The 55,081-nt window shown below is 64.8% G+C and carries 57 protein-coding genes and 1 tRNA gene (2 of these 58 running past the window's edge); 28 read left to right on the top strand and 30 right to left on the bottom strand.

The features are described 5' to 3' along the window. From ACT531_RS13070 to ACT531_RS13060, 3 genes are all read right to left on the bottom strand, one after another. A protein-coding gene (locus tag ACT531_RS13070; protein WP_476017694.1) for a DUF1800 domain-containing protein crosses the window boundary here: on the bottom strand, positions 1–557 show its start. Its footprint begins 1,048 nt before the window's first position; the window shows 557 of its 1,605 coding nt (coding positions 1–557); its start codon is at positions 555–557; its stop codon lies off the left edge, out of view. A 150-nt stretch (positions 558–707) separates the two neighbouring features. Further along, positions 708–2,018, bottom strand: a complete 1,311-nt coding sequence (locus ACT531_RS13065) for an MFS transporter (RefSeq protein WP_476017693.1) — start codon at positions 2,016–2,018, stop codon at positions 708–710. A gap of 147 nt (positions 2,019–2,165) precedes the next feature. Further along, positions 2,166–2,603, bottom strand: coding sequence for a thermonuclease family protein (locus ACT531_RS13060; protein ID WP_110961022.1), 438 nt, complete (start codon positions 2,601–2,603; stop codon positions 2,166–2,168). Between the two features lie 666 nt (positions 2,604–3,269). Between ACT531_RS13060 and ACT531_RS13055 the strand changes: the two genes are divergently transcribed. After that, entirely contained in the window at positions 3,270–3,764 is a 495-nt protein-coding gene (locus tag ACT531_RS13055; RefSeq protein WP_051022730.1) for a DUF2242 domain-containing protein, read from the top strand. Positions 3,765–3,800: 36 nt separating this feature from the next. On the opposite strand, the gene ACT531_RS13050 is transcribed toward ACT531_RS13055, so the two are convergent. Then, complete coding sequence (locus ACT531_RS13050; RefSeq protein WP_476017692.1) at positions 3,801–4,355, bottom strand: dihydrofolate reductase family protein; 555 nt, start codon at positions 4,353–4,355, stop codon at positions 3,801–3,803. 97 nt (positions 4,356–4,452) lie between these two features. Continuing rightward, the gene (locus ACT531_RS13045) at positions 4,453–5,343 is read right to left on the bottom strand and encodes a LysR family transcriptional regulator (protein ID WP_422847304.1); all 891 of its coding nucleotides are present in this window, start codon (positions 5,341–5,343) and stop codon (positions 4,453–4,455) included. Between the two features lie 132 nt (positions 5,344–5,475). On the opposite strand from ACT531_RS13045, the gene gstA reads away from it, so the two are divergent. Next, on the top strand, positions 5,476–6,084 hold the full coding sequence (gstA, locus tag ACT531_RS13040; protein ID WP_476017691.1) for a glutathione transferase GstA: 609 nt from the start codon (positions 5,476–5,478) through the stop codon (positions 6,082–6,084). Beyond that, a complete protein-coding gene (locus ACT531_RS13035; protein ID WP_476017690.1) occupies positions 6,081–6,815 on the top strand; it encodes a glutathione S-transferase family protein in 735 nt (244 codons plus the stop codon). Before gstA ends, ACT531_RS13035 begins: the two co-directional genes overlap by 4 nt. A 19-nt stretch (positions 6,816–6,834) precedes the next feature. Here ACT531_RS13035 and ACT531_RS13030 read toward each other — a convergent pair whose 3' ends face one another. Both ACT531_RS13030 and ACT531_RS13025 read right to left on the bottom strand, forming a co-directional pair. Next, a complete protein-coding gene (locus ACT531_RS13030) occupies positions 6,835–7,371 on the bottom strand; it encodes a pseudouridine synthase (protein WP_476017689.1) in 537 nt (178 codons plus the stop codon). Between the two features lie 88 nt (positions 7,372–7,459). Then, a complete protein-coding gene (locus ACT531_RS13025; RefSeq protein WP_476017688.1) occupies positions 7,460–8,386 on the bottom strand; it encodes a peptidoglycan DD-metalloendopeptidase family protein in 927 nt (308 codons plus the stop codon). A gap of 191 nt (positions 8,387–8,577) precedes the next feature. Between ACT531_RS13025 and ACT531_RS13020 the strand changes: the two genes are divergently transcribed. Next, on the top strand, positions 8,578–9,840 hold the full coding sequence (locus tag ACT531_RS13020; protein ID WP_476017749.1) for a phospholipase D-like domain-containing protein: 1,263 nt from the start codon (positions 8,578–8,580) through the stop codon (positions 9,838–9,840). Positions 9,841–9,869: 29 nt separating this feature from the next. Here the strand turns inward: ACT531_RS13020 and ACT531_RS13015 are convergent, their stop codons facing one another. Beyond that, entirely contained in the window at positions 9,870–10,118 is a 249-nt protein-coding gene (locus tag ACT531_RS13015) for a hypothetical protein (protein ID WP_015014994.1), read from the bottom strand. Positions 10,119–10,369: 251 nt separating this feature from the next. Between ACT531_RS13015 and ACT531_RS13010 the strand changes: the two genes are divergently transcribed. Continuing rightward, positions 10,370–11,155, top strand: a complete 786-nt coding sequence (locus tag ACT531_RS13010; RefSeq protein WP_476017687.1) for a transporter substrate-binding domain-containing protein — start codon at positions 10,370–10,372, stop codon at positions 11,153–11,155. A 42-nt stretch (positions 11,156–11,197) separates the two neighbouring features. On the opposite strand, the gene ACT531_RS13005 is transcribed toward ACT531_RS13010, so the two are convergent. From ACT531_RS13005 to ACT531_RS12985, 5 genes are all read right to left on the bottom strand, one after another. Next, a complete protein-coding gene (locus tag ACT531_RS13005; protein WP_476017686.1) occupies positions 11,198–11,653 on the bottom strand; it encodes an SRPBCC family protein in 456 nt (151 codons plus the stop codon). 144 nt (positions 11,654–11,797) lie between these two features. Then, positions 11,798–12,115 (bottom strand): DUF2322 family protein, encoded by a 318-nt coding sequence (locus tag ACT531_RS13000; RefSeq protein WP_476017685.1) that lies wholly within the window; start codon positions 12,113–12,115, stop codon positions 11,798–11,800. A 152-nt stretch (positions 12,116–12,267) separates the two neighbouring features. Next, positions 12,268–12,597: a hypothetical protein gene (locus tag ACT531_RS12995; RefSeq protein ID WP_291447092.1), complete on the bottom strand. Its 330-nt coding sequence runs from the start codon at positions 12,595–12,597 to the stop codon at positions 12,268–12,270. A 60-nt stretch (positions 12,598–12,657) separates the two neighbouring features. Next, a complete protein-coding gene (locus ACT531_RS12990; protein WP_476017684.1) occupies positions 12,658–13,659 on the bottom strand; it encodes an FHA domain-containing protein in 1,002 nt (333 codons plus the stop codon). Further along, the gene (locus tag ACT531_RS12985) at positions 13,656–15,014 is read right to left on the bottom strand and encodes a S1 family peptidase (RefSeq protein WP_476017683.1); all 1,359 of its coding nucleotides are present in this window, start codon (positions 15,012–15,014) and stop codon (positions 13,656–13,658) included. Before ACT531_RS12985 ends, ACT531_RS12990 begins: the two co-directional genes overlap by 4 nt. Positions 15,015–15,229: 215 nt before the next feature. Here ACT531_RS12985 and ACT531_RS12980 point away from each other — a divergent pair, with 215 nt between their 5' ends. Continuing rightward, positions 15,230–16,171, top strand: a complete 942-nt coding sequence (locus ACT531_RS12980) for a M14 family metallopeptidase (protein WP_476017682.1) — start codon at positions 15,230–15,232, stop codon at positions 16,169–16,171. 55 nt (positions 16,172–16,226) lie between these two features. Here the strand turns inward: ACT531_RS12980 and ACT531_RS12975 are convergent, their stop codons facing one another. The 7 genes from ACT531_RS12975 to ACT531_RS12945 all read right to left on the bottom strand — a co-directional run bounded on the left by ACT531_RS12975 (position 16,227) and on the right by ACT531_RS12945 (position 22,831). Further along, entirely contained in the window at positions 16,227–16,517 is a 291-nt protein-coding gene (locus ACT531_RS12975) for a hypothetical protein (RefSeq protein ID WP_476017681.1), read from the bottom strand. Next, complete coding sequence (locus ACT531_RS12970) at positions 16,514–16,858, bottom strand: HepT-like ribonuclease domain-containing protein (protein WP_476017680.1); 345 nt, start codon at positions 16,856–16,858, stop codon at positions 16,514–16,516. Before ACT531_RS12970 ends, ACT531_RS12975 begins: the two co-directional genes overlap by 4 nt. After that, positions 16,848–17,156 carry a nucleotidyltransferase family protein gene (locus ACT531_RS12965; RefSeq protein WP_110961036.1) on the bottom strand — a complete coding sequence of 103 codons (309 nt, stop codon included), beginning with the start codon at positions 17,154–17,156 and terminating at the stop codon, positions 16,848–16,850. The genes ACT531_RS12970 and ACT531_RS12965 overlap by 11 nt, the downstream gene beginning before the upstream one ends. A gap of 103 nt (positions 17,157–17,259) precedes the next feature. Next, on the bottom strand, positions 17,260–17,799 hold the full coding sequence (locus tag ACT531_RS12960; protein WP_476017679.1) for a DUF924 family protein: 540 nt from the start codon (positions 17,797–17,799) through the stop codon (positions 17,260–17,262). Between the two features lie 114 nt (positions 17,800–17,913). Next, positions 17,914–18,642, bottom strand: coding sequence for a phospholipase D family protein (locus tag ACT531_RS12955; protein WP_476017678.1), 729 nt, complete (start codon positions 18,640–18,642; stop codon positions 17,914–17,916). 211 nt (positions 18,643–18,853) lie between these two features. Beyond that, on the bottom strand, positions 18,854–20,929 hold the full coding sequence (locus tag ACT531_RS12950; RefSeq protein WP_476017677.1) for a P-loop ATPase, Sll1717 family: 2,076 nt from the start codon (positions 20,927–20,929) through the stop codon (positions 18,854–18,856). 66 nt (positions 20,930–20,995) lie between these two features. Next, entirely contained in the window at positions 20,996–22,831 is a 1,836-nt protein-coding gene (locus ACT531_RS12945; protein WP_476017676.1) for a glutamine--tRNA ligase/YqeY domain fusion protein, read from the bottom strand. A gap of 171 nt (positions 22,832–23,002) precedes the next feature. On the opposite strand from ACT531_RS12945, the gene ACT531_RS12940 reads away from it, so the two are divergent. The 6 genes from ACT531_RS12940 to ACT531_RS12915 all read left to right on the top strand — a co-directional run bounded on the left by ACT531_RS12940 (position 23,003) and on the right by ACT531_RS12915 (position 27,202). Next, complete coding sequence (locus ACT531_RS12940) at positions 23,003–23,338, top strand: hypothetical protein (protein ID WP_056640282.1); 336 nt, start codon at positions 23,003–23,005, stop codon at positions 23,336–23,338. A 173-nt stretch (positions 23,339–23,511) separates the two neighbouring features. After that, the gene (gene aroQ, locus ACT531_RS12935; protein WP_015014979.1) at positions 23,512–23,985 is read left to right on the top strand and encodes a type II 3-dehydroquinate dehydratase; all 474 of its coding nucleotides are present in this window, start codon (positions 23,512–23,514) and stop codon (positions 23,983–23,985) included. Positions 23,986–24,012: 27 nt separating this feature from the next. Beyond that, on the top strand, positions 24,013–24,426 hold the full coding sequence (gene arfB / locus ACT531_RS12930) for an alternative ribosome rescue aminoacyl-tRNA hydrolase ArfB (protein ID WP_015014978.1): 414 nt from the start codon (positions 24,013–24,015) through the stop codon (positions 24,424–24,426). Between the two features lie 159 nt (positions 24,427–24,585). Next, the gene (locus tag ACT531_RS12925; protein ID WP_476017675.1) at positions 24,586–25,416 is read left to right on the top strand and encodes a DODA-type extradiol aromatic ring-opening family dioxygenase; all 831 of its coding nucleotides are present in this window, start codon (positions 24,586–24,588) and stop codon (positions 25,414–25,416) included. Between the two features lie 58 nt (positions 25,417–25,474). Then, on the top strand, positions 25,475–26,146 hold the full coding sequence (locus tag ACT531_RS12920) for an alpha/beta hydrolase (RefSeq protein WP_476017674.1): 672 nt from the start codon (positions 25,475–25,477) through the stop codon (positions 26,144–26,146). A 165-nt stretch (positions 26,147–26,311) separates the two neighbouring features. Continuing rightward, positions 26,312–27,202 carry a DUF3014 domain-containing protein gene (locus ACT531_RS12915; RefSeq protein ID WP_476017673.1) on the top strand — a complete coding sequence of 297 codons (891 nt, stop codon included), beginning with the start codon at positions 26,312–26,314 and terminating at the stop codon, positions 27,200–27,202. Between the two features lie 14 nt (positions 27,203–27,216). Here ACT531_RS12915 and ACT531_RS12910 read toward each other — a convergent pair whose 3' ends face one another. After that, positions 27,217–27,684 (bottom strand): Lrp/AsnC family transcriptional regulator, encoded by a 468-nt coding sequence (locus tag ACT531_RS12910; protein ID WP_476017672.1) that lies wholly within the window; start codon positions 27,682–27,684, stop codon positions 27,217–27,219. 102 nt (positions 27,685–27,786) lie between these two features. Here ACT531_RS12910 and mdeB point away from each other — a divergent pair, with 102 nt between their 5' ends. Both mdeB and ACT531_RS12900 read left to right on the top strand, forming a co-directional pair. Continuing rightward, positions 27,787–30,453 carry an alpha-ketoglutarate dehydrogenase gene (mdeB, locus tag ACT531_RS12905; RefSeq protein ID WP_476017671.1) on the top strand — a complete coding sequence of 889 codons (2,667 nt, stop codon included), beginning with the start codon at positions 27,787–27,789 and terminating at the stop codon, positions 30,451–30,453. A 146-nt stretch (positions 30,454–30,599) separates the two neighbouring features. Continuing rightward, positions 30,600–30,833 carry a hypothetical protein gene (locus tag ACT531_RS12900; RefSeq protein WP_309825212.1) on the top strand — a complete coding sequence of 78 codons (234 nt, stop codon included), beginning with the start codon at positions 30,600–30,602 and terminating at the stop codon, positions 30,831–30,833. Between the two features lie 120 nt (positions 30,834–30,953). Here the strand turns inward: ACT531_RS12900 and ACT531_RS12895 are convergent, their stop codons facing one another. The 6 genes from ACT531_RS12895 to ACT531_RS12870 all read right to left on the bottom strand — a co-directional run bounded on the left by ACT531_RS12895 (position 30,954) and on the right by ACT531_RS12870 (position 36,244). Further along, positions 30,954–31,778 carry a M90 family metallopeptidase gene (locus ACT531_RS12895; protein ID WP_476017670.1) on the bottom strand — a complete coding sequence of 275 codons (825 nt, stop codon included), beginning with the start codon at positions 31,776–31,778 and terminating at the stop codon, positions 30,954–30,956. A 46-nt stretch (positions 31,779–31,824) separates the two neighbouring features. Further along, positions 31,825–32,601 (bottom strand): UDP-2,3-diacylglucosamine diphosphatase, encoded by a 777-nt coding sequence (locus ACT531_RS12890; protein ID WP_476017669.1) that lies wholly within the window; start codon positions 32,599–32,601, stop codon positions 31,825–31,827. Between the two features lie 36 nt (positions 32,602–32,637). Beyond that, a complete protein-coding gene (locus ACT531_RS12885) occupies positions 32,638–33,165 on the bottom strand; it encodes a peptidylprolyl isomerase (protein ID WP_015014968.1) in 528 nt (175 codons plus the stop codon). A gap of 22 nt (positions 33,166–33,187) precedes the next feature. Beyond that, positions 33,188–33,769: a peptidylprolyl isomerase gene (locus ACT531_RS12880; RefSeq protein WP_476017668.1), complete on the bottom strand. Its 582-nt coding sequence runs from the start codon at positions 33,767–33,769 to the stop codon at positions 33,188–33,190. Beyond that, positions 33,766–35,064 (bottom strand): L,D-transpeptidase family protein, encoded by a 1,299-nt coding sequence (locus tag ACT531_RS12875; protein WP_060987114.1) that lies wholly within the window; start codon positions 35,062–35,064, stop codon positions 33,766–33,768. Before ACT531_RS12875 ends, ACT531_RS12880 begins: the two co-directional genes overlap by 4 nt. 79 nt (positions 35,065–35,143) lie before the next feature. Beyond that, on the bottom strand, positions 35,144–36,244 hold the full coding sequence (locus ACT531_RS12870; protein ID WP_476017667.1) for a L,D-transpeptidase Cds6 family protein: 1,101 nt from the start codon (positions 36,242–36,244) through the stop codon (positions 35,144–35,146). 219 nt (positions 36,245–36,463) lie between these two features. On the opposite strand from ACT531_RS12870, the gene cysS reads away from it, so the two are divergent. From cysS to ACT531_RS12840, 6 genes are all read left to right on the top strand, one after another. Then, positions 36,464–37,846 carry a cysteine--tRNA ligase gene (gene cysS / locus ACT531_RS12865; RefSeq protein ID WP_476017666.1) on the top strand — a complete coding sequence of 461 codons (1,383 nt, stop codon included), beginning with the start codon at positions 36,464–36,466 and terminating at the stop codon, positions 37,844–37,846. Positions 37,847–37,893: 47 nt separating this feature from the next. Then, complete coding sequence (locus ACT531_RS12860; RefSeq protein WP_476017665.1) at positions 37,894–38,568, top strand: DNA-3-methyladenine glycosylase family protein; 675 nt, start codon at positions 37,894–37,896, stop codon at positions 38,566–38,568. A gap of 78 nt (positions 38,569–38,646) precedes the next feature. Then, entirely contained in the window at positions 38,647–39,624 is a 978-nt protein-coding gene (locus tag ACT531_RS12855; RefSeq protein ID WP_015014962.1) for an acetyl-CoA carboxylase carboxyltransferase subunit alpha, read from the top strand. Between the two features lie 189 nt (positions 39,625–39,813). After that, entirely contained in the window at positions 39,814–41,664 is a 1,851-nt protein-coding gene (locus ACT531_RS12850) for a methyl-accepting chemotaxis protein (protein ID WP_209819945.1), read from the top strand. Between the two features lie 176 nt (positions 41,665–41,840). After that, a complete protein-coding gene (gene tilS, locus ACT531_RS12845) occupies positions 41,841–42,791 on the top strand; it encodes a tRNA lysidine(34) synthetase TilS (RefSeq protein ID WP_476017664.1) in 951 nt (316 codons plus the stop codon). A gap of 207 nt (positions 42,792–42,998) precedes the next feature. Then, positions 42,999–43,091: transfer RNA gene (locus ACT531_RS12840), tRNA-Ser, on the top strand. Positions 43,092–43,195: 104 nt separating this feature from the next. On the opposite strand, the gene ACT531_RS12835 is transcribed toward ACT531_RS12840, so the two are convergent. From ACT531_RS12835 to ACT531_RS12825, 3 genes are read right to left on the bottom strand one after another with little or no spacing between them, the layout of a single operon-like run. After that, the gene (locus ACT531_RS12835; protein WP_296336367.1) at positions 43,196–43,624 is read right to left on the bottom strand and encodes an RNA-binding S4 domain-containing protein; all 429 of its coding nucleotides are present in this window, start codon (positions 43,622–43,624) and stop codon (positions 43,196–43,198) included. Continuing rightward, positions 43,621–45,081, bottom strand: a complete 1,461-nt coding sequence (locus tag ACT531_RS12830; RefSeq protein ID WP_476017663.1) for a sensor histidine kinase — start codon at positions 45,079–45,081, stop codon at positions 43,621–43,623. The genes ACT531_RS12835 and ACT531_RS12830 overlap by 4 nt, the downstream gene beginning before the upstream one ends. Continuing rightward, positions 45,078–45,761, bottom strand: a complete 684-nt coding sequence (locus tag ACT531_RS12825) for a response regulator (RefSeq protein WP_476017662.1) — start codon at positions 45,759–45,761, stop codon at positions 45,078–45,080. The genes ACT531_RS12830 and ACT531_RS12825 overlap by 4 nt, the downstream gene beginning before the upstream one ends. A gap of 129 nt (positions 45,762–45,890) precedes the next feature. On the opposite strand from ACT531_RS12825, the gene ACT531_RS12820 reads away from it, so the two are divergent. From ACT531_RS12820 to ACT531_RS12785, 8 genes are all read left to right on the top strand, one after another. After that, entirely contained in the window at positions 45,891–46,850 is a 960-nt protein-coding gene (locus ACT531_RS12820; RefSeq protein ID WP_015014956.1) for a Bug family tripartite tricarboxylate transporter substrate binding protein, read from the top strand. Continuing rightward, positions 46,850–47,371, top strand: a complete 522-nt coding sequence (locus ACT531_RS12815; RefSeq protein ID WP_110961057.1) for a tripartite tricarboxylate transporter TctB family protein — start codon at positions 46,850–46,852, stop codon at positions 47,369–47,371. Before ACT531_RS12820 ends, ACT531_RS12815 begins: the two co-directional genes overlap by 1 nt. A 65-nt stretch (positions 47,372–47,436) precedes the next feature. Next, positions 47,437–48,942, top strand: a complete 1,506-nt coding sequence (locus ACT531_RS12810) for a tripartite tricarboxylate transporter permease (protein WP_060987086.1) — start codon at positions 47,437–47,439, stop codon at positions 48,940–48,942. A gap of 203 nt (positions 48,943–49,145) precedes the next feature. After that, on the top strand, positions 49,146–49,784 hold the full coding sequence (locus ACT531_RS12805) for a DUF2325 domain-containing protein (protein WP_476017661.1): 639 nt from the start codon (positions 49,146–49,148) through the stop codon (positions 49,782–49,784). A 135-nt stretch (positions 49,785–49,919) separates the two neighbouring features. After that, positions 49,920–51,431 (top strand): sigma-54 interaction domain-containing protein, encoded by a 1,512-nt coding sequence (locus tag ACT531_RS12800; RefSeq protein ID WP_291447584.1) that lies wholly within the window; start codon positions 49,920–49,922, stop codon positions 51,429–51,431. A 151-nt stretch (positions 51,432–51,582) separates the two neighbouring features. After that, positions 51,583–52,776 (top strand): substrate-binding domain-containing protein, encoded by a 1,194-nt coding sequence (locus ACT531_RS12795; protein WP_116747498.1) that lies wholly within the window; start codon positions 51,583–51,585, stop codon positions 52,774–52,776. A 163-nt stretch (positions 52,777–52,939) separates the two neighbouring features. After that, on the top strand, positions 52,940–54,421 hold the full coding sequence (locus ACT531_RS12790; protein WP_476017660.1) for an extracellular catalytic domain type 2 short-chain-length polyhydroxyalkanoate depolymerase: 1,482 nt from the start codon (positions 52,940–52,942) through the stop codon (positions 54,419–54,421). A 248-nt stretch (positions 54,422–54,669) separates the two neighbouring features. Then, a protein-coding gene (locus ACT531_RS12785) for an ABC transporter ATP-binding protein (RefSeq protein WP_476017659.1) crosses the window boundary here: on the top strand, positions 54,670–55,081 show its 5' portion. 371 nt of this gene lie beyond the right edge of the window; only the first 412 of its 783 coding nucleotides appear in the window; its start codon is at positions 54,670–54,672; the stop codon falls past the right edge of the window.

The following is a 55,081-nucleotide window of genomic DNA, read 5'->3' as shown; positions in this document are numbered from 1 at the left end:
TTGCCGGCAAACACGTTGAAGTGGTTCATCCAGAACCAAGTCATCTTCTCGCGCAGCTGGGTGGGCGAATACAGCGCGCGCAGCACAAACCGGGCGGCGGCCTCATGTTGCAGGGCGCGCATGTCCTGCTGCCAGGTTTTGAGCGCAGCCTTGCGCTCGTCTTCGGTAGGCAGGGCTTTGGCGGCGCGGTGGCGGGATTCCATGTCGGCCGCCAGCGCCTCGATGGGGGTGCGCGATATGGCCATGGCGTCGATCTGCGCTTGGGCCTCGCGCGGCAACGGTGCGTTGCCACCGGGGCGCAGCTGACTTGCCAGGTAGGCGCTGATGCCCAAGCCACCCAGCGCTTGCGCGCCCTGGCCGGTGCAGCCCCAGGTCACGCGGTCGAGCAGGTGGACCTGCGTGGGTTCGTCGGCGGACGCCCCGCCGCCAGTGCTGACGGCGTTGGGCGATGCAGGGGGCGCAGCCTGGGCCAAGGGCGCGGCGCCAAAGGCTGCAAAAGCCGCCATGCCCAGCAGCAGCGTGCGGCGGTGGAGGGGCGGAGGGGAGTGGGGGGTCATGGTGCCTCGCTGGCTGCCAACCAATGGGGACCCCCATGGTGCCGCTGCGATCCACCGGGTGCAAGGCGGCGCAGCGGGTTTTACCTGCGCGATACAAACGCCAGCGAGGATGTATCGAGGGGTTTCGTGAATCGCCCCGCAGGAGGCGCGTTACGGCGAAGGTGCAGCGCCCGTGGCCTGCGCGGCCTCTTCAAAACGGTCCACCTGGCGCAGGGTCTGGAACGCCAGCATCCAGCCACCCACCACCCCCAGGGTGCACAGTCCGCCCACGATGGCGGCAGGCACCACGCCCAGCCATGCGGCGCTCGTGCCTGCGCGGAATTCGCCCAGTTCGTTGGACGAGCCGATGAACAGCATGTTCACCGCGTTCACCCGGCCACGCATGGAGTCGGGCGTGGAGAACTGCACCAGCGCGCCGCGGATGTACACGCTGACCATGTCGGCGGCGCCAGCCACCAGCAGCGCCGCAAACGACAGCCAGAACAGCGTGGACAGCGCAAACACCAGGTTGGCCACGCCAAATACCGCCACGGCGATGAACATGGTGCGGCCCACATGGCGGTTGAAGGGCCGCATGCTCAGGTACAGCCCGGCGCTGACCTCGCCGACCGCCATGGCACTGCGCAGCGCGCCCAGGCCTGCCGGGCCCACATGCAGCACCTCTTGTGCGTAGATGGGCAGCAGCGCCACCACGCCGCCCAGCAGCACGGCAAACAGGTCCAGCGAGATGGTGCCCAGAATGATGGGCCGTGTGCGGATGAAGGTGATGCCCGCGCCAAAGCGCTCCAGCATCGTGCCCTGTGCAGGGCCGGGCGCCGTGGCATGGGCCACCACCACGCGCAGCAGCAGCGCCACGCCCAGCACAAAGCAGGCGCAGCAGATGGCATAGGTCAGCTCGCCGCCGCCCAGCGCGTACAGCAGCCCGCCCAGCAGCGGCCCGCCAATGCTGGCCACGCGCATCAGCATGCTGTTGGCAGCAATGGCCTGGGCCAGTTGCGCGCGCGGCACGATCTGTGGCAACAGGCTCTGCATGGCCGGGCCCGAGAACGCGCGGGCGCAGCCATACAGCACCAGCACGGCATAAATACCCGCCACGCCGCTGCTGCCATGGCCCGACAGCCACCACAACAAGGCGCTGCACACGCCGCCCACCGACCAGGCCAGCGCCAGGATGCGCTTGCGGTCAAAGCGGTCGATCAGGTCGCCCGCTGGCAGCAGCAGGGCCAGCATGGGCAGAAACTGCGCCAGGCCCACATAGGCCAGCGCCAGCGGCTGCCGGGTCAGGTCGTACACCTGCCAGGCCACCACGACAGCCTGCACCTGGGTGGCGACCACGGCTACCACGCGGGCGATCAGGAAGGAAACAAAACCGGCATGGCGGTAGACGTTGGCAGGTTCGGCGGGCGCGGCAACAGCGGCGCTCGGGGTGATGGGCTCGGGCGTGGGCATGGGGGGGGGCATGGGGGGGGCAGCGGGGGGGCATTCGCCCAGTGCGGCGATGCGCCCAAACGACGGGAGGCCAGATGCTAGCGGTTGTCGCGTCGGGCTGCAGTCAAGCGCTGGTAAAGCCTCGCAGCGGGTGCGCCGATGGTGGGGTATGCGATGGCGTCAACGACGATGCCGGTGCCGGTAGTCCCACGGCGCCAACGGGCGCTTTTGGGACCACAGGCCCGCGTGCTGCGCCTGCGCAGAACGCTGCAGGGGCGCCAGGTGGGGATAGCCGCTGGCGTACGGCGTGTAGACCCAGGCCATGCCCGCGCGCACCTGGGCCGTTGCTACGTCCGTCCCGCCGCAGCGCACCTGCGCCACCATGCGGCCATAGCTGTCTTCGTCCACCGGTTGCAGCGTGGCCCGTTGCCGAAAGCACAGTTGTGCCAGGTGCTGTCGCGACTTCTGCCCAAACGCCTGACGGGATTCGGGCGCGTCGATGGCGGCGATGCGCACCTTGACCTGCTGGTAGGCACCGGGGGCGCCGCAGCGGGCGGTGAGGGTGTCGCCGTCGCTGATGGCGACGACCAGGCAAAGCAGGGAGGCGGCGAGGGGCACTGGGGGCTTGAATGTGGGTGGGTGGGCGCCGGCGGCGGTGTGGGGGCTGCAGCGGGCTGATTGTGGCCGGATGCGCTACGGCAGCGTGCCTTGATAGCTATGAATAGTATAGCGTTTACGGTCGGCCGGAATGTGGTTGCAGGCAGACAGCGGGCGCTGGCGCGACGCGCCTATTCGATGCTCCGAAGTCCTTCCTGGCACTTCGCGCAGCACCGGTTTTTTTTGCTTCAAGGTGTTACCACACCGATGTGTACACAGCACGAAGAATATGGGGAACCGGGAGCAGTTACTGCCGTCAGACACCCCAGGCGCTGTGACAATGGGGTGCATTGCCCAGCGCGTTCGTTTCGCGTTTGGTTTGAGCTTGTTATCGTCGGCACTAGTGTGCTGTCCCGCAAATAGCTGCACGAAATGAAATCGATGGCATCGCGCCCAGGGCGAGGCGCAAACCGCAGTGATAGCCGTAGCTATCGCGAGGATTTGCAACGCAGCCCTGGGGGTGAGGACGCGATTTCATGTGCAGTTATTTGCGGGACAGCACACTAGCCACCCACCACCCAAGGAGTCCCGGTTTTGCGTTTCCCCTGGTCCACAGAATTCCATGCCTCCCCACCCGCGCTTGTGCGCGCCGCCGCCGTGACCCTGGCCTGTGGCGCGACCTTGGTCATGGCAGGCTGCACCAGCACGGGTGTCAAGACGTTTGGCGTGCAGGAGAACTTTGGCTCGGTTGCCACCTATTCGCGCCTGTTTGATGCCACCCCGGCCCAGACCTGCGAGGCCTCGCGCCGCGCGCTGCTCAGCCAGGGCTACGTCATCTCGTCCAGTTCGGCCGATCTGGTCGAGGGCAAGAAGAGCTTCCAGCCCGAGCCCGAGTCGCACCTGCAGATGGTGGTGCGCGTGGTGTGTGTGCCCGAGGCCAACGACGGTAAGGTCAGCCTGGGCTTTGTCACCGCCACGCAGGACACCTACGCATTGCGCAAGACCAACAACTCGGCCAGCGTGGGCGTGGGCGCCATCGGGTCGGTGTCGCTGCCGTTTTCGTCCAGCAGCGAATCGCTGGTCAAGGTGGGCAGCGAGACCATTGCCAAAGACACCTTCTACGACAGCTTTTTTGACCTGGTCAAACGCTACCTGGTCATCGACCAGGCGTTGGCGGACTGAGCAGCCCTGGCGGGACAGTCGCCCGCCTTCAGGCACTCAGCGGTCGGAGCGTGGCGGCACCCGGTAGCGCAGCTCGGCAAACACGCCGCCCAGCGTGGTTACGGATTGCAGCTGCAGCGGCGGCTGCACCACACGGCGCGGAAACAACGGGGTGCCCGCGCCCAGCGTGACCGGCGCCACCTGCACGATCAGCTCGTCCAGCAGGCCTACATCGTGAAACTGCCCCACCAGGTCGCCCCCGCCCACCACCCACACATTGCGGCCTGCTGCGGCCTGCACCATGGCCTGGTGCACGGGGCGCACATCGCCACGCACAAAGCGGACATCGGCACCCGCAATGCTGCAGAGTGTGCGCGTGCTGAACACCCAGGTGGGCTGTGTGTACGGCCAGGGCTGCCCCGCATCGATGGCATGTTTCAGCATCCATTCGTAGGTGTGTGATCCCATGGCCAGCGCGCCCACGCTGCGGATGAAGTCGGGGTAGCTGGAGCCTTCGATCTCGCCAAATTGCAGCAGCCAGCCCAGGTCATGGTCGGGCGTGGCGATGAAGCCGTCGAGGCTGGACGCGCCGTAGAACTGTGTAGTGGTCATGCCCGCGCACTGTAGGGACCGGCTGCTGACAACGTGCTGGCAGCAGGCGCGGGTGGGGTCTGCGCGGTGCATTCATCGGCCAGAGGCCCGAGGTGACTCAAGGCAGCTGCACCGTCTCCGCCAGGTGCCCGTACACCGTTGCAATGCGCCGCAGGTGGCGCGACTCCGGGTGGGTCAGCAGCCACAGCTCGGTTTCGCCATCGGCCAGCGCGCCCGTGAGCGGGCGCAGGTCGCTGCGGCTCTGGGCCAGAAAGAGGGGCAACACCCCCACGCCCATGCCCAGGGCCACCAGTTCCATCACCGTGAGCAGGCTGTTGACGCGGTAGGTGGGCTGCGCCCGGGGGTATTGCTTCTTGCGCCAGCGCACTGAAGGGTGGTCGGGCAGCGCGTCGTCGGGCGCAATCCAGGCGGCGCGGCCGGCCTCCACGTCCGACAGGGCCAGCGGGCTGGCAGCGCCTGCATACAGGGCCGAGCGGATCATGCCCAGCTGGCGCCCCACCAGGTGCTGCGGCGGGCGCTTGGTGGCGCGCACGGCGATGTCGGTGTCACGCCGCGTCAGGCTCACCAGCTCGTTGCCGGCATGCAGCTCGTACACCAAGGCCGGATGCCGGGGCTGCAGCAGCTGCAGGGCGGGGGCGATGAGGCCATGCAGGATGGTGTCGGTGGTGGAGATGCGCACCGTGCCCGACACCTGTTCGGGCTGTGCCTGCGCGGCAGAGCGGGCGGCCTCCAGGGCGGCTTCCACACGCTCGGCCTGCTCGGCCAGGGCCTGGGCCAGTTCCGACGGGCGGTAGCCAGCGCGTGACCGGTCGAACAGCGACTGGCCCAGCCCGCGTTCAATGCGCTGGATGGCGCGGAACACCGTGGACGCGTCCACACCCAGCCGCTCCCCGGCGGCGGCCAGGGTGCCGGTGCGCACCATGGCCAACAGCACTTCCAGCTCGGCGGCGCCCAGCTGGTATTGCACTGATGCAACGGTTGATTTCATGGTCGCTTATTTTGTTTGCGTTGTTGCAAGCGTAGATTCTGCCTGTCGCTGGCCGTTGCTGTGTACCGATGGGTATCCGTGGGTGCCGAGGAGCGACATATTCCAACCCTTTTTACAGAAAGCCCCGTTCCCATGAAGCTCTACTACGCCCCCGGTGCCTGCTCGCTCGCCGTGCACATTGCCCTGCGCGAGGTCGGCGTTCCGTTCGATCTGGTCAAGGTGGATCTGGTGCACCACACCACACAGACCGGTGCCAGCTACCTCGACATTTCCCCGCGCGGCTATGTGCCCCTGCTGGAGCTGGCCGACCAGTCGCGCCACACCGAAGCGGCGGCGCTGCTGCAGTACGTGGCCGACCTGGACCCGTCGCGCGCATTCATCGGACAGCCCGGCTCCAGCGAGCGCCTGGCCGTGCTGGAGTGGCTTACCTTCGTCAGCACCGAGCTGCACAAGGGCTTCAGCCCCTGGCTGTGGCACAAGGAGACGGCCGACTCCACGCGCCAGGCCGTCAAGGCCAAGCTGGCTGTGCGTTTTGCCGAGATGGACGCCGTGCTGTCGCGCAGCGACTTTCTGGCGGGCCGCTACAGCGTGGCCGATGCCTATGGCTTCACCATCGTCAACTGGTCGAACCTGCTGGGCATCCCGCTCACTGCCTACCCGCACCTGCAGGCCTGGATGGCACGCGTGGCGGCCCGCCCGCAGGTGCAGGCTGCGCTGCGGGCTGAGGGGTTGCTGGCATGACTGCCCCGCACACTGGGCATGCAGCGCCCGCAGCGGCACCCGCTGCGCTCACCCTGGTCTCGCACGCGCTGTGCCCCTACGTGCAGCGCGTGGCCATCGTGCTGCACGAAAAGGGCCTGGCGTTTGAGCGCCGCACCATCGACCTGGCCCGCAAGCCCGACTGGTTTCTGGCGATCTCGCCGCTGGGCAAGACTCCGGTCTTGCAGGTGCGCGGCCAGAGCCTGTTCGAATCGGCCGTGATCTGCGAATACCTGGACGAGGTGGCCATGCCCGTGCTGCACCCGCAAGACCCGCTGCAGCGCGCCCGCCACCGGGCGTGGATGGAGTTTGGCTCCGCGGTGCTGAACACGATCGGCGCCTTCTACGCCGCGCAGGACGAGGCCACGCTGCAGGCCCGCGCGCAAGACCTGCGCAGCCGCTTTGTGCAGATCGAAGAGGCGCTGGGCCAGCGCAGCGCACCGGGGCCGTACTTTGCGGGGCCGCACTTTGGCATGGTGGATGTGGTGTTTGGCCCGGTGTTCCGCTACTTCGATGTCATCGACACCTTGCCAGGCATGGATGACTTGGCGCTCTGGCACGGCTTGCCGCTGGTGCAACAGTGGCGCGCAGCGCTGGCGGCGCGCCCTTCGGTGCAGCAGGCCGTGGGTGCGGACTATGCCGAGGGCTTGCGCGCATTTTTACGCGCCCGTGGCTCTGCCCTTTCGCGGCGCATGCAGGCAGTGGCCGCCTAAGCCCTGCACGCCTCACAGCTCAATCCGCCCAGGTGCCCGGTGCCAGCCCGTCCAGCGTATACGGTCCGATGGCAGCGCGGATCAGCCGCAGCGTGGGGTGGCCCACGGCGGCCGTCATGCGGCGCACCTGGCGGTTGCGGCCTTCGCGGATGATGAGTTCAATCCAGGTGGTGGGGATGTGTTTGCGCTCGCGGATGGGTGGGGTGCGGTCCCACACTTGGGGTGCGGTCTCCAGCCGCCGTGCGCGGGCGGGCAGGGTGGGGCCGTCGTTCAGCACCACGCCGCTGCGCAGCGCGGCCAGCGCAGCCTCATCGGGGATGCCCTCCACCTGCACCCAGTAGGTCTTCTCCATCTTGAAGCGCGGGTCGGCAATGCGGGCCTGTTGCTTGCCGTCGTTGGTCAGCAGCAGCAGCCCTTCGCTGTCGGCGTCCAGCCGCCCGGCCACGTACACGCCGGGCAGGTCGATGTAGTCCTTCAGACCCTGCCACTTGCCCTCGGGCGTGAACTGGCTCAGCACGCCGTAGGGTTTGTTGAAACGGATCAGGCGCGAGGTCATGGGGCTGGTTTCAAGCAAAAAGGGCCGGATGCGCTAGTGCAATATGCACTGGATGCTATCAATTGCATAGTAATGAAGCCCTGCACCATCAGGCCGGCACGAACAGCGCTGGGTCCACCATGGTGCGGTTCAGCATCACGCCCCAGTGCAGGTGCGGGCCGGTCACGCGGCCGGTGGCGCCCACTTTGCAGAACGCGTCTCCTGCCTGCAGCACATCACCCACACGCACCTCCATGCTGCTCAGGTGGCAGTACATGGTGAGTAGGCCCTGGCCGTGGTCCAGCCACACCGTGCCACCGTTGAAGAAGTAGTCGCCCACGTCAATCACCCGGCCCGGCAGCGGCGCCACGATGGGCGTGCCGGTGGCAGCGGCAATGTCCATGCCGCTGTGCGGATTGCGCGGCTGGCCGTTGAACACGCGGCGCAGCCCGAACGAGCTGGACCGCCGCCCCGGCACGGGCACACGCATGCGCAGCGATGCCAGCGCCACGCCGGCGGGCTGCTCGGTGAAGGTGGCCATCACCTGGGCCTGGTGGTCGCGCTCGCGCTCGTAGCGGGCCTGGTCCTCGGGCGAGAGGTCCACCGTGCGCGGTGACACCTTCAGGTGCTGCTCCTTGTACTGCTTGGGGGCCACGCTGTAGTGCACCAGGCGCGGGCTGCCGCCGCCCTCGGGCAGCACGCTGATGAAGGCATCGCCCGGCGCTGCCGCCAGCGGGATGCCCACGATGGCCGTCCACTCGATGGCATCGCCCACCACGCGCAGCGGCACATCCACCTCGCCCTGGCGCACCTGCGCCACCGGCCGCGTGGCCGCTGGGCCCAGCGACAGCCGTGCCACGCCCCCGGGCACCTGCAGCGCCTGGGGCCACACCGTGGGTGCGGGGGGCAGAGGCTTGGCGTGCAGGGGCGCCACCAGGGCAGGCTGCGCCAGCAGGCCCGCCGTGCCGATCAAGGCGCTGCGGCGGGTGACGGAGAGGGTGGGGCGGAGGGGAGCAGGGCGGGCAGATTCAGACACGGCAGAGAAGGGCGAGAGCAAAAGACAAAGAGGCAGCACGAGGGGGGGCGATGGACGGAGCGCACCGCTGTCGCGGCCGACAAGGGCCATTGTGCCCCCGGTGTTGGCGGCGTCCGCCTACATCGCGCGTGCATGGTGCCACCTACCATCGCGCCATGCCACCCGCCGCCCCTCGCCGCCGCCGCTCCACCATGCTCACTGTCTTGCTCACGGCCCTGGCCACGGGGGCCCTTGTCCTGTTGGCACTCAACTTCACGGCGGGCGAGAAAAAGGTGCAGCAGCAGCTGCCGCGCCTGTACAGCACCGCCCACCCGCAGTTCGAGCGCGCCCTGGGCAGCCTGCTGGGCCCGGGCATTGTGGGCGGCAATGCGGTGACGGAGCTGATCAACGGCGACCAGATCTTTCCGCCCATGCTGGCCGCGATCAAATCCGCTCAGAAAAGCGTCACCTTCGAAACCTACATCTACTGGTCGGGCGACATCGGCAAGCAGTTTGCCGACGCCCTGAGCGAGCGTGCCCGCGCCGGTGTACCCGTGCATGTGCTGCTGGACTGGGTGGGCAGCGCCAAGATGGAAGAGAGCTACCTGGCCGAGATGAAGGAGGCCGGGGTGCAGATTGAAAAGTTCCACAAACCCCACTGGTACAACCTTGCCCGCCTGAACAACCGCACCCACCGCAAGCTGCTGGTGGTGGACGGGCAGGTGGGCTTTACCGGCGGCGTGGGCATTGCGCCCGCGTGGACGGGCAACGCGCAAGACCCCGAGCATTGGCGCGACTCGCACTACCTGGTGCGCGGCCCCGCCGTGGCGCAGATGCAGGCCACGTTTCTGGACAACTGGCTCAAGGTCACCGGCAAGGTGCTGCATGGCGAGGCGTACTTCCCAGCCATTGCTCCGGCGGGTGGGCAGAAGGCGCAGATGTTCTCCAGCTCGCCATCGAGCGGCAGCGAGAGCATGCAGCTCATGTACCACCTGGCCATCACGGCAGCCGAGCGCAGCATCGACCTGTCGGTGGCCTACTTTGTGCCCGACGACCTGACCCGCAAACTGCTGATGGACGCCCTGGCGCGTGGCGTGCGCGTGCGCCTGGTCACCCCCGGTGAGCACACCGATACCGAAACGGTGAAGGCCGCATCCCGCGCCACCTGGGGCGAGCTGCTGCAGGCCGGGGCCGAGATTTACGAATACGGGCCCACCATGTACCACTGCAAGGTCATGATCGTGGACCAGCTGCTGGTGTCGGTGGGCTCCACCAATTTTGACAACCGCTCGTTCCGCCTGAACGACGAGGCCAACCTGAACGTGTACGACGCCGCGTTTGCGCAGCGCCAGACGCAGGTGTTTGAAGACGACATAAAGCGGTCACGCCGCGTGACCTACGAGGCCTGGCTGGAGCGGCCGTGGAGCGAAAAGCTGCACGAAAAGATGACCGGGCTGCTGCGCTCGCAGTTGTGAGGTGACTGCAGCGCCCGGTGTTTCACGGGTCAGTGCGTCACAAACTCGTACGCCACTTCTTCGCTCTCCACCATCTCCAGCACCTCGTTGAGCTCGTCCTCGTTCTCGCTGCTGCTCCACATGTCTTCGGGGTCGTTGGCAAACAGGGGCTCGATGGCCAGGTCCAGAAACTTGTTGTCGGCCATCTGGATGACGGGCGTGCCTTCTGAGGTTTCGACCAGTTGCCAGTCGTCGGGCACGGTCATTTCGAGCTGGATGGTGACGTTGAGTTTTTTCATGGGGTTCCTTGTTGGGTAAGGGGGGGGCGCCAGCCGTTGGCAGCGCCTTCAGGGCATGCAGGGTAACCCAGCAGGGTGGCAGTGCCTGCGCGGTGCCATCATGGGGCACGCACAGTGACACGCACATGGCACGTTGAATGCTTGGTGCTGGCGTATTCTTTGGTGGTCCCGCCTGGGCTGGTGCGTGCAGCATTGGCCGGGCGGGCCGATTCATCCCTTCTGCACCCCTTTGTCTTCTGGAGCCCTTTCCCATGATCCCCAAGAAAACACTCGCCGTGGCTGCGGCCGCCCTGTTTGCCTCCGTGTCCCTCGTCTCCCAGGCCGCGCATGCCGGCCCCCGGCTGGACAAGATCATGGAGACTAAGGTCATCCGCGTAGGCACGCCTGGCGACTACCGCCCCTTTGCCATCAAGACCGACGCGGGCTACAGCGGCCACGACATCGACGTGATCGAGACCATGGCCAAAGAGCTGGGGGTGAAGATCGAGTACGTGCAGACCTCGTGGCCCAACCTGATGAAGGACCTGCAGGGCGACAAGTTCGACGTGGCCGTGGGCGGCATCACCCGCAACGTCAACCGCATGCGCATTTTTGACATGCTGCCCGGCTACGCACCCTTTGGCAAAGTCGCCCTGGTGCGCGCGGCCGACAAGGCCAAGTACACCAGCGTGGACGCGATGAACCAGCCCACCGTGCGCGTCATCAAGAACCCCGGCGGCACCAACGAGACCTATGTGCTCGCCAACCTCAAGGCCGCCCAGGTCAGCACACACGACAAGAACGCCGAGATCCCCGCACTCATCGCCGAGGGCAAGGGCGACGTGATGATCACCGAGACGTACGAAGCCCTGCACTACGCCAAGGCCGACCCGCGCCTGGCCGCCGCGTTTGTGGACGCACCGCTCACGCCCAAGAACTACCTGGGCTTCATGCTGCCCACCGACGACGCCGACTATGTGCGCGTGATGGGCTTTGTGTGGGGCCTGGTGGACAGCCGGGGCACCATCAAACAAGCGGCAGACAAGTGGCTGAAGTAATTCAGCTGCAGTGACCTGAGCCGGGAGTTCTGCGCGTGTGTGTCACTCGCCCGGAATCTCCGGCTCCACCAGCAGCGCCAGCAGCTGCAGCGACTCCTGCCAGCCCAAGTAGCACATCTCGGTCGGGATCACCGCCGGGATGCCCGCCTGCACGATGGACACCTCGGTGCCCGTCATCACCTTTTTGAGCTGGATGGTGGTGCGCATCTCGCCCGGCAGGTTGGGGTCGTCAAACCGGTCGGTGTGCACGATGCGCTCGCCCGGCACCAGCTCCACATATTCGCCGCCAAACGCGTGCGTGCCGCCACTGCTCAGGTTGGTGAACTGCATGCGGTAGCTGCCGCCCACGCGCGCATCCAGGCTCAGCACCCGGCCCGTGAAGCCATGGGGTGGCAGCCATTTGCACATGGCGTCGGCATCCAGAAACGCGCGGTAGATGCGCTCTGCCGGTGCGCGCAGCACGCGGTGCAGGGTGACGGTGCCGGTAGTGGTGGTCATGCGGGGTCTCCTTGAAGGTGGACATCAGGGTGGATGAAAGCGTGAACCGCCGAACGATATCGCTCATTCAACGTGTTCATACCCCTACGACGAACGGGCCTGCGCGTTTTCGACAACCTGCCGCTGCCATGGCAACTTTTTGTCTCAGGCTGCGACGGTGCGCACTGCAAAGCTCTCGCTGCCCTGCGCCCAGGCCAGCAGCCGATCGATGTTGGGGTGCTTGCCCGGAAAGGCGCGCGCATCTGCCACATGCTCGGCATACCACTCCAGCCCCAGGCTGGCAGCGGCAGGCGAGATCTGCCCGCCATACAGCGCCGCCAGCGCGGCATACACCACCAGCGACCCGGTCTGGCCGGGCTTGTTCTCGATGGTGGCCAGTGTTTGGCCGTCCGCGCCCAGCAGTTGCAGGGCGGCGAGGTGGCTGGCGGAGGGGAGTTGCTTCAGGCGGTCTGCGAAGTTCATGGCAGTCAAATTCAAGTGAAATGGGCCGCAAGCGCTAGAAGATCATGCGCGAGCAGCTATAAAAAAGTGAGTGGCTGATAAAGCGGGGCGGAATCTTAAAGGATGCGGGCCGGGGCCCAGACTTTGAACAGGCGCTACCGTTGACCAGGCGCTCACGCCTGCCACACCCCAAACCCCGCCGAGCGCAGGTCGATGCCGATCTCGATCTCCCTGTCCACCGCCTCCTCGTAGGTCATGGGGTTGAAGCCCTCGTACAAGTCCGGCAGCAGCCGCAGGCCGTACTGCGTCACAAACCGGTTGGCCTGGATGCCCGCCTTGTGTTTGTCAAACCGCACATCCGGGTCCAGCCCCGTCATGCCCACGTACACGCAGGGCTTGCCGTCGATGTAGCCGGGGTTGCACTTGCGAAAGCGCGGCTCCAGCAGCACGTCTTTGGAGAGTTCGACCACATAGACGTTGTGGTGGGGCTTGCGGCGGCGCATGGGAGTTGGCGGGGTGGGGCGGTGTGGGTTTGGGCAGCTTTACGCAGTCCGTCTGGCGGGCTACTCGTCGTCCTCGTCCGCCAGCCCGTCGTCCCGCAGGCGCCGGTCCAGCTTGCCGCGCAGCGCGTCTGCGTCCTGCAGGAACTGGTCCACCGGCACTGCAGGGGCCACGCGCAGGGCGGGCGGGAACAGGCTGCTCATGTAAAGCTCGCTGCCCAGCCGCATGCGGTTGAGCCACTGCGCACCCAGCCACGAGGGCACGCCCAGCAGCACCACGGCCGCCATGGCCCAGGCCAGGCCCACGCGGCGGCGGGGCAACACGGTAGCCAGGTGCGCGTACAGCGCGCCGGCCAGCACCAGCACCATCAGCACCGGGGCAAACCGCGACAGCGACTCTAGCGAGAACGCGAAGGCCGTCAGGTAGCTCAGCAGTTGCACCGCGTCGGCCACCAGCACGGCGGCGCACGCGATGCGCACGTGGCGCCAGAACCGCAGCTGGCTGCCAAACAGCTTGTTGGCCACAGCCCATGCGCCCGACCACAAGGTCACTACTGCCAGCGTGGTCAGCAGCAACAGGGGCAGCGCCTTCAGGTATTGCGCGGCGTCGCGGGCCTCTAGCCACGACTCTCCCAGCCCGGCCAGCAGCACCAGCACCGCCAGCACTGCAGTGGTGCCCACAGTGCGCCACGGAAACTGCGGCAGCGCCTGCTCCTCGGCAATGGGCGCATCGGCCAGGCGCAGGTTGATGTGGGTGTGGCCCAGGTCGATGGGCGTGCCATCGGGCCAGTCAAAGCGCTCGCCTTGGGCATGCTGCTTGCGCTGCAGGCGTGCGCCGTTGCGGGTCTCCAGCACCTCGACCTGCACGGTGCGGGGCTCGTCCACCGCGCGGTCAATGCGGAGGTGCCGGGGCGCCACAAAGGGGTCGTCCAGCACCAGGTCGCAGTCCAGCGCGCGGCCCACGGTCACGGGCCAGCGGGTGATGGGCGCGCGCGCCAGCAGCGCTCCGTGGCGGTCAAAGGCCTCGATCAGCCCCAGGGTGGTGGTGGTCGGCATCGCGCTCATGGTGCGGCCTCCCAGCGAAAGGCCTTGAGGTAGTGACTGGCCAGCTTCATGCCGTTGTCAAACGCAATGCCCTGCACATCCAGGCGGCCCAGCACGCCCTGCGTGGGCTGGTTGACCGAGATGGCCAGCACCGTCATGTTGTACAGGCCGGTCAGCTTGCGGTAGGCCGACAGGCACACCACCGCGCGCAGCGGCACGCTGCCGGGGTCCACAAACCGCTCGGTGCATTCGGCCGCCGTCTGGTGGCGGTTGCCGCGTGTGGGCAAGCGCTCGTTGGCAAAACTTTGCGAGTACATGCGGGCAAACCGGGCGGCGCCCAGCGTGGGCGCGTTGTAGGCCTCGTAAGACAGGCGCACCGCGCCGGTGCTGAAGTCGCCCGCCACCACGTCGCTGTCGGCCTGGCATTGCGTGCGCTCCAGGTTGAGGCCCGGAAAGGCCGGGTCGCGCCCCGATCCCCAGCACCGCGCCAGCGCATCGTCGGGCACGGGCAGGCGGTAGTTGCCGTGGCGCTGCTCGCGAAACGGCGCTTTCAAAAAGCGGTCTGTCAGCAGTTGCTGGTGCTCCATCAGCTGCCGCGTCATCTCGGCATGTGCGGCCTGCGTGATGGGCTGGGCATTGGCTGCGCGCTGCACCAGCGCCTGCGCAAACTCGGCCGGTATCAAGAAGCTCACCTGCTCGCCGTCGAGCCGCTTGGCTACGTTGACGCCCAACACCCGGCCTGCGTCGTCCACGGCGGGGCCGCCGCTCATGCCGGGGTTGAGCGCGCCGCCAAAAAAGATGCGCGGATAAAAGCTGCGCTTGACCAGCCCGTTGTAGGTGCCCTCGGTCACGGCAAAGCCGATGTCCAGCGGGTTGCCCAGCGAGTAAATGCGTTCGCCCTGCGCCAGCGCGTCGGTGGTGGGCCGAAAGCCCAGCACCGGCGCCGCTGCCGTGCGCCCCTTGGCGCGCAGCACGGCCAGGTCGCGCTGCACGTCAAACGCCAGCAGCTCCACCTCGCCTTCCTGCCCCTCCATCGTCACGTACACGCCCCGGTAGCGCTCGGGCTCCAGCGCCAGCTGGCTGGCCACATGGAAGTTGGTCACGATCAGCCCATCGGCCGACACAAAAAAGCCCGAGCCAATCGACGCCTGCGTGTTGGCGTTGCGCAGCAACGTGCGGATCTGCACCAGCTTGTCGCGCGACAGCTCGTAAATGCGCCGCGCATCACGCGACAGCAGGGCCGCATCGGCGGCTGTGGGTGCGGCAGCCGATGCGCCGCTCGGTGTGGGGGCGGGCTGCGTATGCGCCAGCGCACACAGCAGCAAAAGCAGCGACGAGGTCGCCAGCCGCAAGGGCCGAATCGAAGGGAAGGGCATCGCGGTATTCTATGAACGCCCTGCGACAAGCCTTAGAGCGGCTAACAAAACTCTTCTGGCGTCGTTGCTGTGTCTTGTCGTACTGCCTGCGACACAGCGTCTAGCCAGAACCGCTTCGCTGAGCTTTGTTAGCCGCTCTTATTGGCGTTGTCCTTTCCGTCGGCTCCGTTTGCCGCCGGGCCTGCCATTCACCTGCCACTCCATCCCACGCACCCATGCAACCCACCCCCACCTATCCCATCGGCACGCCCGGCCAAGCCTGGGGCGCGGCAGAACGCGAGCAGTGGCGCGCACGCCAGATGCGCCAGCGCAGCTATGCCGACGACGTGCTCACGGCCATCGAGGCACTGCGGGGCCGGTTTGACGTGGAGATGTATGGCGACGTGATTTATGCCGACGCACAGCACCCGGCAGAGCGCTTTCCCTTGCGGGCCCTGCGCAGCCGCGATTGGCAGCCCGGCCTGCCCACCGTGCTGGTGACCGGGGGAGTGCACGGCTACGAGACCAGCGGTGTGCACGGCGCTCTGCGGTTTGTGGACACGCAGGCCGAGCGCTTTGCAGGCCGCGCTAACCTGCTGGTGGTGCCGTGTGTGAGCCCCTGGGCGTACGAGCGGTTTCAGCGCTGGAACTTTGACGCTATCGACCCCAACCGGTCGTTCCGCGAGGGCTCGCCCGCGCAGGAGTCCGCCGCCCTCATGCGTCTGGTGGCGCCGCTGCACGGCCAATTCGCCGCCCACATCGACCTGCACGAAACCACCGACACCGACGAATCCGAATACCGCCCCGCCGTGGCCGCACGCGACGGCAAGGTGTTCGAGCCCGGCAGCATCCCCGACGGCTTTTACCTGGTTGACGACACCGACAACCCGCAGCCCGCCTTCCAGCAAGCCATCATCGAAGCCGTCAGCCGCGTCACGCACATTGCGCCAGCGGACGAGAAGAACGAAATCATCGGCACGCCCGTGGTGGCGCCGGGTGTCATCCACTACCCGATGAAGCAGTGGGGCCTGTGCGCGGGCATCAGCGGCGCGCGCTACACCACCACAACGGAGGTCTACCCCGACAGCCCCCGCGCCACGCCCGAGCAGTGCATTGAGGCGCAGGTGGCGGCGGCCTGTGCGGCGGTGGAGTTTGTGCTGGCCGACGCCCAACACTGAGGGTTATGGCCCCCAGCGGCACGGCTTCGAATTTTTGGTGCTTTCTTAGCGCTCGTTACCCAGCGCTTCCCAACTCGCCTAGCAGCCGGGCACTCACCTCGGCCGCATCGAGCGCCGCGAACGCCATGTTGTGCTGCTCCGTCAGCGGCCCATGGCCCGGCTCCATGCGGCCTGCGGCGTCGTAGCCCATGGCCTTGAACTTCCACACCCCGCCGACCAGCTTGAGCGAGCCCACATGCGCGCCATCGGCCGTGTGGACTGACACCACGCCAGCGTTGACGGGCACCAGCTGCAACGGGCCAGCCACCTGGCCAGGCGGCACATGGGCGAAGGTGGCGTGTTTCAATTCTGCTCATCCAGCAGAGTCTGTACCGCGCGTAGCAAGGCGGGCAGGGCCGTTTGGGTGATGTTCCACACGGTACCCACGTTCACCGTGGCGTAGCCGTGGATGAGCTGGTTGCGAAACGCCACGATCTGCGCCATGTCAGGTATGCGGGCGGCCATGGCCGTATCCAGCTTGGACAGTTGGTTGAGTGCTTCGCCAATGATTTCAAATTTGCGCTCTACCGCCGCCTGGGCCATGGCGTTGGCGCCATAGGCTGCTGCATCCATGCCCTGGGTAAAAGACTCAATGGCGGCAGCCGCCTCGCGCACATCCCACAAAAAGGCGCGCGGGTCACGCTGCATACACAGCCTCGCGGTGGCGGTTGATGTTGGCTAGCACGTACGGGTTGCGCACAGCGCCGGGTTCCACCAGGTCCACGCCCCGGCCCAGCAGGGCTTCCAGATCGGCCTTGGCGCCAAAAATGGAGTGGAGCCCGGGCTCAACGCCTGGAGCAAACTCCACCAGAAAGTCGGCGTCGCTGTGGGCGGGGTCAAAGTCACTGGCCCGTGCCGCCGAGCCAAACACCTCCAGCCGCCGAATGCCGTAGCGCTGGCAGATAGCGGCAATGCCGGTGCGGTATTGGGCGATGGCGGGATGCATGGGCGCAGTTTAATCGAGCGCCTCATTGACCGCCATATTGGCCTGTAGCGCTTGTTCGATAAGCGGGAATTGCTATGAAGAATATAGCGAATTAGTGCGATGCCTAAAACGATGACCCCGGTTCGCTCAAAAACGCCAGCTCTTCGGCCGTGGAGGTACGGCCCAGCACCGCGTTGCGATGCGGGTAGCGCCCAAAGCGGTCGATGATGGCCTTGTGCCGTCGCTCAAAGTCCAGGTTGTTTTCCATGCCCGGCTGCGCAAACAGCGTGAGGGATTGTTCATGAATCACGGCAGATTCGCTGTGCATATACGGCATGTAGGCAAACACGCGCTGCGCCGTGGGCAGGCTGCGGTCTTGCCCGCTGGCCACCAGCTCTTGCGCCAGGGCCAGGGCCAGCGCGTCTTGCGCAAAGGCGCGGGCGGTGTCGCGGTACACATTGCGCGAGAACTGGTCCAGCACCAGGATTTCTGCCAGCCGGCCCTCGGGCGTTGCGCGCCAGCGAAACAGTTCGCAGCGGGCTGCGGCCTCCAGCGAGGGGCCGAAGCGGGTGCGGATGGATTCGTCGAGGGCAGCGTCTTTGACGAAGTGCTGCTGGGGAGTGAGTTCAGTGAACCAGAAGTGGAGGACGTTTTCAGGCTGCATCGCACAAGGATATCCGCCGCCTAATGCTGAGGTTTGCCGGTGGGCTCCAAACGAGCTGCCCGTGTTCGCCGCCTGACGCGTTTGTCCCAAGATGTGACCCCGTGTCGCCGCGGGTCAGTTCAAGGCCAAATCCTGCGGCCACAGAAAGTAAGGGCCAAAGCGGGACTTAGCGACAAACTCCACACCAGCCTGCTCACCCTTGGCAGTGAGCGCGTGTTTGTCCCCTTGCTGCGAGAGATAGCCCAGGTCGGTGGCCCGGTCCAGCAGTTGTGCCGTTTTAAGTCCGAACTTCTGAGCCAACTTGGACGATGGCAGCTTGTCGCCACTGGATGTTTCGCTGTCGGTGCCAGAGGCTTCCGAAGCGGGCGTTGCCGCAGGTTCTGGATCGCTGCTGGCGACGCGCTCCAGAGAAATGCGCACCTCGTCGCTGATACGAATGATGCGCTGCGCCTCTTCATAAGCGTCTTTATAGAGCTGCCCGTCGTCGCTGCGATGAATCAAGATGCCCATCTCGTTGTTGTTCACCTGGCTGAATTCGTACAGATTCAGGCTGGTGATGATGCACATCTCCTCATTCATGTAGCACTTGGCATGCAAGTTCTTGCAGAAGCTGGTGCGAATGTAGGTCAGACCGCGCAGCCATTCGATCTCTTGTGGCTGCAACTCACTTTTCCCGTAGACGATGCGTACATCGATTTTCAGACGGTTTTTATCGGCCAGCAGTTCCTTCATCCGATCGTTCAGCTTGAGGAAGGGGCTGATCAGAATCAGGCGATCTGACGCACTCTTGATGAGTTCCTCAAGGTGGTAGTTGGTGCCGGTTGTCGAAAGAAACTTTGCCATTGATGTTTATCTCCTTTGAAAAAGAGCGCTCATGGTTTGTTGATTGTGGCTAAACCAATAATCAACGAAGGCAAAAGGCAAGACCTGACCCTGCTGTCCTCATGAATGAGCTAGTCAAAAGGCAAGACCTGACCCATCTCGTGTACGGACGGAAGCTGATATTTAGGCTAGACCCCAATGTATTGGACGCCAATAAGCAACAGCTAGCTACTTATCTCTTTCTACTGTTCTTTCGAACTAGCTGTTCATTGGCATATACCCTAATGTATTCATCCAGTAGTTTTGATAGTTGCATGTCGGCAAAATCGTGTTTCTGAGGGCTTCTTAGTTTGCTCAGTGCTGCATTTAACCAATTAGCAGTCAATTTAACGATCATGTGGCCTGATTCGCTTCTATAGAATTCCCTGAATGCCGAACTTTCAGTGTGATCTAGCTCAATATTTTTCGAGCGACATATGATGAATGCAAGTTTTCCGTACTCCCTGCCCAGGTAGCCGTGAACTTGCCGAAATTCATTTATTGACAAAGATTCGTAATTTTTGACTTCGAATATAATTTGCCGAGATTTATAGTCTTCAACAATTCGGCGCCATACTGAACTAGTTCCCAAATTTGTGCCGACGACGTCGCGTCTCTGCGAAGCGTTGCGATTGGGATGTAATTCCACGTTGCTGATTTGCGTGGAGAAGCAGAAATTTATTGCATCTCTACACCATTCTTCAAAACGAGTTGCTCCATCAGTGCCGAGTGGAATTGTGTTCAACGCGGAAATTGTTCGGCCGAGTATTTGTGAGCGCTGATCTGCATCGGCTGAATATATGGTTACTTCATACTCATCGAATATTTCTTCTGCGAAATTTTCGTCATCGCCAATATCATTTTTTCCAAGTGCAGACCAATAGCATGGATGTATGATTAGCTCTGAATCTTGGGTTATTGTTTTTGATGGTTGTCTGCCATCGTGGCAAAAAACAAATGTTCTGCTCAGGTCGTTTCTAACGCCCAAAAAACCGATGCTGTAAAGTGCAAAAACTCCACCAAGATCTTGCGATAGTATTGTGAGGTGCTGTCGCTCTTCATTGCTCAAATCATCGGTTTTTAATGCCGCGTGGAAGTAATTTTGGACCTCTTTTCCTGTAATTCTTAGATTTGATGAATCAAAGCGGCTAATAATTTTTTGAAGTCCTGGGAATACTGAGTTGTATTCCTTTTCAAGATCGTCAAGGCGCGATTTGGAAATGGATTTTGCTGCAATGTCTATGTCTGCTTCGATCAGCGTAGAGCGTTTTTGCCTTTGGGCCTGATAGAAGGCGGAGTTGAGTAGTGCAATAACATCTCTTGGGCGATAAAGGGTGTGCCGAAGGCAGCGCCTAAATCCGCTGATTCCATGTAGTTCATTAGCAGTGCAGCTATTCCATGTTTTTACTTCGCTTTCTTTGTCGACGCTTAACGCAACCCGCAATCGCGCAGTCGCCATGTACATTAATTCCTGTGGATCCCAATGGAGTCTAAGTACTTTGGGTTCGATGTTTCTGGAGAAATCGTTGTCATATGTCTGGATGGATCGAAAAATATTATCCCGTAAAAATACTAGAGAAGTAATATTTTCTGAGAGAGCCTCCCGGAATTCTCCAGTGCCGTACACAAGTCCGTCCACCACGCCGATGCCGACCGTGTCTGGGTGCCATCCTTCATCGAGGCGATCTACCAAAATCACTCCGGATTTGGCATTCTGTCGAAGAATATGTATTAGCTCCTTGAGAATTGAAGATAGCTCAAGTCGGTCTGCAATCTCACCAATACGCGTCTCTGGGGAATCTAGGGACTTGAGCCAATCATAATGCGCTCTCCGTAGCTTTGAGAATGGACCGCCTGGATGGCTTTGCCATTTTTTTAAATGATCGCGCAATAATGCAGATTGTTTTATGCTTTCGGATGTTTTGTAATATCGCGAGAGAGAATCCACGAATTGAAGTGCGAGAGCGTATTTCCAAAGATTCTTGACGCCTGCGCGAATCATTGCAACCGTCTGCCCAAATAATGCGGCTATAGATCGAAATCCGATTAGCTCTTCTTCGTTAGGTGCAATTTCGATGCAGAATTTTCTCTCGTTGCGCCAATGCTGGCCCAAACGATAGACGAGTGCGCTTTTTCCGGTGCCGCGGCGCCCTACAACAACGTATCGGGTCGAATCAGAAAGTAGGGCTTTGTAGTCGCTCCACTCGTAAAATGCATGATCAAGCATGTGCTGATCGTGTTCAGCACGTCCGTCACCGATTGGGTCCACCGCGAACTCTCTCAAAATAGATCTCCCTCTAGTTATTCGTCTTCCCCTGCTGCTCGCACTTTTTTGCTATTTACCCCAACTATCCTTCAACCCCACCGCCAAGTTAAACACCGGCTTCTCCGCTTTGTGATCAATCCGGTCCGCCACAAAATACCCGTGCCGCTCAAACTGAAACTTGTCGTCCGGCTTGGCATTGGCCAATGACGGCTCCACGATGGCCGTCACCACCTTCAGGCTGTTCGGGTTCAGGCTTTCAATGAAGTCCTTGCCGCCCGCGTCGGGCTGCGCGTCCAGGAACAGGCGGTCGTACATGCGCACTTCGGCGTTCACGCCGTCGGCCACACCCACCCAGGTGATGGCGGCTTTGACCTTCACGCTGTCGGCGCCGGGGGTGCCGCTTTTGGTGTCGGGCACCACGGTGGCCAGCACTTCGGTGATGACTCCGTTAGCGTCCTTGGTGCAGCCGGTGCATTCGATGACGTAGCCGCCCTTCAGGCGCACCTTGTTGCCGGGGAAGAGGCGCTTGTAGCCCTTGGGGGGCACTTCTTCAAAGTCTTCGCGTTCGATCCAGACTTCTTTGCCGATGGTGAAGTGGCGCACGGGGCTTTCCACGCCTTCGGGTGGGTGGGGCAGGGCCGGCAGGCTGCAGGGCTCCAAGTGGCCTGCGCCCATCACGTCGTCCCAGTTGGTGAGCACCAGCTTGACGGGGTTGAGCACGGCCATGCCACGGTGGGCCTTCAGCTCCAGGTCTTCGCGCAGGCAGCCTTCCAGGGTGCTGTAGTCGATCCAGCTGTCGGATTTGGTCACGCCAATGCGCTCGGCAAAAGTCTGGATGGCGGCGGGTGTGTAGCCACGGCGGCGCAGGCCTACGATGGTGGGCATGCGGGGGTCGTCCCAGCCGCTGACCTTGTGGTCGTACACCAGCTGGGCGAGCTTGCGTTTGCTGGTGATGACGTAGGTGAGGTTCAGGCGTGCAAATTCGTACTGGCGGGGGGGCGGGCTGGCCAGCAGGCCGCCTTCGGTCAAGCGCTCCAGCAGCCAGTCGTAGAAGGGGCGCTGGTCTTCAAACTCCAGCGTGCACAGGCTGTGGGTGATTTGTTCCAGCGCGTCCTCAATGGGGTGCGCGTAGGTGTACATGGGGTAGATGCACCAGGTGTCGCCCGTGTTGTGGTGCGTGGCGCGGCGGATGCGGTAGATGGCCGGGTCGCGCATGTTGATGTTGGGGCTGGCCATGTCGATCTTGGCGCGCAGCACCATGGAGCCGTCTTCGTGCTGGCCGTCCTTCATCTCGCGGAAGATGCGTAGGTTCTCTGCCGGGGTGCGGCTGCGGAAGGGGCTGTCCACGCCGGGCTTGCTGAAGTCGCCCCGGTTCACGCGCATTTGTTCGGCGGTTTGCTCGTCTACATAGGCGTGGCCGGCTTCGATCAGGTATTCGGCCGCGCGGTACATGAAGTCGAAGTAGTCGCTGGCTTGGTAGGGGGCGGCGCTGCCGGGGGCCTGGCCGATCTGTGTCCAGTCAAAACCGAGCCATTTCACGGCGTCGATGATGCTGTTGACGTATTCGGTGTCTTCTTTTTCGGGGTTGGTGTCGTCAAAGCGCAGGTGGCACACGCCGCCGTAGTCGCGCGCCAGGCCAAAGTTGATGCAGATGCTCTTGGCGTGGCCCACGTGCAGGTAGCCGTTGGGTTCGGGCGGGAAGCGCGTGCGGATCTTGGCGGGATCGGGCTCGCCCTGGGCGTGGTGGGCGGCGTCGCCGGGGGTGCCGGCCCAGCGGCGGGTGGCGTAGGTGCCTTTGTCCAGGTCGTGTTCGATGATCTGGCGCAAAAAGTTGCTGGGCTTGACGGTTTCAGCGGCCGCAGAAGTGGCAGTGGCGGCGGTATTGGCGGGGGAGGGGGTGCTCATCCAGCCATTTTAGGCGGCGGTTTCGTGACGGTTTACGCATTAAAACAAGCGCGTGTACGTTCAGACACAACGTAAAGACGGTTTTGTGCCATCCTTTTAGGCACTTGGTGCGTTGTGTACCGGTGAGGTGTGTCCTTTTGGTGGGCCGCCCTCATTCACTAGGAGATTTCCATGACGAAAACCCGTTCTGTTTCTACTGCGGCCGCTGTGGCGGGTGTGGCACTGGCCCTGTTGGCTGGTGCTGGCTCCGCCCAGGCCCGCGATGTCAATTGGTCCGTGGGCATTGGCGTGCCCGGCGTGGTGGTGGGGGCCAGCAATGGCTACTACGCCCCCGCCCCGGTTTACGTGGCACCGCCCCCACCGGTGTACTACGCACCCCCTCCACGCCCCGTGTACTACAGCGCTCCCCCGGTGTACTACACGCCACCCCCAGCGGTGGTTTACGGCGGTTACGGCTACGGCCATCGCCACCACGGGCACGGCCACGGTCGCCACTGGGACCGTTGACCAGCCCCCAGCGGCTGGTCTGTCACCAACCTCTTGGGCGCGAGTCGCTCACAGGCAGCGTTGCACAGGCTGCCTTTTACAGCGGTCCTTCGGGGCCGCTTTTTTCTTGGCGCTTCATAATCCCGCACTCTGGCCTGCCAGCGTGGCAGGCGCATTGCCCCGGAGACTTGTCTGTGACCGCCAATAAAACCGTTTTTGTCCTCAACGGCCCCAATCTGAACCTGCTGGGCACGCGCGAGCCCGCCGTGTACGGCGCCGCCACCCTGGCTGATGTGGAAAAGCTCTGCACTGATGCCTGCAATCGCCACGGATTTGCGCTGCGTTTTCACCAAAGCAACCACGAAGGCGCCTTGGTGGACTGGATTCATGAGGCGGGTCGCCTGCACGCAGCGGGCGAGCTGGCGGGCGTGGTCATCAACGCCGGGGCCTACACCCACACCAGCATTGCCCTGCACGACGCCATCAAGGGCACAGGCATCACCCTGATCGAGCTGCACATCAGCAATGTGCATGCGCGCGAGGCCTACCGCCACCATTCGTACATGGCGGCCGCCGCCAAGGCGGTGATGTGTGGATTTGGCGTGCTGGGCTATGGCCTGGCGATTGACGGGCTGGCGCAGTTGCTGGCCCAGCAGCCAGCGGCCTGATGGCTGGGCGCGGGGGATTTCACGGCCATGGCCCCGCTGCCCCTGCAGGTCTCTGAGGACGAGGTCGAAATCACCGCCATGCGCGCGCAGGGCGCGGGCGGGCAAAACGTCAACAAGGTGTCCAGTGCCGTCCACCTGCGGTTTGACGTGGCGGCATCGTCGCTGCCCGAGGGCGTGAAGGAGCGCCTGCTGGCACTGCGTGACACCCGCATCACCCAAGATGGTGTGGTGGTCATCAAGGCCCAGCAGTACCGCAGCCAGGAGTTGAACCGCGCCGACGCCCTGGAGCGCCTGAACGCGCTGGTCAACAGCGTGGCCGTGCCGCCCCGCGTGCGCAGGGCCACCAAACCCACCTATGGCTCGCAACAGCGGCGCCTGCAAAGCAAGACGCAGCGGGGCGAGACCAAGGCGCTGCGCGGCCGGGTGCGCGACGGGTCCTGAGGCTTGCGCGTCAGGAGAAGCGTCAGCTGTTGCCCACCGTGCGCCATCAGCCTGTCAATGTTTGATTGGCATCATCTGTAGAACAATCTGTCTGCCCTGCAGGGCTTGGTATCGCAGGCTATCAGTCCTACATTCATGGCATCCCTTGTTGGAGTTGTCATGTCTGCCTCTGTCCAAGCCCCCGTTCCAGTTTCTGCTGCAATTCCCGCCCTGTTTGTGTCGCACGGCGCGCCCTTGTTTGCGCTGGATGCGGGCACCACCGGCCCGGCGCTGACGCAATGGGGCCAGAGCCTGAAGTCGCAGTACCCCGGCCTGCGGGGGGTGGTGGTCATGTCGCCGCACTGGATGGCACGGTCTGCGCAGGTGATGACCGGGCCGCAGCCCGCCACCTGGCACGACTTTGGCGGGTTTCCCCCTGCGCTGTACCAACTGCAATACCCGGCCCCCGGCTCACCCGCGCTGGCGCAGGAGGTGCTGGGCCTGCTGCAAGCCGCTGGCGTTGCGGCCCAGGGCGATGCCGCGCGCCCCTTTGACCATGGCGCCTGGGTGCCGCTGATGCATTTGTTCCCTCAAGCCGACGTACCCGTGGTGCAGGTGGCCCTGCCCGTGGGCGCTGGCCCGGCCGAGGTGTATGCGCTGGGCGCCGCCTTGCGCAGCCTTCGCAGCCAGGGCGTGCTGGTGGTGGGGTCGGGCAGCATGACGCACAACCTGGCCGAGTTTTTTGGCGGTGAACGCGAACCTGCGCCCTATGTGCTGGAGTTCAGCCGCTGGATCGAGGACGCTCTGGCCCGTGGGGATATGGCCGCGCTGCTCAACTACCGCAGCCAGGCCCCCCATGCCCACCGCGCGCACCCCACCGAAGACCACTTCCTGCCCATCTTCTTTGCCCTGGGGGCGGCGGGCGACGACCTGCACGCAAACTACTTGAGCCGCGAGGTGATGTACAGCATGCTGTCGATGGACGCGTTTGCGCTGGAGCCGGTGCATTGACACGGAGCCCTTCGCACTCCACCCGTTTTTGGTCCTAAACCGTTCGAGGCGCACATCTATGCTTACCTTGCCGCTCTCCTTTTTGCAGCGCCCCGCTGCCACCACCACGCCACGGCCCTGGCTGCTGGTGCTGATGCATGGCGTGGGCAGCAATGAGCAGGACCTGTTTAGCCTGGCCCCGCAGATCCCGGACCGGTTCCATGTGCTGAGTCTGCGGGCGCCGTTTCGCATGGGGCCGGGTTCGCATGCGTGGTTTGATTTCTCCATCGAGCCGAGCGGCGAGCGCTCCATCAACGAAGAGCAGGAGGCGCAAAGTCGCGCGCTGATAGCCCAGGCGGTCGAGTCCGCCGCCGAGCAGCTGGGCATTCCGCCCGAGCGGGTGGTGGTGGGCGGCTTCAGCCAGGGCGGCATCATGGCGTTGTCTCTATTGCTGACCCGGCCTGCCCTGATGCAGGCGGGCCTGGTGTGGCACAGCCGCCTGCTGCCCCAGGTGGTGCCGCTCACCGCGCCCGCCGATGCGCTGCGCGGCAAGCAGCTGTGGCTGAGCCACGGCACCCACGACAACGTGATCCCGCTGGCCAACGCCCAGGCCATTGCCCACCACATGGCGCCGCTGCCGGTGACGGTGACGTACCGCGAGTTCCCCAGTGCGCACGAAATTCGCCCGTCCGAGCTGGCAGCCACGGTGGCCTGGCTGGAGTCGCTGTCCACCACACCGACGGCGTTTTAAGCAGGGCATATTCGCGGGCCGGCCCGGGCCGGGCCGGGCTACAACGCGTTACTGGGGCCTGGGTGTGCGGTTGTCCAATCGTGTGCGCCCCACGTGGGATTGAGAGGGAACGCCTGACGCCACGGAGGCTCGGACAAGGGTTGTTCCTGTGTTGAAGGAGAGCCCATGCCCGATCAAGACACCGCAGAATTCCGCCCCGCGCCAGAGCGCACTTCCTCCACCCTCTGGGTCGTGCTAGCCACGCTGGTGTGCGCCGTGGCGGCTGGTGCTGCCTGGTGGTTCTGGCTGCGGCCGGTAGAGCCAGCGGCAGCTCCACCCCCTGTGGTCGCCGCTCCAGCCGCACCGGCGGCGCCCCCGCCCGCCCCCGAGGCGTCGGGGCCGCAGAACCCGGTGGATTCGCTGGCACCGCCCGACGCAGCCTTGCCTGCGCTGGCTGAGTCCGACGCCCGGGTGACAGAGCTGTTGGCCGAGCTGCTGGGCCGCGACAAGCTGCCGACGTTTCTGCAGACCGATGGGTTTGTTCGCCGCGTGGTTGCCACGGTGGACAACCTGGGCCGTGCCCACGCGCCATCGCGCATGTGGCCGGTGCAGCCCACGGCGCAGCGGTTTGTGGTGGATGGCACTGGCGACGCGCCCACCACCATCGCGGCGGCCAATGCCGCACGCTACAGCGCCTTCTTGGCGTTTGCCGAAGCGGTACCGATGGAGCCCGCCGTGGCGCTGTACGCGCGGCTGTACCCGCTGTTTCAGCAAGCGTATGAAGAGCTGGGCTACCCCCGGCGCTACTTCAACGACCGCCTGGTGGCGGTGCTAGACCAACTGCTGCAGGCGCCCGAGCCCGCGGGCCCGCTACAGGTCAAGCTCACGCCCGTGAATACCGACGTGCCCAACCTCCGCCCCTGGGTGCGCTATGAGTTTGTGGACCCCGCGCTGGAGGCGCTGCCCAGCGGCCAGAAGATCCTGCTGCGCATGGGTCCTGCCAACGAGGCACGTGCCAAGGCGCTGATCCGCGAGCTGCGCAAGCGCGTGGCGACGAGCGACGTCGCGCGCAAGTAACGCCCTCTAGCCTTTCATGGGGTGGGAAGTGGCAGGGCGGTCTTATAGCGCACCTGCTTGAGTGCAAAGCTGGACCGGATCTTCTCCACGCCCGGAATGGGCGACAGCTGCTCCAGAATGAACCGCTCCAGCGCCCCGATGTCGGCCAGCGCTACGCGAATCAGGTAGTCGCTGTCGCCGCTCATCAGGTAGCACTCCATCACCTCGTCGTGCTCGGCAATGCGGCGTTCAAAGTCGGCCAGGGCTTCCTTGCTTTGCGTCTTGAGGCTGATGCTGATGAACACATTCAGGCCCAGCCCCAGCGCCGCCGCGTTGGCCAGCGCCACATAGCGGCTGATGACGCCTGCCGCCTCCAGCGCCTTTACCCGCGCCAGGCAGGGCGAGGGCGACAGGTGCACGCGCCGCGCCAGCTCCACGTTGGACAGAGAGCCGTCGGACTGCAGCTCGGCCAGGATGCGCAAATCGAGGGTGTCCAGTTTCATGTGCTGCAGTTTATGGCTTTGGCGGCATAAAGTGCTATGACAGCATGGTGCAAAAGGCAAAACGGCAACTCATTTGGAGCCAGCCTCGCTACAGTGGCTGCCATGAACGCCCTCACACCCCACGCCCTGCTGCAACAAGCCCCCGGCGCCCCGCTGGACGCCGACCCCGAAGAAACCGCCGAGTGGCGCGATGCCTTCCTGGCGCTGGTCGCCACCGAAGGCCCCGAGCGGGCGCGGCACATGCTGCAGGAGCTGGTGCGGGTGGCGCGCGCGCAGCGCATTGGCTGGCAACCCGACCTGAACACGCCCTATGTGAACACCGTGGCGGTGCAGGACCAGCCCGTGTTCCCCGGCGACCTGGCCATAGAGGAGCGCGTGGCCTCCATCGTGCGCTGGAACGCGCTGGCCATGGTGGTGCGGGCCAACCAGGCGTATGGCGAGCTGGGCGGTCACATCGCGAGCTACGCCAGTGCGGCGGATCTTTTCGAAAGCGGGTTCAATCACTTCTTCCGCGCCCGCGAGGGGCTGGGCGATGGACAGCACCGTGGGGACCTGGTGTTCTTCCAGCCACACAGCGCGCCGGGTGTGTATGCGCGGGCTTTTCTGGAAGGGCGCCTGTCCGAACTAGACCTGCAGCACTACCGCCAGGAGCTGACGGCGCCGGGCGCAGGCGCGCAGGGCCTGTCGAGCTACCCACATCCATGGCTCATGCCGGACTTCTGGCAGTTCCCCACCGGCTCCATGGGCATCGGCCCCATCAGCAGCATCTACCACGCGCGCTTCATGCGCTACCTCACGCACCGCAACCTGCTCAACTGCGAGGGCCGCAAGGTGTGGGGCGTGTTTGGTGACGGCGAAATGGACGAGCCCGAGTCGATGAGTGCGCTTACGCTCGCTGCGCGCGAGGGCCTCGATAACCTCGTCTGGGTGGTCAACTGCAACCTGCAGCGCCTGGACGGCCCGGTGCGCGGCAACGGCCGCATCATCGACGAGCTGGAGCGCCTGTTTGCAGGCGCAGGCTGGAACGTGGTCAAGCTGGTCTGGGGCAGCGACTGGGACGGCCTGTTTGCCCGCGACCTGACCGGTGCGCTGGTGCGCACGCTGGAAGGCACGGTCGATGGGCAAATGCAGACCTTTGCCGCCAAGGACGGCCGCTTCAACCGCGACAACTTCTTCGGCCAGAACCCAGAACTCGCGGCGCTGGCCCAGGGTATGACGGACGAACAGATCGACCGCCTGAAGCGCGGCGGGCACGACCTCGTCAAGATCCACGCCGCCTATGCTGCAGCTAGCGCCCACAAGGGCCAGCCCACCGTGATCCTGGCCCACACCAAGAAGGGCTATGGCATGGGCACAGCAGGGCAAGGCAAGATGACCACGCACAGCCAGAAGAAGCTGGACGAGACCGACCTCATCGAATTCCGCAACCGCTTCAACTTGCCTTTGAGTGACGAGCAGGCGACGAGCCTCGCTTTCTACAAGCCCGCCGAAGACAGCGCCGAGATGCGTTACCTGCGCAGCCACCGCCAAGCCCTGGGCGGCTATCTGCCCCGCCGCGACACGACCTGCGAGGCGCTGCCTGTGCCCGCCATCGAAAGCTACGCACAGTTTGCGCTGCAGGCCGATGGCAAGGAGATGAGCACCACCATGGCCTTTGTGCGCATGCTGGGCAGTTTGCTCAAAGACGCCACTTTAGGCCCGCGGATCGTCCCCATCGTGGCCGACGAGGCGCGCACCTTCGGCATGGCCAACCTGTTCAAGCAGGTGGGCATCTACAGCAGCGTGGGCCAGCGCTATGCGCCCGAAGACATCGGCTCCGTGCTGAGTTACCGCGAGGCGCTGGATGGTCAGATTCTGGAAGAGGGCATCAGCGAGGCGGGCGCGATTGCGAGCTGGACGGCCGCCGCCACCAGCTACAGCGTGCATGGGCTGGCGATGCTGCCGTTCTACATCTACTACTCCATGTTCGGCTTCCAGCGCGTTGGCGACGCCATCTGGGCGGCTGCGGACCAGCGTGCGCGTGGCTTTTTGCTGGGCGCCACGTCGGGCCGCACCACGCTGGGCGGTGAGGGCCTGCAGCACCAGGACGGCACCAGCCACCTGGTAGCGGCCACCATCCCCAACTGCAAGGCCTACGACCCGGCCTATGCGGGCGAGATGGCCGTCATCATCGACGCCGGCATGCGCGAAATGGTGACCGAGCAGCGCGACGTTTTCTACTACGTCACGCTGATGAACGAGAACTACGCCCAGCCCGACCTGCCTGCCGATGCGGCAGAGGGTGTGCTGCGTGGTTGCTATGTTTTCAGGAGCTATTCAGGCAATATGCACCAGCGCGATAGCGCGATTTCGTCCCAAAGCGTCACCCTGATGGGCTCTGGCGCCATCCTGACCGAGGTGGTCAAGGCTGCAGAACAACTCGCCAGCGAGGGTGTGGACGTGACCGTGCTGAGCGTCACCAGCTGGAGCGAGTTGGCCCGCGATGGTGTGGCCTGCGAGCAGCGCTGGCTGGCGGGCGATGCCCAGCCTGCTCCCGCATGGCTGACCCAGCAACTGGCCTCAACCCGTGGACCAGTGATTGCCGCCACCGACTACGTGCGCGCAGTGCCCGAGACGGTGCGCGCGTTCATCCCCGAAGGCCGCAAGTACATCACCCTTGGCACCGACGGCTTTGGCCGCAGTGACACGCGGGCGGCGCTGAGGCAGTTTTTTGGGGTGGATGCTGCGAGCGTGGCCCAGGCTGCGCGGCGCGCGCTGGCTGCTGGCTGATGACGGGCCGGGCGCTGCACGAGCGCCTGCCGTCTTTTTGCCTTGCCTCCCGCGCTGTGGCCGGATGGCTGCGTGGGTGGGGTGAACGCCATTGCCCAACCTCGCTCAGGCTTCCTACAATGGTCCAGCAACCGTGAGAGGGCGCCATGGCACATGTCATCTGGGACCATAACCCGCCGACCACCTGGATAGCCAACGTGGACGGGCAAGCACTTTGCTCCATCAAGCGCAAAGACATTGGCGGGTGGACCGCCGCCTGGACAGACGACCGCCTGTGGCCGCCGCCTGCCCATTTGCCCAAGGCCATGCCACAACCCATGCAGTTTTTCAGCAGTCTGGAAGAAGCCAAGCAGGCGGTGGAAAACGCTCTGGGCGCTTGAGGCGGTGCCCTGGAGCTCTGCTGCGGCCTGAGTGACTGCGCTTGCGTGTATCGGCGGTGGCAGGCGCTGGGCCTCCAATCAGCCTACGACGGGCGTGGACCCCTACACATGCGGCCAAGCTCAGAGCGCAGGGCGCTGGAAGAACGCATCCAGCACCGGTATCAACCCCGGAAATTCCAGAGCAAACCGTTCGCGGTTCACAAAGTAGGCCTCGCAGGCCACGGCAAAGAATTCGGACTGCGAGGTGGCGCCGTACGCGTCTAGCCAGGGCCGTTCGGCGCCGAAGCGCTCGGCCATGATCACGCGCTCGCGAAACTGTTCGTAGGCGGGCTCCCAGGCTGCCCACCACGCCTCATACGCCGCACGGCCGGTGCGTGCGCCCATAAAGCCTGCGGGCAAGGGCGGGCAGCCGTTGGGTTGGCCGTTCTTCATGTCGAGCTTGTGCACGAACTCGTGCACCACCACGTTGTGGCCGCGCGCGGTGTTCTCGGTGGCGTTGCTCACATGCTGCCAGCTGAGCATGATGGGGCCGCGCTCCATGGCCTCGCCCAGCAGCACCTGGGTGTGCTCGTGCACCACGCCTGCCTCGTCCATCGTCTGGCGGCGGGCCACGGCTTCGCCAGGGTGCAGCACGATGCCCACAAAATCGTCGTACCAGTCGAGTGCCTTGGCGGGGTCGCCCCAGTGCAGCAGGGGCAGGCAGGCCTGCGCGGCAATGTCGATGGCCATGGCGTCGGTTACCACGAGGCCATGGGCACCGTGGAATTCCTTGTGGTGCAAGAAGAGGGCGCTCAGCACGCGCAGCTTGGCCTGGTCGTGCAGCGACAGCGCGGCCAGAAACGGGTAGCGCTGCACGGTCTGCAGCCACAGCGTGGCCGAGATGTCCGGCACCGGTGCCACGGTGGCGCGCACGCGGCGCCAGAGGCGGTTGAGCAAGGGGGGCATGGCGATCGGGCTGCGGGAGGTGGGCCCGCTCAGTTCATGACCGCTGTTACTTGGGGGCCAGGGACAGCCGTTCCAAGCCCGCGCTGGACAAACGCAGTGTTTCCAGACGGGGGGGCAATGCCGCAGCATCCCAGTCGCTCAGCACCACGCGTTGCAGCCCCGGGGCCAGCACATGCTGGGCAGGCCGGTGGGTGTGGCCGTGGATGAGGGTGTGTGCGCCAGCGGCATGCAGCCAGGCGACGGCGGCGGGGCCATCCACATCGGCATAGCTGGCGCCGGATTGTTTTTTGGCCTCGCTCTCCTGGCGGATGCCGCGCGCCTGTGCGCGGCGCGTGGCCAGGGGCTGGGTCAGAAACTGCTGCTGCCAAGCGGCGCTGCGCGCCTGCAGTCGAAAACGCTGGTAGTCCACATCGTCCAGGCAGAGCAGGTCGCCGTGGCTCAGCACATACCGCTGGCCGCCAAAGGTCAGGACCGTGGGGTCTGCCAGGCCGGTGATGCCGCACGCAGCCAGGAAGTCAGGGCCTGCCAGAAAATCGCGGTTGCCGTGCATGAAATACACGGGCAGGCGCTGTGAGGCAACGCGCAGAAGTGCGCAACCCTGGGCCTCGAAGCTGCCGGGCTCGCGCAGGGCGTCGTCGCCCACCCACACCTCGAACAGATCGCCCAGGATGAAGAGGGCGTCTGCCGGGGTGCTCTCCAGATACTGCTGGAACGCAGCCGCCGTGGCGGGCTCGCTGGCCTGCAGGTGCAGGTCTGAAATGAAATCGACCGTGCGCCAGTGCGGTGGAGCGGCAAGCTCCTCGAACGGGGGCACGGTCGTCAACGGGTCGGCAGTCAAGGCCCGGATCAGGCGGTGGATTTACAGGGCCACGGCCTTGTCGATCACGACGGCGTCAAAAGGCACGTCGTCATGGAAGCCCTTGCGGGTGGTGCGCACGGCCTTGATGGCGTCCACAACGTCCTGGCCCTTCACGACCTTGCCGAACACGGCGTAGCCCCAGCCTTGTGCGGTGGGCGAGCTGTGGTTCAGGAAGGCGTTGTCCACCGTGTTGATGAAGAACTGCGCAGTGGCGCTGTGGGGGTCGCCAGTGCGGGCCATGGCCACGGTGTACTTGTCGTTCTTCAGGCCGTTCTTGGCTTCGTTCTCAATGGGGGCCTGGGTTTCCTTTTGCTTCATGTCGGCCGTCATGCCGCCGCCCTGGATCATGAAGTTCTTGATCACGCGGTGGAACACGGTGCCGTTGTAGAAACCGCTGTTCACATAGCTCAGGAAGTTGGCGGTGGACTTTGGGGCTTTCTCGGCGTCCAGTTCCAGGGTGATCACGCCCTGGGTGGCGGTCTCGGCCACGTTGATGGTCACGTGGAGTTCAACTTGTGGATTGCTCATTGCAAGTGCTTTCTTCAAAAAATTACTTCACCAAGGTGGCGGAGTTGATGGTGATGGGGGTGGTGGGCACGTTCTGGTACGGGCCCTTGTTGCCGGTGGCCACAGCCTTGATCTTGTCCACCACGGCGGTGCCTTCGACCACCTTGCCGAACACGGCGTAACCGTGGCCGTCAGGGTTGGGGGCGTTGAGCATGGCGTTGTCCTTCACGTTGATGAAGAACTGCGAGGTGGCCGAGTTGGGGTTGCCCGTGCGCGCCATGGCGATGGTGTAGGTGTCGTTCTTCAGGCCGTTGTTGGCTTCGAGCGGAATGGGTGCCTTGGTGGGCTTTTGCTGCATGTCGGGGGTGAAGCCGCCGCCCTGGATCATGAAGCCGTCGATCACACGGTGGAAGATCGTGCCGTCGTAGTGCTTGCTGTTCACATAGGCCAGGAAGTTCTCGACCGTCTTGGGAGCCTTGGCCGCATCCAGCTGCACCACGATGTCGCCCATCGACGTGGCCAGCTTGACCTTGGGAGCGTCTTGCGCCTGGGCGGTTGCTACTGTAAACATAGCAGCCAGGGCAATACTTGCTATCGCTACCGTCGAATTTCTTCTGGAAATCATCCAATCACTCCTTCGAAAAAGATCTGCCATTGTTGGCCGCGGCGCGTCCAGTACTGGCGCTTGACCGGCCCCGTGCGTGCGCCTTCAGCGACTTCGCCGAACGTTACCACCATGGTGTCGGCCGAGTCTGTCCACCGCAGGTAAGACTTGTCTTTGAGCTGGAGTTCCCGTCCCTTGAGGGCGCGGGCCTCGGCCTGCAGCACCTGGGTCCATTCTTCCAGCGGCTTCTTGCGGTAGCTCTGGAAGTCGGGCGCATAAAAGCCCAGCAGGCGCTTCATGTCCCCTTCCGTCTTGGCGGTGCGCCAGGCATTGAGCACCGCGTCGAACGATTTGCGGTCGGCGGCCACGCTGTGGGGTTGTACCCATTGCAGCTGCCGCGCAATGACCACGGGGGTGGAGCGGGGCTCCACCGTGCGCAGGATGCGTTCGAGGTCGGGGTTGGCCAGCACCAGGCAGCCGTCGGTGGCCAAGGGCGCGCGCGAGAACTGGTCGGGCGGCGTGCCATGCAGCCAGATGCCGCTGCCGGTCTTGCCCCGGCTCTGGTCCAGGGGGTTGGGGTAGTTGATGGGCAGGGCGCCCGCGCCGTAGAAGTCCTTGAGCTTAGCCGGGTCCAGGCGGCTGGTGATGAAGTAAACCCCCAGCGGCGTGCGCTGGTCACCTTCCACCTCTTTTTCGATACCGAGCTTGCCCACGGAGGCGTAATAGTCGGCCACCAGCCGCAGGCCCTGCGCGGTGTTCTCAAAGAGGTACAGCCGCGAGCGCGAGGTGTCTACCGCAATGGCGTGGCGCGAGCGGGGCGACAGCTCCAGGAACTGCGCGGGGATGGCGTTGGCGGGGGGGCGGCTGCGTTGTGCATCCACGCGCTGGCGCGATTCGGTGCGCAGCTCGGCCAGCGCCGCTGCTGCCTGGATGCTGCGGGCCGAGTCTGGCTCGGGGGCGACATCGCCCAGGTGCCGCAGAGGGCGTGTGCGCGACATGAGCAGGTCGCCGACCGCCAGTTGGGCCAGCTGGAAGTTGGGGTAGTCGCGCGCCAGGCTTTCTGCCTGTGCCAGGGCTTCCCGCCCGCGCCCTTCGGCTACCAGCTTGTAGACCGCCATGAGGCGGGCCTCCGCCTGGCCGTCACGCAACTCTGCCGGCGCGGGGGCGACAGGGGGCGTGGTGGATGCTGCGTGCGCAGCGGCCGCACGCCGTGCCTTGGCGCCCTGCGGCAGGGCGGGCGTGGCCAGCGAGGTGCCCAGCAGCAGTAGCATCGCCGATGCGGCCCGGCGGCCCGGGGAGGTCAAGGGCACGAACATGCGAAACATCAATCAGCTGTGCGCTGGGGCAAAAAAAAAGCCCGCGCGGAAGGCGCAGGCGCCGCCTCGGGGAGCATGGTCAACCGCCCGTGGATTCGCGGACGATGGTCCAGCGACCGTTGTTGTGGACCAGGTCCAGGGTCTTGCGGCTGCTGACGTTGAGCGAATCAGCGCTGTAGGCCTGGCGGAAGACGGCGCTAGCCTTGTCGCCTTGCACCGACACCTTCATGTCTGACAGCTTCACGCTGATCTTGGACTTGCCGACGATGCGCGCTTCACGCTCCTTCTCCCATGCGGCGCGGCCCTGGCGGCCTGGTGGGTCGAACGACTTGTCGTAGGCGCCCAGATAAGCCTTCATGTCCTTGGCGGCCCAGGCTGCAGCCCAAGCCTGAACGGCGGCGGTCACTGCCTGGGTGGACGCGTCAGCCGCCGCTGCTGCGGCAGGTGCCGGCTCGGGTGCCGCAGCAGGGCTGGCCGCTGGTGCGGGGGCGGCCGCAGGCGCTGGAGTCGGGGCAGGTGCAGGAGCCGGGGTGGCCGGCGCTGGTGCAGCCGCTGCAGGGGCTGGCGTGGGCGCAGGAGCGGCTGCGGGACGCTGGGTCACTACCACGGCGGGAGCCGGTGCGGCAGCGGCAGGGCGGCCGGCCTTGCTACCGGGCTCGTTGGAGAACAGCTCGCGGATCAGCGCCAGCTTGGGTTTGACGGAGTTGGCGTTGTTGGCATCCAGCTGCAGCGCCTTGTTGTAGGCCTGGCTGGCGAGCTTGGCGTAGATGTCGCCCAGATTTTCCTGCGCGGTGGCGTAGCTGGGGTTGGTGCGGATCGCCATTTCTAGCGCTGTGCGGGCCTTGTCCAGCTGGTTCTGGTTGGCGTACAGCACGGCCAGGTTGTTGTAGGGCTCGGGCAGCTCTGGGTACTCTTCGGTGAGCTTGGTGAAGGTGGCAATGGCGTCGGCCTGCTTGCCCGAGTCCGTCTGGGCCACGCCGCGCAAGAAGCGCAGTTGGGGGTCACGCGGGTTGGCCGCCAGGCGCTGGTCGGCCTTGGCCAGCGCCTCGGACGCCTTGCCTGCCTTGAGCAGCTGGGTGATGTCGGCATAGTCGTCCGCGTGGACCACGCCCGTGCCCATCAGGGCGGTCAGTGCCAGAAGGCGCAGGAGGCGTGGGAGTGTGCGTCGGACTTGCTTCATGGGGGTACAAAGGAGTTGGGCGGCAGCCAGCCCGGGCGGGGGCTTATACTGCGGCGGATTGTAGCTGAGGGGGTTGTCATGACGGTACGCTGTTGCCGCTGGTGATTTTGCTGGACGCCCCTTGCCGGGCCACCCCCTTCCCAGGGCTGAGTTCCGCTGCTGCCGGGTGAGTCTCAGGCGCTCACCCACCCCCATCAAGTCTCCCGTTACTGAAATCCCATGAGTTTGCGCATCTACAACACGCTGTCGCGTGCATTGGAGGACTTTTCCCCGCTCGAACCTGGCCATGTGCGCATGTATGTGTGCGGCATGACCATCTACGACCTGTGCCACATCGGCCACGCCCGCATGATGATGGCGTTTGACGTGGTGCAGCGCTGGCTCAAGGCCAGCGGCCTGCGCGTGACTTATGTACGCAATATCACCGACATCGACGACAAGATCATCAAGCGCGCGCTGGAGCGGGGCATCACCATCCGCCAGCTCACTGACGAGATGATTGCTGCGATGCACCATGACATCGGCCTGCTGGGCATCGAGCCACCCTCCGTGGAGCCGCGCGCCACCGAATATGTGCCGCAGATGCTCTCGCTGATCGGCCAGCTGGAGAGCAGGGGCCTCGCCTACCGCGCGAGCAACGGTGACGTGAACTACTCGGTGCGCAAGTTCGATGGCTACGGCAAGCTCTCGGGCAAGTCTCTGGACGAACTGCGTGCCGGCGAGCGCGTGGCGGTGCTGGACGGCAAGGAAGACCCGCTCGACTTTGTGCTGTGGAAGTCCGCCAAGCCCGAGGAGCCGCCCGAGGCCAAGTGGGACAGCGCTTTTGGTGCGGGCCGCCCCGGCTGGCACATCGAATGCTCGGCCATGAGCTGCGCCACGCTGGGCGATACCTTCGACATCCACGGCGGCGGCGCAGACCTGCAGTTCCCCCACCACGAGAACGAAATCGCTCAGAGCGAAGGCGCCACGGGCAAGCCGCTGGCCAAATTCTGGGTGCATAACGGCTTCGTGCGCGTGGACAACGAGAAGATGTCCAAGAGCCTGGGCAACTTCTTCACCATCCGCGACGTGCTCAAGACCTATGACGCGGAGACGGTGCGCTTTTTTATCGTGCGGGCCCACTACCGCAGCGCGCTGAACTACAGCGATGCCCACCTCGACGACGCACGCCTGGCGCTCAAGCGCCTGTACACGGCCCTCAGTTTGGTGACCCCGGCGCAGGTGGCGTCCATCGACTGGACCAGCCCCTACGCAGCCCGCTTCAAGGCCGCGATGGACGAGGACTTTGGCACGCCCGAGGCAGTGGCCGTGCTGTTTGACCTGGCGAGCGAGGTCAACAAGACCCGCTCAGCCGAACTGGCCGGGCTGCTGAAGGCGCTGGGTGGTTGCTTGGGCATCTTGCAGGGCGACCCGCAAGCGTTTCTTCAGTCGGGTGCGGCGGGGGTGGATGAGGCCGAGATTCAGGCGCAGATTGCCGCCCGGGCCGCAGCCAAGGCGGCCAAGAACTTTGCCGAGGCCGACCGCATCCGCAACCACTTGCTGGCCCAGGGCATCGTGCTCAAGGACTCTGCCGCCGGTACCACCTGGGAAGCCGCCCAATGAGCATGGTTTTGAAGCCAAATATGCCAGTAGTGCAGGTGGAATAAGCGGTGGCAGCTTCTAAAAATATAGCAAGCGACGCCGCAGCGCCGCCACTGGTGTTGGCCACGCCCGACTACTGGGCCGAGGCCTGTAAGCACCTGGTGAAAAAAGACCGGGTGATGAAGCGCCTGATCCCGCAGTTTGGCGACGCCGCGCTGCAGACCAAGGGCGACCCCTTTATCACCCTGGCGCGTTCTATCGTGGGCCAGCAGGTGTCCGTGGCTTCGGCGCAGGCCGTGTGGGAGCGTTTTGTGGCGCTGCTGCCGCGCGGCATGAAGCCCGCCAGCGTGCTCAAGCTCAAGATCGATGACATGCGGGCCGCAGGCCTGTCGGCCCGCAAGGTGGACTACCTGGTGGACCTGTCCATGCACTTTGAGGGTGGCAAGCTGCACGTCAAGGACTGGGCCGCCATGGACGACGAGGCCATCATTGCCGAGTTGGTGGCCATCCGGGGCATTGGCCGCTGGACGGCCGAGATGTTTTTGATCTTCTATTTGATGCGGCCCAATGTTTTGCCCCTGGACGACCCGGGGTTGATCAGCGGGATCAGCCAGAATTACTTCTCTGGCGACCCGGTGAGCCGCAGCGACGCCCGCGAGGTGGCCGAGGCCTGGAAGCCCTGGTGCAGCGTCGCGACTTGGTATATTTGGCGGTCTCTGGACCCCCTGCCTGTAACCTATTGACACCACTGCAGGCACGCCGGTTACAGGGCGTGCCATTCGTGGCAACCCCGCCGGGTGCGATCCCCAAGGAGAAAAACGTTGGCGAAAAAGACCTTTCTGGATTTCGAGCAGCCCATCGCCGAGCTGGAGTCCAAAATTGAAGAACTGCGCTACGTGCAGACCGAGAGTGCCGTCGATATCTCGGAAGAGATCGACCAGCTGAGCAAGAAGAGCCAGCAGCTCACCAAAGACATCTACAGCGAACTGTCGCCCTGGCAGATCACCAAGATCGCCCGCCACCCCGAGCGCCCCTACACGCTCGACTACGTGCGCGACATCTTCACCGACTTCGTCGAGCTGCACGGCGACCGCCACTATGCGGATGACCTGTCCATCGTGGGTGGCCTGGCCCGCTTCAACGGGCACGCCTGCATGGTCATTGGCCACCAGAAGGGCCGTGACACGAAGGAGCGCGCTATGCGCAACTTCGGCATGAGCAAGCCCGAGGGCTATCGCAAGGCCCTGCGCCTGATGAAGACGGCCGAGAAGTTCAAGCTGCCCGTGTTCACCTTTGTGGACACGCCCGGCGCCTACCCCGGCATCGATGCCGAGGAACGCGGCCAGTCCGAGGCCATCGGCCGCAACATCTTCGAGATGGCGCAGCTCGAAGTGCCCATCATCACCACCATCATTGGCGAAGGTGGCTCCGGCGGCGCCCTGGCCATCAGTGTGGCCGACCAGGTCGTGATGCTGCAGTACGCCATCTACTCAGTCATCAGCCCCGAAGGTTGCGCGTCCATCCTCTGGAAGACCAGTGAGAAGGCGCAAGAGGCGGCCGACGCCCTGGGCATCACCGCCCACCGCCTCAAGGCCCTGGGCCTGGTGGACAAGATCGTGAGCGAGCCCGTGGGCGGCGCCCACCGTGACCACAAGCAGATGGCAGCCTTCCTCAAACGCGCTTTGGGTGATGCCTTCCGCCAGGTGGCAGACCTCAAGACCAAGGACCTGCTGGACCGCCGCTACGAGCGCCTGCAGAGCTACGGCCGCTTCAGCGACACCAAGGCAGACGCTCGCTGAGCAGCCTTGAACCCGGCGCTGGCCGGGGCTTTTGCACTAGTCCGGTGCGCTTTCAACGACCCTTCGGGGTCGTTGTTGTTTTTGGCGCCGAATCGTTCACGCGGCGCCTGTTTTACCTCTGGCGCGCAGACTGCTACCGGATGTAACATCTTCGAACACCGCCTGCGCGGGCGGTTGAAGGGGTGCTCCATGTCGCTTCTGAAGACGCTCAAGGGCCAGATCCTGGTGGTGTCTGCCGCCTGTATGGTGGCAGCCCTGTTGGTGCTTACGCTGGTCAACTATTTCTCCGCCCGCGCACAAGCGCGTGTTGCGTTGGCGGAGGAGGGGCAGGCCACCGCCAAGAGCCATGCGGAGGCCATCGAAGAGTGGACCCGCGCGAAGGCGGGCATCATCGCGGCCTCCATCGTCGCGTTTGAAGAGCCCGAGCCGGCTAAGTCCCTGGCCATGCTGCGTGATGCGGGCAAGTTCAGCACCGCGTACTTTGGCTACGCAGACAAAAAGTACGTTTTCTCCGAAGCCCGCAACCTCCCCGCCGACTACGACCCCACTGCGCGCCCCTGGTACAAGCAGGCTGCCCAGGCTGGCGCGTCCGTGGTCACGCCGCCCTACATCTCGGCCTCCGACCAGAAACTGGTGGTGACCTTTGCGACGCCGGTGGGTGCGGGCTCCGCACTCAAGGGGGTGGCTGCCGGGGACGTGTACATGGAATCGGTCGTGGCCAATGTCGCGTCCATCCAGCCCACGCCGCAAAGCTTTGCCTTTCTGGTGTCCGCGGACGGCAAAATCATCGCCCACAAAGACCAGGGGCTCACGCTCAAGCCCATCACCGAACTCTCCAAAGACCTCGCGATCGAGCCGCTGCTGGCTGCTGCCAAGAACAAAGGACTGCTGCCGACCGACATCGCCGGGCGCAGCCGCCTGCTGAGTGTGGTGCCGATCGCTGGCACGTCCTGGATGCTGGTCGTGGCCCTTGACGAGAGCGAAGCCATGGCGCCGATCCGCGCCATGTTGGCCACATCGCTGATCTCCAGTGTGCTGGTGCTGGTCGTGGCCGTGGCGTTGCTGGGGGTGGTGCTCACCCGGCGCCTGCGCCAGCTCACGCTGGTGCGCGATGCCATGCACGAAATCGGCGCGGGCGACGGCGACCTGTCACGCCGCATTGACGCGCACGGCGAGGATGAACTGGCCCAGATCGCCGGCAGCTTCAACAGTTTTGCCGGCAAGCTCTCGGGGGTGCTGGCTCAGATCCGGGACGCCAGCAGTTCGGTGCGTGTGGCCGCCGAAGAGATCGCCACCGGCAATCACGACCTGAGCGGGCGCACTGAACTCACGGCATCCAGCTTGCAGCAGACCTCGGCCTCCATGCAGCAGCTGACCGAAACGGTGCGGCACAACGCAGACTCTGCGCGGCAGGCCAACCAGCTGGTCGCCCAGGCCTCCAGCGTCGCGCAGCACGGCGGTCAGGTGGTGGGCAATGTAGTGACCACCATGGACCAGATCAATGCGGCCTCGCGCAAGATCAACGACATCATCGGCGTGATCGACGGCATTGCGTTTCAGACCAACATCCTCGCGCTCAACGCAGCGGTGGAGGCCGCGCGCGCAGGCGAGCAGGGCCGGGGCTTTGCGGTGGTGGCGGGTGAGGTGCGCAGTCTGGCCCAGCGCAGTGCCGAAGCGGCCCGCGAGATCAAGACCTTGATCAATACGTCGGTCGAGCAGGTGGAAAACGGCTCGCGGCTGGTGCACGACGCAGGCACCACGATGACCGACATCGTGACCTCGGTGCAGCGCGTGACGGACATCATGGCCGAGATCACCGCGTCCACCAACGAGCAGAGCACCAGCATCAACGAGGTGGGGCAGGCCGTGGCCCAACTCGACCAGATGACCCAGCAGAACGCAGCGCTGGTGGAAGAGAGCGCTGCAGCGGCGCAGAGTCTGAAGGATCAGTCGGTGCGGCTGTCGGAGGTGGTGGGTACCTTCCGCCTGTCCACCGATTCTGCCCACGCTTCGCCACGGCTGTCCCCGCCGGGCGGTTGAGTCGCAAGGGTCGGGGCGTCGCGGCGCCCCTAGTGCACCTTGCTGCCGGAGAGCGGGGCCCCGTGATAATCGGCGCCCATGAACTGTTGCCCCTGTCCAGATGCTTGTAGCCGTGAGTTGACTCCAATGGCTGCTGGTCCGAGCGCTGGGCCTTCAGCGCCTGGGGGCCAGGCGCCATGACCCAATCCATGGACGTCGCCCTGCAAGCTTTCGCGCCCGCCTTACCTCTGGCGGTGGCGTTGAGCGGCGGAGCGGACTCGACCGCGTTGTTGCTGGCCTGTGCGCACCGCTGGCCGGGGCAGGTGTTGGCCATCCACGTACACCATGGGCTGCAGGCGGCTGCCGACGGATTTGAGCAGCATTGCGTGGCATTGTGCGGCCAGCTGGGTGTGCCTTTGCGCGTGCAGCGGCTGGATGCGCGCCCAGCGCCCGGTCAGAGCCCGGAGGATGCTGCCCGGCAAGCCAGATACCAGGCTTTGACGGCTGTAGCGCTAGAAGATCATGTCTTGGGTGCTATTCAATCCATAGCAATCGCACAGCACGCCGATGACCAGGTCGAAACCCTGTTGCTGGCCCTGTCGCGCGGAGCGGGCGTCGCGGGCCTTGCCGCCATGCCGGCCCAGTGGGAGCGGGGAGGGCTGGTCTGGCATCGTCCTTTGCTGCAGGTGGCCGCGTCGGATGTGCGCCAGTGGTTGAAGGCGCAGGGCCAAGCGTGGGTGGAAGACCCCACCAACCGCGACGAGCGCTACACCCGCAATCGCATCAGGGCGCAGCTGCTCCCGATCCTCGAGTCTGCCTTCCCGTCCTTTCGGGAGACCTTTGCGCGGTCAGCGGCCAATGCCGCCCAGGCGGCAGAACTGCTGCAAGAGCTGGCCCAGCAAGACCTGTTGCAGGTGGGACAGCCCCCGAAGATCAAGGCCCTGCAAATGCTCAGTCGCGCCCGCCAGTCCAACGTGCTGCGCCACTGGCTGCGCCACACCCACCTGACAACCCCGACGGCCGCACAGCTGAGCGAGCTGCTGAGTCAAATCAGCGCCTGCTCCACGCGGGGCCACCGGATCCGTATCAAGGTGGGCAGCGGCTTTGTGGTGCGCTCGGGCGCCATGGTCGATTGGCTGAAAGCCTAGGCGACGTCTGAGTTCGCCGGGTGGTCAGCGTGTTACGGGTGTTCGTTCGCTTGAGGGGCGTGTCGCCCTGGGCTTTGGAGGTTGACCGCCTGGTGGTTTGCACGAAGTCCACCTGGAGCCCGCCCATGGTTTTCGGGAGCATGGCATCGTTCGGCGAAGGCAGGCCTCGGCGGGACCCCCTCCAAAATGAGGCATAATAGCGGGATTGGAAACGTGACCGAGTGGCCGAAGGTGCTCCCCTGCTAAGGGAGTATGGGGTGTAGAGCCTCATCGAGGGTTCGAATCCCTCCGTTTCCGCCAAGATAAGCCCCAAGTGCTCAATCGCTTGGGGCTTTTTCTTTGGCGCTTTCTGCCGCCTCGTTCTTTCAGGCATCGCCTGCGAACTGCCGGGCTCCTAGCACGGGTCACTCGTCGATGGATGCGCTCCATCGGCTGCCCCAATCGCTTCCTTTGTGGACCTTGTCGATCTCGCGGCGGTCGCGTTTGGTGGGGCGGCCTTCTTGCAATGTGGCAGCCGGCTCGGGGGCCAAGCGGCGCATTTCCGCTGCTTTTTCGCGGGCAGCGATGCTGTCGGGGGTTTCCTCATACAGCTGCTGGGCCACAGGCGCAGGGCCACGGGCGCCGCTCAGGCCCCGCACGAGCACGGTGCGTGCCACGGGCCCTTGGCGCAGCGCCACGGTGTCGCCGCAGCGCAGGTCGCGGGCAGGTTTGGCCAGTTGGCCATTGACGGTGACCCGGCCTTTGCCGATTTCTTCCGTGGCGAGGCTGCGGGTTTTGTAAAAGCGGGCGCACCAGAGCCATTTGTCCAGCCGCATCGTCTCCATCGTGTTCATGGATGAGATTGTGCCGCCTGCATCGCCGGCGCGCTGTCAGTCAGTGGCGCAGGCAGTGGCAGGCGGACAACCGCGTCCAGCCCGGTCACCTTGTGGCCCTGGACCCGGTTGGTCAGCACGATGCTGCCTTCCAGCGCCTGCACGATCTCATGGCAGATGGCCAGACCCAGGCCGCTGCCGGTGCGCACATCACCCGCCGAGAAGGGCTGGAACAGGCGGGCCGCCAGTTCGTCATCTATGCCCGGACCGTGGTCGCTGATGGTGAGCGCCACATGCCGTCCGTCGCTGCGCAGGTCCACGGTCAGCTCGCTGCCGGGTGGTGCGTGCCGCACGGCGTTGTGCAACAGGTTGCGGCTCAGCTCGCGCAGCATCCATTCGTGCGATTGCACCAGAGCGGGCTCGGTGTGGATGCCGAAGTCGAGGTCGCGCTGGGCGATGAGGGGCGAGATTTCCAGCGCCACTGCGCGCAGGACCTCGTCGAACCGGGTAGCGGGCGGCGCGCTTTGCTGGCGCAGTTGCTCCACCTTGGCCAGGGCCAGCATCTGGTTGGCCAGCAGCGTGGCGCGGTCCACGGTGTCGCTGATTTCGTGCAGGGCTTGCTGTGGCCCCACATCGCCATGCAGGGCGGACTGCACCTGGGTCTTGAGCACGGCCAGCGGCGTGCGCAACTGGTGCGATGCGTCGCGCACAAAGCGTTTCTGGTGCCGCAGCAGGTGGCGCAGGCGCTGCATGACCTCGTTGGTTGCGTCCACCAGCGGTTGCAGCTCACGCGGGGCCAGCGGGGCGGCAATGGGGCTCAGGTCGCCTTCTCGCCGGGCCTGCAGCTGCTGGCTGAGCTGGCGAACGGGCTGGGTGGCGCGCTGCACCACCAGCACCACGGTGAAGGCGATCACCGCGATCAGCAGCGCCTGGCGCAGCAGGGTGTTGCGCAGGATCTGAAGGGCCAGGGTTTCGCGCACTTCCAGCGTCTCGGCCACCTGGATCACCGCCATGGCCCGCCCCTGGGAGCTGGCCACCGGCTGCAGCAGCACGGCGACGCGCACATCGCGGTCACGAAAGCGGTCGTCGTAAAAGTCCACCAAGGCCGCGTAAGGCGGGCGGGCAGGGATGCTGCCATGCCACATCGGCAGGTCTTCAAAGCCCGACACCATCTCGCCCTTCAGGGTCGAGACGCGGTAGAACATCTGGCTCTGGTTGTCGGCTTCAAAGGCCTCCAGCGCGGAATACGGCACGATGGCGCGCAGCTGCGCCTCCTCGTCAAACCCCTTCACATCCAGCTGTTCGCTGATGCTCTTGGCAGATGCCAGCAGGGTGCGGTCGTAGGCCGTGTTGAGGGATGCCAGGGTCTGGTGGTACAGGCTCCAGGTGTTGAAGCCGATGAACAGCACCACCGGCAGCAAGATGCCCAGCAGCAGGCGCCGCCTTAGCGAGTGGTGGCGCACGCCTTTGGGGCTCATGTGTCGGCCCGCAGCAGGTAGCCCAGGCCGCGCAGCGTCATCAACGTCAGGCCCGTGCCTGCCAGCTTTTTGCGCAGCCGGTACACCACGACCTCGATGGCTTCGTATTGCACGTCCAGCTGGCCCGGAAACACCAGCTCATACAGCCTTTCCTTGGTCACCGCATGGCCGGGCTGGGCCAGCAGGGCGTGCATCAAAGCGAGTTCGCGCGGTGTGAGCTCCATCACCTCGCCGTGGAGGTACAGGGCGCCGCTGTCCTTGTCGTAGCGGATGGCGCCGATCTGCACGGTGCTGGGGGAGAGGGGCGCCACTGCGGGGTCCGCACTGCGGCGCACCAGGGCGCGCAGACGGGCCTCCAGTTCGTCCAGGTCAAAAGGTTTGGGCAGGTAGTCGTCGGCTCCGGCGTTCAGGCCCATCACCCGGTCGCCGACGGTGCCGCGCGCTGTCAGGATGAGCACAGGGGTGCGCAGGCCGCGCGACCGGGCCTGCTGCAGCACTTGCAGGCCGTCCAGGCCGGGCAGGGTCAGGTCCAGGATGACGGCATCGGGCTGCAGCGCGATCCACTGGCTGAGCGCCGCGCGCCCGTCGCCCACGGCTGTGACCTCCATGCCGCGCCGGGTCAGCGCGCGGTGCAGCGTGGCCTGCATGGTGGGGTCGTCTTCTACAAGGAGCAATTGCATGCGCGGCACCATAGCACCGTCTCGTCGGGCCCCGCGCATGAGTGTTTTCCCTGAGTCTGAGGACAGCCGTTTGACAGGCAGCGCGCGCATCATCGGGCGGTTCGCAAACCTTATCAGGAGACAGACACTATGCGTCGCGATACCTTTCTGAAATCCCTGGCCGCCCTGGCCGCAGCGGGTGCGCTGCCCGTCTCGGCCCAGACGGCATCTGCCATCAAGATGATGATCCCCGCCAACCCGGGTGGAGGCTGGGACACCACCGGTCGCGCGTTGGGTAAGGCAATGCAGGACGCAGGGGTTGCCAGCTCGGTCACCTATGACAACAAGGGCGGTGCCGCCGGCGCGATCGGTCTGGCGCAGTTCGTCAACGGCAGCAAGGGCGACCCGAATGCCGTGATGGTGATGGGTGCGGTGATGCTGGGCGGCATCATCACAGGCAAGCCCCCGGTGGGCCTGGACAAGGTCACGCCGCTGGCACGCCTGACCAGCGAATACAACGTGTTCGTGCTGCCTTCCAACTCGCCTTTCAAGTCGATGAAGGACGTGGTGGACCAGCTCAAGAAGGACCCTGGCAGCGTGAAATGGGGTGGCGGCTCGCGCGGCTCCACCGAGCACATCGCTGCCGCCATGATTGCCCGTGAAGTGGGCGTGGACCCGGCCAAGATCAACTACGTGGCCTTCCGTGGGGGCGGCGAGGCAACTGCCGCCATCCTGGGCGGCAACGTCACCATCGGCGGCAGCGGCTACAGCGAGTTTGCCGAGTACATCGCTGCGGGCAAGATGCGGGCCATCGGGGTCACGTCCGGCAAGCGCCTCAAGGGCGTCGAGGTGCCCACGCTCAAGGAGCAGGGAATCAACGTCGAGATCGGCAACTGGCGTGGTGTGTACGGCGCTCCCGGTATCGACAAGGCCCAGCGTGACGCGCTGATTGCCTCCATCGAGAAGGCCACGAAGAGCAAGGCCTGGAGCGAGGCGCTGGCCAAGAACGACTGGACCCCCGCGTGGATGGCTGGCGATGCGTTTGCCAGCTTCGTGGACCAGGAATTCGCCAGCCTGCGCGCCACCATGGTCAAGTCCGGGATGGTGTGATGACTGAAGGCAGCACCATTCCATCGCCGCGCGCGCAGACCATCGTCGGCGCCGGTGTGCTGCTGGTGGCCGGAGGCATGGCCTTCGGCGCCTTGCAGATTTCCGGCGAGGCCGGCTACGGCGGCGTCGGCCCCAACTTTCTGCCGTGGCTGTGTACCGTGGTGCTGGCCATCTGCGGCGCGTGGCTGGTGTGGGAGGCACGCACCGGCGGCTACCGCGAGATGGCCGAAGCCAGCGGGCACCCCAAGGCCGACATCGGCTCTTTCGTGTGGGTGTCTGCGGGTCTTCTGGTCAACGCCGCATTGATCGGCACCGTGGGCTTCATCGTGAGCTGCACGATTTGCTACGTGCTGGCTGTGCAAGGCCTCCGCCGCGCAGCACGGCAGCCCCAAGCCGGCTCCGTCGGCACGTGGGTGAAGGATGTGCTGACCGGGCTGGCGATCTCGGCGCCCGTGTTCTGGGCCTTCACGCAGTTTCTCGCCATCAACCTGCCGGGCCTGACGGGAACGGGCTGGCTGTAAGGCCACCCGCATCCTCTGCCGCAGCCCGGCAAGACCCCTGACAACAACATCAAGAAGAGGTTCTGATGGAAATCTTTGATGCGCTTCTGGCGGGCTTTGCCACCGCCATCACGCCAGCCAACCTGCTGTGGGCGCTGGTGGGCTGTGCCCTCGGCACGGCCGTGGGCGTGCTGCCTGGCATCGGGCCTGCCGTGGCTGTGGCCATGTTGCTGCCCATTACCGCCAAGGTCGAGGTCACGGCCTCGATGATCTTTTTTGCCGGTATCTACTACGGCGCCATGTACGGAGGGTCCACCACGTCGATCCTGCTGAACACGCCGGGGGAGACGGCAAGTATGGTGACCGCGATGGAGGGCAACAAGATGGCCAAGAGTGGCCGCGCCGGTGCGGCGCTGGCAACCTCGGCGATTGGCTCCTTCGTGGCGGGCACCATTGCCACGGTGGTCGTGACGCTGTTCGCACCGGGCGTGGCGGAATTTGCCGTCAAGCTCGGGCCGCCGGAGTACTTCATGCTGATGGTGCTGGCCTTCACCACTGTCAGCGCGGTGCTCGGCCAGAGCGCGTTGCGCGGCATGACGGCCCTCTTTGTGGGGCTGGCGCTGGGCTGCGTGGGCATGGACCAGATCTCTGGTGCTGCGCGCTACACCGCAGGCCAGATGGAGTTGCTGGACGGCATCGACATCGTTCTGGTGGCCGTGGGTCTGTTTGCCGTGGCGGAGGTGCTCTACGCTGCCATTTACGAAGGCAGTGTGAACGAGACGCAGAACAAGATGAGCCGTGTGCACATGACCGCACGGGACTGGAAACGGTCCTGGCCCGCGTGGCTGCGCGGTACGCTCATCGGCACACCGTTTGGCTGTATCCCTGCGGGCGGCACCGAGATCCCCACCTTCCTCAGCTACGCCACCGAGAAGAAGCTGGCCAAGGGCGAGGACAAGGCCGAGTTTGGGGGCAAGGGCGCCATTGAAGGCGTGGCCGGTCCTGAGGCGGCGAACAACGCCACCGTGACGGCTGCGCTGATTCCGCTGCTGACGCTGGGCATTCCTACCAGCAACACCACGGCCGTGCTGCTGGGCGCATTCCAGAACTACGGCATCAACCCGGGCCCGCAGCTGTTCACCAGCTCGGCGGCACTGGTGTGGGCGCTGATCGCCTCGCTGTACATCGGCAACATCATGCTGCTGGTGCTGAACCTGCCGATGGTGGGGCTGTGGGTCAAGCTGCTGAAGGTACCGCGCCCGCAGCTGTACGCAGGCATCCTGATCTTCGCCACGGTGGGCGCCTACGGCATGCGCCAGAGCGCGTTCGACCTGTTTCTGCTGTATGCCATCGGCATTCTGGGGGTGGTGATGCGCCGGTTCGACTTTCCGACCGCGCCGGTGGTGGTGGGCATGATCCTGGGCCCCTTGGCCGAGGCACAGATGCGCAACGCCGTGGCGCTGGGAGAGGGTAGCTGGTGGATCTTCCTGCAGCGCCCGATGTCGCTCACGCTGGTGGTGATCGTGGCGCTGGTGTTGATCGTTCCGCGCGTGATGCGCCGTATGGCGGCACGCAAGCTGGCGTCTTCATAGAGGCCCCTGCGTCTGCGCACTCGTGGCGCACGCTGCACGTAAAAAAACCGCGCTCCAGGGCGCGGTTTTTTCGTTTTCAGCTTGGGTTGTTATGGCAAGCCTGGCACCGGGTTGTAGATCCCGAGCCTTCCCACCAGGAGACTTGCTCAACGGGGCTGGATGATAACATAAAATGCGAATAATTCTTATTTGCAAGGTGGTGCATGGATTCACTTCCCCAGGAATTTATGGCGTTGTGCAGGCAGTGGGGTGAGGCGCAGCAACGCTGCTGCAAGCTGGTGGCCGCTCAGGCCGCGCAACTGGAAGCGCTGTCGGCGGAGGTGATGCGCTTGCGTGCTGCAGTGATCATCCGGGACACGCGCCTCGCGTGGGCGCAGGATGCCCTGGCACAGTGGCAGGCGGCTCAGCCGGGCCTGCCGCAGCGACAGTCCATGGCCCGCCATATCGGCGTGCTGGCAGAGCGCATCACCGCCTTGTCGCGCGAGTGCCTGCGATGGAAGCTGGCCGCATCGGCGCCGAGTGCGTCGTCGCAGGCCCCCGCTGATTCCCAGAACGCGTACAGAGGCAAAGAAGTGGCCGTCGAGGAGAGGGCGCCAGCCATCAGCGAAGCAGCACTGCATACCAGCCTGGCGGCCGCAGACTGGGTGATTTGCCAGACCGGCTGCATCAGCCATGACCAGTACTGGCGGGTACAGGACCATTGCCGCCGCACCGGCAAGACCTGCATCCTGATGGACCAGCCTCTGGCTGCGCAGCCGGTGCAGCCGGTGCAGCCGCCGTCCGTCGTGGTGCTGCACTGGGGGCATGCCGAAGAGCGTCAGGCGGCTGACAAGGTGCAGTAAATGCCCGATAGCGCAGACAAATAATGCCTTAATTGCTATAAACAATGTAGCGAATCGCTGAGGGCTACGTGCTGTGCTGCCGGTGACCGTGGCTGGTACACGGATCCGCATGTACCTCCGCGCTACCATCCGCCCATGCCCCTTCTCACCGATGACGCCCCCGCACTGCCGCTGGATGCCCAGGGCATTCTGGAACTGGCGGCACGTTCCATGTTCCAGCTGTTCTCCAGCGTCAGCCAGGGCATGTTCCTGGTGGACCGCAGCGGGCGCATCGTGTGGGTGAACGAGGGCTATCAGCGCTTTCTGCCGGACCTTGGTTTTTCGTCAGTGGACCAGTTCGTCGGCCGCACGGTGGAAGAGGTCATCCCCAACACCCAGATGCGCCGCGTGCTGGAAACCGGCCAGCCCGTGCTGATCGATCTGCTCACCAACAAGGCGGGTACCTTTGTGGTCAGCCGCATCCCGCTGCGCGACGATGCCGACCGCGTGATCGGTGCCATCGGCATCGTGCTGTTCGACCACCCCGAGACCACGCTGCAGCCCCTCATCAGCAAGTTTGCACTGCTGCAGCGGGACCTGGACGACGCTCGGCGCGAGCTGGCCAGCCAGCGCCGCCGCAGCCTTGCCGTGGCGGGCGATGGCGAGCGGCGGTCCAAGTACACCTTTGCCAGTTTCATCGGCTCCAGCCCTGCGGCGGCCGAGGTCAAGCGCCAGGCGCGCCGTGCAGCGCAGTCCACCAGCCCCGTGCTGCTGCTGGGCGAAACCGGCACCGGCAAAGAGCTGCTCGCCCACGCCATCCACGCCGCATCGAGCCGCGCCAGCGGCCCGTTTGTGAGCGTGAACATCGCCGCCGTGCCCGACACGCTGCTCGAAGCGGAGTTCTTTGGCGTGGCGCCGGGCGCCTATACCGGCGCTGACCGCAAAGGCCGCGACGGCAAGTTCAAGCTGGCCGACGGCGGCACGCTGTTCCTCGACGAAATCGGCGACATGCCGCAGAGCCTGCAGGCCAAACTGCTGCGCGCGTTGCAAGAGGGCGAGATCGAGCCGCTGGGCAGCAACAAGCTCGTGCCATTCAACGTGCGCATCCTGGCCGCCACCTCGCGCGACCTGGCCGCGCTGGTGCGCGAGGGCAAGTTCCGCGAGGACTTGTTCTACCGCCTGCATGTGCTGCCTGTGCGCGTGCCGCCGCTGCGGGTGCGGCGCAGCGACATTCCTGCGTTGGTCGAAGCCCTGGGCGAAGACCTGGCCCTGCGCAACGGCACCGCCCCGCCCGAGTTGCTGCCCGACGCCATGGCCCTGCTGGCGGGCCAGCCCTGGCGCGGCAACATCCGCGAGCTGCGCAATGTGCTGGAGCAGGCGGTCATGCGCAGCGACTCGCAGTCCATCGACGCCGCGCAGTTGGAGCGCATCCTGCGCGAGGCCGGCGTGGAGCCCGCCGCCCCCGCCCCGGTGCAAGACCCGGGCCACGCCGCCGACGCCGATGACGAAAGCCGCTACCTGCGCCCGCTGGCCGAACAGGTGGCCGAGCTGGAGCGCAAGGCCATTGCCGCCGCCCTGAAGGCCCATGGCGGCAACAAGCTGGCCACCGCGCGGCAGCTGGGCATCTCGCGCGCCACGCTCTATGGACGTCTGGAAAACCCTGAATAAAAATCAGACAAATGTCTAATTATTGGACATTTAATGTGTATTGAAATCAGTCAGTGTCGCCAGGGTGTCAGTAAAAGTATCTTTGAAATCAAGCACTTGGATGCTGGCACAGACTGTGCAGTAAAGAAGCATCACAACAGGAGACATCGCCATGCAACGTCGCACTCTGGTCGCCCTCGCTTCCGCAGCCGTTACCGCCGCCACACTTTCTGCCCCCGCGTTCGCGCAGACCGGTGAAATCCGCATCGCCCACATCTACAGCAAGACGGGCCCTCTGGAAGCCTATGGCAAGCAGACCCAGACCGGCCTGATGATGGGCCTGAACTACGCCACTGGCGGCAGCATGACCGTCAATGGCAAGAAGCTCGTCGTGATCGAGAAGGACGACCAGGGCAAGCCCGACCTGGGCAAGAGCCTGCTGGCCTCCGCCTACTCGGACGACAAGGCCGACATCGCGGTCGGCCCCACCTCCAGCGGCGTGGCCCTGGCCCTGCTGCCCGTGGCTGAGGAATACAAGAAGATCCTGCTGGTCGAGCCCGCCGTGGCCGACGCCATCACCGGCGACAAGTGGAACAAATACATCTTCCGCACCGGCCGCAACAGCAGCCAGGACGCGATCAGCAATGCCGTGGCCATCGACAAGGCCGGCGTCACGGTAGCCACGCTGGCGCAGGACTACGCTTTTGGCCGCGACGGTGTGAAGGCCTTCAAGGACGCACTGAAGAACGCCAAGCTGGTGCACGAGGAATACCTGCCCACCACCACCACCGACTTCACCGCCGGTGCCCAGCGCCTGATCGACAAGCTCAAGGACGTGCCCGGACGCAAGGTCATCTTCATCATCTGGGCCGGTGCCGGCAACCCGTTCAAGATCGCTGACATGGACTTGAAGCGCTATGGCATCGAGATCGCCACGGGCGGCAACATCCTGCCCGCCATGGCTGCGTACAAGAACTTCCCCGGCATGGAAGGCGCCACGTACTACTACTTCGGCATCCCCAAGAACCCCGTGAACGAAGCCATGGTGGCCGCGCACTACAAGGAGTTCAAGACCCCGCCAGACTTCTTCACGGCCGGTGGCTTCAGCTCTGCCATGGCACTGGTCACGGCCCTCAAGGCCACGAACGGCGACACCAACACCAACAAGCTCATCAAGACCATGGAGGGCATGAGCTTCGAGACCCCCAAGGGCAAGATGACCTTCCGCAAGGAAGACCACCAGGCCATGCAGAGCATGTACCACTTCAAGATCAAGGTGGACCCGGCCTTTGCCTGGGGTGTGCCCGAGCTGGTGCGCGAGATCAAGCCTGAAGAGATGCAAGTTCCGATTCGCAACAAGCGATAAACGGTTTGCGTGGCCCCGCTGGCTGGCGATTGCTCAGCCCAGCGGGGATCCATCCTCGCGGGGGCGGCCGCCCCTTTTTTTCCAGTGAATTGATGCATGAACCCCTGGGTGTGCACGGGGGCTGGGTCGGTTTTTCTCAAAAATTATTTGGAGACAAGACAACATGGCTTTCAATTTCATCCGGGCGGCTGCAGCAGGGGCTGCGCTGGCACTTTGTGGTGTGGGCGGTGTTCACGCTGCCGTCAACCTGCCAGCACTCAAGATCGACAAGACACAGACCACGGTGTCGGGCCTGTCCTCGGGCGGCTTCATGGCGGTGCAACTGCACGTGGCGTACTCGGCCACGTTTGCCAAGGGCGCTGGCGTGGTGGCGGGCGGCCCGTTCTATTGCGCCGAAGGGTCCATCGTCAACGCCACCGAGCGCTGCATGGCCAGCCCGGCGGGCATCCCCACCAGCACGCTGGTCAGCACCACCAACACCTGGGCGAGTCAGGGAGTCATCGACCCCGTGGCCAACCTGCAGAACTCCAAGGTCTACCTGTTCTCGGGCACGCTCGACAGCGTGGTCAAGACCGGGGTGATGGACGCGCTGCGCACCTACTACAACAGCTTTGTGCCCGCCGCCAACGTGGTCTACAAGAAGGACATTGCGGCCGAACACGCCATGGTGACGGACGACTACGGCAACGCCTGCTCCACCAAGGGCGCGCCCTACATCAGCGACTGCAACTTCGACCTGGCCGGCGCCATGCTGCAACACCTGTACGGCACGCTGAACGCCCGCAACAACGCCACCCTGCCCACCGGCAATTACATCGAGTTCAACCAGAGCGAATTCATCACCAACCACGGCATGGCCACCACGGGCTGGGCTTACGTGCCCCAGGCCTGCCAGGCGGGTGGCACGGCCACCTGCAAGCTGCATGTGGTGCTGCATGGCTGCAAGCAGAACATCAGCGATGTGCAGCAGCAGTACGTGCGCAACACCGGCTACAACCGCTGGGCTGACACGAACAATATCGTGATGCTGTACCCGCAGACCAGCACCGCAGCCACTAACAGCTGCTGGGACTGGTGGGGCTATGACAGCGCCAACTACTCCAAGAAGTCCGGCCCGCAAATGGCGGCCATCAAGGCCATGGTGGACCGCGTCTCCAGCGGCACGGGCGGTACCACGCCCCCCGACCCTGTAGCCCTGCCAGCTCCCACGGGCGTGAGCACCTCGGGCGCCACGGCCAGCAGCATGGCCATCGGCTGGGCCGCCGTCACCGGTGCGGCCAGCTACAACGTGTACCGCAACGCCAATAAGGTCAACGCGCTGCCTGTCACCGCCACCAGTTACACCGACACCGGCCTGGCTGCCTCCACCACCTACAGCTGGACAGTGCGCGCTGCCGATGCCAACGGGGCCGAAGGCGCCACATCGGCCGCGGCTCCGGGCACCACGCTGGCCGCATCGGGCGGTGGCACGGCCACCTGCACCACGGCCAGCAACTATGCACACACCCTGGCCGGGCGCGCGTACGCCGCCGGGGGCTACACCTATGCGCTGGGCTCCAACCAAAACATGGGCCTGTGGAACGTGTTTGTGACCAACACCCTGAAGCAGACCAGCATCAACTACTACGTGATCGGCACCTGCTGAAATATGTACAACCCCCTGAGCCGCTTCGCGTCTTCCCCCTTCTCTCGAATGGCTGCGCCATTCGGGAAAGGGGACACCGCCAGCGCGGCGGGGCGGCCCTTGCGCGGCGGTCGCAGGCTGCGACCGCGCCAGTTGCGGAGACTGTTGACGATGGAAACCCAGTGAAGGTCTTGGCACCCCCCCCGCAGGGCAGGGTTGCCGGGCTCTTTGAATGAAATGACTCAGACCGTGAAAGTGAACCCCCACCCATGAGCACCTTGGCCACCAAGGACTTGACCATCCGCTTCGGCGGCCATGTGGCGGTCAACGGCGTGACCTGCTCTTTCGAGCCCGGCACGCTGACCGCCATCGTGGGCCCCAACGGCGCGGGCAAGACCACCTACTTCAACCTGATTTCGGGGCAACTCAAGGCCACCAGCGGCAGCGTGATGCTGGGCGGGCAGGATCTCACGGGCCAGTCCATCTCGGCACGTACGCACGCGGGTCTGGGCCGGGCGTTCCAGCTCACCAACCTGTTCCCCAACCTCAGCGTGCTGGAGAACGTGCGCCTGGCCGTGCAGGCCACACAAGAAGGCAAGCACCGCCGGGGCATGAACCTGTGGAGCATCTGGAGCGACCACAACGCGCTGACCCAGCGCGCCCGCGTGATCCTGCAGGCCG

It is taken from the genome of Acidovorax sp. DMC1 (assembly GCF_056314325.1).
This window is presented reverse-complemented; position numbering and strand designations above follow the sequence as displayed.

Bases quoted from the DNA above. Each gene is read 5' to 3' on its own strand.
- ACT531_RS13065 (WP_476017693.1), bottom strand. From the start codon at position 2,018: ATGCCCCCCCCCATGCCCACGCCCGAGCCCATCACCCCGAGCGCCGCT.
- ACT531_RS12825 (WP_476017662.1), bottom strand. From the start codon at position 45,761: ATGCAATTGCTCCTTGTAGAAGACGACCCCACCATGCAGGCCACGCTG.
- ACT531_RS12965 (WP_110961036.1), bottom strand. From the start codon at position 17,156: ATGCATCCCGCCATCGCCCAATACCGCACCGGCATTGCCGCTATCTGC.
- ACT531_RS13055 (WP_051022730.1), top strand. From the start codon at position 3,270: ATGGCAGGCTGCACCAGCACGGGTGTCAAGACGTTTGGCGTGCAGGAG.
- ACT531_RS12820 (WP_015014956.1), top strand. From the start codon at position 45,891: ATGCGTCGCGATACCTTTCTGAAATCCCTGGCCGCCCTGGCCGCAGCG.
- ACT531_RS13000 (WP_476017685.1), bottom strand. From the start codon at position 12,115: ATGAACTTCGCAGACCGCCTGAAGCAACTCCCCTCCGCCAGCCACCTC.
- ACT531_RS12795 (WP_116747498.1), top strand. From the start codon at position 51,583: ATGCAACGTCGCACTCTGGTCGCCCTCGCTTCCGCAGCCGTTACCGCC.
- ACT531_RS12895 (WP_476017670.1), bottom strand. From the start codon at position 31,778: ATGCCCCCCTTGCTCAACCGCCTCTGGCGCCGCGTGCGCGCCACCGTG.
- ACT531_RS12945 (WP_476017676.1), bottom strand. From the start codon at position 22,831: ATGAGCACCCCCTCCCCCGCCAATACCGCCGCCACTGCCACTTCTGCG.
- ACT531_RS12980 (WP_476017682.1), top strand. From the start codon at position 15,230: ATGCAACCCACCCCCACCTATCCCATCGGCACGCCCGGCCAAGCCTGG.
- ACT531_RS12925 (WP_476017675.1), top strand. From the start codon at position 24,586: ATGTCTGCCTCTGTCCAAGCCCCCGTTCCAGTTTCTGCTGCAATTCCC.
- ACT531_RS13010 (WP_476017687.1), top strand. From the start codon at position 10,370: ATGATCCCCAAGAAAACACTCGCCGTGGCTGCGGCCGCCCTGTTTGCC.
- gstA (WP_476017691.1), top strand. From the start codon at position 5,476: ATGAAGCTCTACTACGCCCCCGGTGCCTGCTCGCTCGCCGTGCACATT.
- ACT531_RS12880 (WP_476017668.1), bottom strand. From the start codon at position 33,769: ATGATTTCCAGAAGAAATTCGACGGTAGCGATAGCAAGTATTGCCCTG.
- ACT531_RS12990 (WP_476017684.1), bottom strand. From the start codon at position 13,659: ATGAGCGCGATGCCGACCACCACCACCCTGGGGCTGATCGAGGCCTTT.
- ACT531_RS12790 (WP_476017660.1), top strand. From the start codon at position 52,940: ATGGCTTTCAATTTCATCCGGGCGGCTGCAGCAGGGGCTGCGCTGGCA.
- ACT531_RS13030 (WP_476017689.1), bottom strand. From the start codon at position 7,371: ATGACCTCGCGCCTGATCCGTTTCAACAAACCCTACGGCGTGCTGAGC.
- ACT531_RS13050 (WP_476017692.1), bottom strand. From the start codon at position 4,355: ATGACCACTACACAGTTCTACGGCGCGTCCAGCCTCGACGGCTTCATC.
- ACT531_RS12985 (WP_476017683.1), bottom strand. From the start codon at position 15,014: ATGCCCTTCCCTTCGATTCGGCCCTTGCGGCTGGCGACCTCGTCGCTG.
- ACT531_RS12800 (WP_291447584.1), top strand. From the start codon at position 49,920: ATGCCCCTTCTCACCGATGACGCCCCCGCACTGCCGCTGGATGCCCAG.
- ACT531_RS13015 (WP_015014994.1), bottom strand. From the start codon at position 10,118: ATGAAAAAACTCAACGTCACCATCCAGCTCGAAATGACCGTGCCCGAC.
- ACT531_RS13035 (WP_476017690.1), top strand. From the start codon at position 6,081: ATGACTGCCCCGCACACTGGGCATGCAGCGCCCGCAGCGGCACCCGCT.
- ACT531_RS12875 (WP_060987114.1), bottom strand. From the start codon at position 35,064: ATGTTCGTGCCCTTGACCTCCCCGGGCCGCCGGGCCGCATCGGCGATG.
- ACT531_RS12915 (WP_476017673.1), top strand. From the start codon at position 26,312: ATGCCCGATCAAGACACCGCAGAATTCCGCCCCGCGCCAGAGCGCACT.
- ACT531_RS12995 (WP_291447092.1), bottom strand. From the start codon at position 12,597: ATGCGCCGCCGCAAGCCCCACCACAACGTCTATGTGGTCGAACTCTCC.
- ACT531_RS12850 (WP_209819945.1), top strand. From the start codon at position 39,814: ATGTCGCTTCTGAAGACGCTCAAGGGCCAGATCCTGGTGGTGTCTGCC.
- ACT531_RS12970 (WP_476017680.1), bottom strand. From the start codon at position 16,858: ATGCAGCGTGACCCGCGCGCCTTTTTGTGGGATGTGCGCGAGGCGGCT.
- ACT531_RS13005 (WP_476017686.1), bottom strand. From the start codon at position 11,653: ATGACCACCACTACCGGCACCGTCACCCTGCACCGCGTGCTGCGCGCA.
- ACT531_RS12955 (WP_476017678.1), bottom strand. From the start codon at position 18,642: ATGGCAAAGTTTCTTTCGACAACCGGCACCAACTACCACCTTGAGGAA.
- ACT531_RS12815 (WP_110961057.1), top strand. From the start codon at position 46,850: ATGACTGAAGGCAGCACCATTCCATCGCCGCGCGCGCAGACCATCGTC.
- ACT531_RS12960 (WP_476017679.1), bottom strand. From the start codon at position 17,799: ATGCAGCCTGAAAACGTCCTCCACTTCTGGTTCACTGAACTCACTCCC.
- mdeB (WP_476017671.1), top strand. From the start codon at position 27,787: ATGAACGCCCTCACACCCCACGCCCTGCTGCAACAAGCCCCCGGCGCC.
- ACT531_RS13020 (WP_476017749.1), top strand. From the start codon at position 8,578: ATGCTCACTGTCTTGCTCACGGCCCTGGCCACGGGGGCCCTTGTCCTG.
- ACT531_RS12805 (WP_476017661.1), top strand. From the start codon at position 49,146: ATGGATTCACTTCCCCAGGAATTTATGGCGTTGTGCAGGCAGTGGGGT.
- ACT531_RS12900 (WP_309825212.1), top strand. From the start codon at position 30,600: ATGGCACATGTCATCTGGGACCATAACCCGCCGACCACCTGGATAGCC.
- ACT531_RS12830 (WP_476017663.1), bottom strand. From the start codon at position 45,081: ATGAGCCCCAAAGGCGTGCGCCACCACTCGCTAAGGCGGCGCCTGCTG.
- ACT531_RS12810 (WP_060987086.1), top strand. From the start codon at position 47,437: ATGGAAATCTTTGATGCGCTTCTGGCGGGCTTTGCCACCGCCATCACG.
- ACT531_RS12920 (WP_476017674.1), top strand. From the start codon at position 25,475: ATGCTTACCTTGCCGCTCTCCTTTTTGCAGCGCCCCGCTGCCACCACC.
- arfB (WP_015014978.1), top strand. From the start codon at position 24,013: ATGGCCCCGCTGCCCCTGCAGGTCTCTGAGGACGAGGTCGAAATCACC.
- ACT531_RS12885 (WP_015014968.1), bottom strand. From the start codon at position 33,165: ATGAGCAATCCACAAGTTGAACTCCACGTGACCATCAACGTGGCCGAG.
- cysS (WP_476017666.1), top strand. From the start codon at position 36,464: ATGAGTTTGCGCATCTACAACACGCTGTCGCGTGCATTGGAGGACTTT.
- tilS (WP_476017664.1), top strand. From the start codon at position 41,841: ATGACCCAATCCATGGACGTCGCCCTGCAAGCTTTCGCGCCCGCCTTA.
- ACT531_RS13045 (WP_422847304.1), bottom strand. From the start codon at position 5,343: ATGAAATCAACCGTTGCATCAGTGCAATACCAGCTGGGCGCCGCCGAG.
- ACT531_RS12870 (WP_476017667.1), bottom strand. From the start codon at position 36,244: ATGAAGCAAGTCCGACGCACACTCCCACGCCTCCTGCGCCTTCTGGCA.
- ACT531_RS12940 (WP_056640282.1), top strand. From the start codon at position 23,003: ATGACGAAAACCCGTTCTGTTTCTACTGCGGCCGCTGTGGCGGGTGTG.
- ACT531_RS12835 (WP_296336367.1), bottom strand. From the start codon at position 43,624: ATGAACACGATGGAGACGATGCGGCTGGACAAATGGCTCTGGTGCGCC.
- ACT531_RS12910 (WP_476017672.1), bottom strand. From the start codon at position 27,684: ATGAAACTGGACACCCTCGATTTGCGCATCCTGGCCGAGCTGCAGTCC.